This window comes from Geothrix fuzhouensis, assembly GCF_024609325.1.
Classification (GTDB): domain Bacteria; phylum Acidobacteriota; class Holophagae; order Holophagales; family Holophagaceae; genus Geothrix; species Geothrix fuzhouensis.
The window spans coordinates 56584-112955 of the sequence record NZ_JANHMQ010000001.1 but is presented as its reverse complement, the minus strand read 5'-3'; the positions used below and the strand labels follow the sequence as shown (position 1 = coordinate 112955).

General features: G+C 66.6%; 50 protein-coding genes and 2 tRNA genes (2 of these 52 only partly in view). 32 read left to right on the top strand and 20 right to left on the bottom strand.

The genetic code is table 11. From position 1 onward, the window contains the following. Positions 1-791 carry the 5' end (the start) of an acyl-CoA dehydrogenase gene (locus tag NOV74_RS00505; protein WP_257308339.1) on the bottom strand. Its footprint begins 1045 nt before the window's first position, so 791 of the gene's 1836 nt are visible here — the first part of the coding sequence; its start codon is at positions 789-791; its stop codon lies beyond the left edge, outside the window. A 127-nt stretch (positions 792-918) separates the two neighbouring features. Then, complete coding sequence (locus NOV74_RS00500; RefSeq protein ID WP_257308337.1) at positions 919-2595, bottom strand: AMP-binding protein; 1677 nt, start codon at positions 2593-2595, stop codon at positions 919-921. 165 nt (positions 2596-2760) lie between these two features. On the opposite strand from NOV74_RS00500, the gene NOV74_RS00495 reads away from it, so the two are divergent. The 6 genes from NOV74_RS00495 to NOV74_RS00470 all read left to right on the top strand — a co-directional run bounded on the left by NOV74_RS00495 (position 2761) and on the right by NOV74_RS00470 (position 10412). Beyond that, on the top strand, positions 2761-5199 hold the full coding sequence (locus tag NOV74_RS00495) for a bifunctional acetate--CoA ligase family protein/GNAT family N-acetyltransferase (RefSeq protein ID WP_257308335.1): 2439 nt from the start codon (positions 2761-2763) through the stop codon (positions 5197-5199). 18 nt (positions 5200-5217) lie between these two features. Continuing rightward, positions 5218-5877, top strand: a complete 660-nt coding sequence (locus NOV74_RS00490; RefSeq protein ID WP_257308334.1) for a CBS and ACT domain-containing protein — start codon at positions 5218-5220, stop codon at positions 5875-5877. A 10-nt stretch (positions 5878-5887) separates the two neighbouring features. Continuing rightward, positions 5888-7021, top strand: a complete 1134-nt coding sequence (locus NOV74_RS00485) for an acetoin utilization protein AcuC (protein WP_257308332.1) — start codon at positions 5888-5890, stop codon at positions 7019-7021. 310 nt (positions 7022-7331) lie between these two features. Further along, complete coding sequence (gene ruvA, locus NOV74_RS00480; RefSeq protein WP_257308330.1) at positions 7332-7919, top strand: Holliday junction branch migration protein RuvA; 588 nt, start codon at positions 7332-7334, stop codon at positions 7917-7919. After that, positions 7916-8842: a 2-hydroxyacid dehydrogenase gene (locus NOV74_RS00475; RefSeq protein WP_257308328.1), complete on the top strand. Its 927-nt coding sequence runs from the start codon at positions 7916-7918 to the stop codon at positions 8840-8842. Before ruvA ends, NOV74_RS00475 begins: the two co-directional genes overlap by 4 nt. 28 nt (positions 8843-8870) lie before the next feature. Then, positions 8871-10412, top strand: a complete 1542-nt coding sequence (locus NOV74_RS00470) for a tetratricopeptide repeat protein (protein WP_257308326.1) — start codon at positions 8871-8873, stop codon at positions 10410-10412. A 324-nt stretch (positions 10413-10736) separates the two neighbouring features. Here NOV74_RS00470 and smc read toward each other — a convergent pair whose 3' ends face one another. After that, the gene (gene smc / locus NOV74_RS00465) at positions 10737-14249 is read right to left on the bottom strand and encodes a chromosome segregation protein SMC (protein WP_257308325.1); all 3513 of its coding nucleotides are present in this window, start codon (positions 14247-14249) and stop codon (positions 10737-10739) included. Between the two features lie 235 nt (positions 14250-14484). On the opposite strand from smc, the gene NOV74_RS00460 reads away from it, so the two are divergent. The 10 genes from NOV74_RS00460 (at position 14485) to NOV74_RS00415 (ending at position 22442) form a co-directional block, all read left to right on the top strand. Next, entirely contained in the window at positions 14485-15216 is a 732-nt protein-coding gene (locus NOV74_RS00460; protein WP_257308323.1) for a hypothetical protein, read from the top strand. After that, complete coding sequence (locus NOV74_RS00455; protein WP_257308321.1) at positions 15216-16055, top strand: PilN domain-containing protein; 840 nt, start codon at positions 15216-15218, stop codon at positions 16053-16055. Before NOV74_RS00460 ends, NOV74_RS00455 begins: the two co-directional genes overlap by 1 nt. Beyond that, on the top strand, positions 16052-16630 hold the full coding sequence (locus NOV74_RS00450) for a hypothetical protein (RefSeq protein WP_257308320.1): 579 nt from the start codon (positions 16052-16054) through the stop codon (positions 16628-16630). The genes NOV74_RS00455 and NOV74_RS00450 overlap by 4 nt, the downstream gene beginning before the upstream one ends. After that, positions 16627-17274, top strand: coding sequence for a hypothetical protein (locus NOV74_RS00445; protein WP_257308319.1), 648 nt, complete (start codon positions 16627-16629; stop codon positions 17272-17274). The genes NOV74_RS00450 and NOV74_RS00445 overlap by 4 nt, the downstream gene beginning before the upstream one ends. A gap of 17 nt (positions 17275-17291) precedes the next feature. Then, positions 17292-19580: a secretin GspD/PilQ domain-containing protein gene (locus tag NOV74_RS00440; RefSeq protein ID WP_257308317.1), complete on the top strand. Its 2289-nt coding sequence runs from the start codon at positions 17292-17294 to the stop codon at positions 19578-19580. Next, a complete protein-coding gene (locus NOV74_RS00435; protein WP_257308315.1) occupies positions 19577-20035 on the top strand; it encodes a type II secretion system protein in 459 nt (152 codons plus the stop codon). Before NOV74_RS00440 ends, NOV74_RS00435 begins: the two co-directional genes overlap by 4 nt. Positions 20036-20409: 374 nt before the next feature. Further along, positions 20410-20495: transfer RNA gene (locus NOV74_RS00430), tRNA-Leu, on the top strand. A gap of 239 nt (positions 20496-20734) precedes the next feature. Further along, positions 20735-21004, top strand: a complete 270-nt coding sequence (gene rpsO / locus NOV74_RS00425) for a 30S ribosomal protein S15 (RefSeq protein WP_257308313.1) — start codon at positions 20735-20737, stop codon at positions 21002-21004. A gap of 164 nt (positions 21005-21168) precedes the next feature. After that, the gene (locus NOV74_RS00420; protein WP_257308311.1) at positions 21169-21843 is read left to right on the top strand and encodes an NUDIX domain-containing protein; all 675 of its coding nucleotides are present in this window, start codon (positions 21169-21171) and stop codon (positions 21841-21843) included. Then, positions 21840-22442, top strand: coding sequence for an L-threonylcarbamoyladenylate synthase (locus NOV74_RS00415; protein WP_257308309.1), 603 nt, complete (start codon positions 21840-21842; stop codon positions 22440-22442). The genes NOV74_RS00420 and NOV74_RS00415 overlap by 4 nt, the downstream gene beginning before the upstream one ends. Before the next feature lie 46 nt (positions 22443-22488). On the opposite strand, the gene NOV74_RS00410 is transcribed toward NOV74_RS00415, so the two are convergent. The 6 genes from NOV74_RS00410 to NOV74_RS00385 form a co-directional block, all read right to left on the bottom strand. Next, a complete protein-coding gene (locus NOV74_RS00410; protein ID WP_257308308.1) occupies positions 22489-23889 on the bottom strand; it encodes an L-serine ammonia-lyase in 1401 nt (466 codons plus the stop codon). A 25-nt stretch (positions 23890-23914) separates the two neighbouring features. Then, positions 23915-25489 (bottom strand): L-aspartate oxidase, encoded by a 1575-nt coding sequence (nadB, locus tag NOV74_RS00405; protein ID WP_257308305.1) that lies wholly within the window; start codon positions 25487-25489, stop codon positions 23915-23917. Then, positions 25486-26262: a DUF309 domain-containing protein gene (locus tag NOV74_RS00400; protein WP_257308303.1), complete on the bottom strand. Its 777-nt coding sequence runs from the start codon at positions 26260-26262 to the stop codon at positions 25486-25488. Before NOV74_RS00400 ends, nadB begins: the two co-directional genes overlap by 4 nt. Next, entirely contained in the window at positions 26259-26981 is a 723-nt protein-coding gene (yaaA, locus tag NOV74_RS00395; RefSeq protein WP_257308301.1) for a peroxide stress protein YaaA, read from the bottom strand. Before yaaA ends, NOV74_RS00400 begins: the two co-directional genes overlap by 4 nt. After that, the gene (locus NOV74_RS00390; protein ID WP_257308299.1) at positions 26978-27691 is read right to left on the bottom strand and encodes a DUF3473 domain-containing protein; all 714 of its coding nucleotides are present in this window, start codon (positions 27689-27691) and stop codon (positions 26978-26980) included. Before NOV74_RS00390 ends, yaaA begins: the two co-directional genes overlap by 4 nt. 101 nt (positions 27692-27792) lie before the next feature. Next, the gene (locus NOV74_RS00385) at positions 27793-28488 is read right to left on the bottom strand and encodes a MotA/TolQ/ExbB proton channel family protein (protein ID WP_257308297.1); all 696 of its coding nucleotides are present in this window, start codon (positions 28486-28488) and stop codon (positions 27793-27795) included. On the opposite strand from NOV74_RS00385, the gene NOV74_RS00380 reads away from it, so the two are divergent. From NOV74_RS00380 to tatC, 4 genes are all read left to right on the top strand, one after another. Then, entirely contained in the window at positions 28487-29914 is a 1428-nt protein-coding gene (locus tag NOV74_RS00380; RefSeq protein ID WP_257308296.1) for a UDP-glucose dehydrogenase family protein, read from the top strand. The two genes, NOV74_RS00385 and NOV74_RS00380, sit on opposite strands and share 2 nt — an antisense overlap. Continuing rightward, positions 29911-30264 carry an AtuA-related protein gene (locus NOV74_RS00375; protein WP_257308294.1) on the top strand — a complete coding sequence of 118 codons (354 nt, stop codon included), beginning with the start codon at positions 29911-29913 and terminating at the stop codon, positions 30262-30264. Before NOV74_RS00380 ends, NOV74_RS00375 begins: the two co-directional genes overlap by 4 nt. Before the next feature lie 32 nt (positions 30265-30296). After that, entirely contained in the window at positions 30297-30491 is a 195-nt protein-coding gene (gene tatA, locus NOV74_RS00370) for a twin-arginine translocase TatA/TatE family subunit (protein WP_257303202.1), read from the top strand. A 65-nt stretch (positions 30492-30556) separates the two neighbouring features. Continuing rightward, positions 30557-31327, top strand: a complete 771-nt coding sequence (gene tatC, locus NOV74_RS00365) for a twin-arginine translocase subunit TatC (RefSeq protein WP_257308292.1) — start codon at positions 30557-30559, stop codon at positions 31325-31327. Between the two features lie 36 nt (positions 31328-31363). Here tatC and NOV74_RS00360 read toward each other — a convergent pair whose 3' ends face one another. After that, positions 31364-32452 carry a UDP-N-acetylglucosamine--N-acetylmuramyl-(pentapeptide) pyrophosphoryl-undecaprenol N-acetylglucosamine transferase gene (locus NOV74_RS00360; RefSeq protein WP_257308289.1) on the bottom strand — a complete coding sequence of 363 codons (1089 nt, stop codon included), beginning with the start codon at positions 32450-32452 and terminating at the stop codon, positions 31364-31366. 186 nt (positions 32453-32638) lie between these two features. Between NOV74_RS00360 and NOV74_RS00355 the strand changes: the two genes are divergently transcribed. Continuing rightward, positions 32639-33388: an electron transfer flavoprotein subunit beta/FixA family protein gene (locus tag NOV74_RS00355; protein ID WP_257308287.1), complete on the top strand. Its 750-nt coding sequence runs from the start codon at positions 32639-32641 to the stop codon at positions 33386-33388. A gap of 38 nt (positions 33389-33426) precedes the next feature. Next, positions 33427-34404, top strand: a complete 978-nt coding sequence (locus tag NOV74_RS00350; RefSeq protein WP_371748411.1) for an electron transfer flavoprotein subunit alpha/FixB family protein — start codon at positions 33427-33429, stop codon at positions 34402-34404. Between the two features lie 63 nt (positions 34405-34467). Here the strand turns inward: NOV74_RS00350 and NOV74_RS00345 are convergent, their stop codons facing one another. The 4 genes from NOV74_RS00345 to msrC form a co-directional block, all read right to left on the bottom strand. Beyond that, positions 34468-34917 (bottom strand): DUF1569 domain-containing protein, encoded by a 450-nt coding sequence (locus tag NOV74_RS00345; RefSeq protein ID WP_257308283.1) that lies wholly within the window; start codon positions 34915-34917, stop codon positions 34468-34470. Between the two features lie 84 nt (positions 34918-35001). Next, complete coding sequence (locus NOV74_RS00340; protein WP_257308281.1) at positions 35002-35229, bottom strand: hypothetical protein; 228 nt, start codon at positions 35227-35229, stop codon at positions 35002-35004. Positions 35230-35260: 31 nt separating this feature from the next. Then, entirely contained in the window at positions 35261-35983 is a 723-nt protein-coding gene (locus NOV74_RS00335) for a cyclic nucleotide-binding domain-containing protein (protein ID WP_257308279.1), read from the bottom strand. Between the two features lie 24 nt (positions 35984-36007). Continuing rightward, the gene (gene msrC / locus NOV74_RS00330; RefSeq protein ID WP_257308277.1) at positions 36008-36544 is read right to left on the bottom strand and encodes a free L-methionine (R)-S-oxide reductase MsrC; all 537 of its coding nucleotides are present in this window, start codon (positions 36542-36544) and stop codon (positions 36008-36010) included. 61 nt (positions 36545-36605) lie between these two features. On the opposite strand from msrC, the gene lpxK reads away from it, so the two are divergent. The 6 genes from lpxK to NOV74_RS00300 all read left to right on the top strand — a co-directional run bounded on the left by lpxK (position 36606) and on the right by NOV74_RS00300 (position 42776). Continuing rightward, positions 36606-37634, top strand: a complete 1029-nt coding sequence (gene lpxK / locus NOV74_RS00325; RefSeq protein ID WP_257308276.1) for a tetraacyldisaccharide 4'-kinase — start codon at positions 36606-36608, stop codon at positions 37632-37634. A gap of 107 nt (positions 37635-37741) precedes the next feature. After that, a complete protein-coding gene (locus NOV74_RS00320; protein WP_257308274.1) occupies positions 37742-39016 on the top strand; it encodes an ABC transporter substrate-binding protein in 1275 nt (424 codons plus the stop codon). A gap of 74 nt (positions 39017-39090) precedes the next feature. After that, a complete protein-coding gene (locus tag NOV74_RS00315) occupies positions 39091-39969 on the top strand; it encodes a branched-chain amino acid ABC transporter permease (RefSeq protein ID WP_257308272.1) in 879 nt (292 codons plus the stop codon). Position 39970: 1 nt separating this feature from the next. After that, positions 39971-41926, top strand: coding sequence for a branched-chain amino acid ABC transporter ATP-binding protein/permease (locus tag NOV74_RS00310; RefSeq protein WP_257308270.1), 1956 nt, complete (start codon positions 39971-39973; stop codon positions 41924-41926). Positions 41927-41937: 11 nt separating this feature from the next. Continuing rightward, positions 41938-42654, top strand: a complete 717-nt coding sequence (locus NOV74_RS00305; RefSeq protein ID WP_257308268.1) for an ABC transporter ATP-binding protein — start codon at positions 41938-41940, stop codon at positions 42652-42654. 47 nt (positions 42655-42701) lie between these two features. Further along, positions 42702-42776 (top strand) — tRNA-Gly (locus NOV74_RS00300). 75 nt (positions 42777-42851) lie between these two features. Here NOV74_RS00300 and NOV74_RS00295 read toward each other — a convergent pair. From NOV74_RS00295 to NOV74_RS00275, 5 genes are read right to left on the bottom strand one after another with little or no spacing between them, the layout of a single operon-like run. Next, positions 42852-43961 carry a hypothetical protein gene (locus NOV74_RS00295; RefSeq protein ID WP_257308266.1) on the bottom strand — a complete coding sequence of 370 codons (1110 nt, stop codon included), beginning with the start codon at positions 43959-43961 and terminating at the stop codon, positions 42852-42854. Further along, positions 43958-44776, bottom strand: coding sequence for a helix-turn-helix domain-containing protein (locus NOV74_RS00290; protein WP_257308264.1), 819 nt, complete (start codon positions 44774-44776; stop codon positions 43958-43960). The genes NOV74_RS00295 and NOV74_RS00290 overlap by 4 nt, the downstream gene beginning before the upstream one ends. After that, a complete protein-coding gene (locus NOV74_RS00285) occupies positions 44773-45756 on the bottom strand; it encodes an AAA family ATPase (protein ID WP_257308262.1) in 984 nt (327 codons plus the stop codon). The genes NOV74_RS00290 and NOV74_RS00285 overlap by 4 nt, the downstream gene beginning before the upstream one ends. Further along, positions 45753-47006 (bottom strand): sigma-54-dependent transcriptional regulator, encoded by a 1254-nt coding sequence (locus NOV74_RS00280; RefSeq protein WP_257308260.1) that lies wholly within the window; start codon positions 47004-47006, stop codon positions 45753-45755. The genes NOV74_RS00285 and NOV74_RS00280 overlap by 4 nt, the downstream gene beginning before the upstream one ends. Before the next feature lie 40 nt (positions 47007-47046). Then, the gene (locus NOV74_RS00275; protein ID WP_257308258.1) at positions 47047-48414 is read right to left on the bottom strand and encodes a type I 3-dehydroquinate dehydratase; all 1368 of its coding nucleotides are present in this window, start codon (positions 48412-48414) and stop codon (positions 47047-47049) included. Positions 48415-48644: 230 nt separating this feature from the next. Between NOV74_RS00275 and NOV74_RS00270 the strand changes: the two genes are divergently transcribed. Continuing rightward, positions 48645-49964, top strand: coding sequence for an anaerobic C4-dicarboxylate transporter (locus tag NOV74_RS00270; RefSeq protein WP_306672304.1), 1320 nt, complete (start codon positions 48645-48647; stop codon positions 49962-49964). A gap of 160 nt (positions 49965-50124) precedes the next feature. On the opposite strand, the gene NOV74_RS00265 is transcribed toward NOV74_RS00270, so the two are convergent. Further along, positions 50125-51879 (bottom strand): anion permease, encoded by a 1755-nt coding sequence (locus tag NOV74_RS00265; RefSeq protein ID WP_257308254.1) that lies wholly within the window; start codon positions 51877-51879, stop codon positions 50125-50127. Between the two features lie 147 nt (positions 51880-52026). Here NOV74_RS00265 and NOV74_RS00260 point away from each other — a divergent pair, with 147 nt between their 5' ends. The 3 genes from NOV74_RS00260 to NOV74_RS00250 all read left to right on the top strand — a co-directional run. Continuing rightward, complete coding sequence (locus NOV74_RS00260) at positions 52027-53082, top strand: tartrate dehydrogenase (protein ID WP_257308253.1); 1056 nt, start codon at positions 52027-52029, stop codon at positions 53080-53082. Between the two features lie 269 nt (positions 53083-53351). After that, positions 53352-54050, top strand: coding sequence for a cytochrome c3 family protein (locus NOV74_RS00255; RefSeq protein WP_257308251.1), 699 nt, complete (start codon positions 53352-53354; stop codon positions 54048-54050). A gap of 404 nt (positions 54051-54454) precedes the next feature. Next, positions 54455-56372 carry the 5' portion of a cytochrome c3 family protein gene (locus NOV74_RS00250; RefSeq protein WP_257308249.1) on the top strand. Its footprint extends 1127 nt past the window's final position, so 1918 of the gene's 3045 nt are visible here — the first part of the coding sequence; its start codon is at positions 54455-54457; its stop codon lies off the right edge, out of view.

Sequence of the window (56372 nt, the reverse complement as noted above, 5' to 3'; positions counted from 1 at the left end):
CAGGTGGGCGAACCGTGGATGCCCAGCTTGTGCTCGATGCCTGCACAGGCGACGTCATTGGGGGCACCAAGGCTGCCATCGGCGTTCACACGCACCTTGGGCACCACGAAGAGGCTGAGGCCCTTGGGACCCGCCGGTGCATCCGGCGTACGGGCCAACACTGCGTGGATGACGTTCGGCGTGAGTTCGTGATCGCCGCTGGTGATGAAGATCTTTTCGCCGCTGATGAGATACGAACCGTCGGCCTGCTTCACGGCCTTGGTCGTGAGCGCACCCAGGTCGCTGCCGGCCCCGGCCTCAGTGAGGCACATGGTGCCGGTCCACTCGCCGGTGTACATCTTTTCGCAGTACACCGCCTTCAGGTCATCGCTGCCGAAAGTCTCGATGAGGTGGGCGGCCCCGCGGGTGAGCAGCACCTTGAGGCCCAGCGCCGTATTCGCCCCCATGAGGAACTCACTGATGCCGGTTCCGACGGATTCCGGCAGGCCCATACCGCCGAACTCGGGGCTCATGGTGGCGCTGATCCAGCCCCCCGAGGCCAGGTCCCGGAAAGCTTCCGCGAACCCTTCCGGCAACGTGACCTTTCCGTTGTCCCACTGGGCACCGACCCGGTCTCCCGTCTCGTTGCAGGCCGCGACGCTGCCCTTGGCGACCTTCAGGGCCTCATCCAGCACCATGCCGAGCTGCTCTCGGTCAACTTCCTGGTAGTGCTCTGACTTCAGCACAGCGTCCAGATCCAGCCATTCGAGGAGGTTGAAACGGATGTCACGGATATCGTCGAGGTATTTCATGGGGTCTCCAGGGCGTGAGCGAGGTGGATTCCAAGGGAAGGGAACTTTCCTTCATTCTTGGCCCGGACACCCCGCTCCTCCAATACCTGTCCTCAGGTAAGTTGCACCGGGCCTTCCGGACCTGGAACTACTTCAGTTCAGGGAACTGCTCTTCACGAAATTCGAGGGAAGACGAAGTCGGATCAGCCGCCCGCTTCCGGAGTTCCACCCGCCGGATCTTGCCCGAAATCGTCTTGGGAAGATCGCCGAACTCGATGATCCGGATGCGTTTGTAAGGGGAGATCCGCTCGCGGATGAATTTGAACAGGGCCAAGGCGGTGGCCCGATCGGGCTGGACCCCGGCCCGGAGGATGATGTAGGCCTTGGGCACCGACAGCTTGAGTGGATCCGGGCTGGGCACCACGGCCGCTTCAGCCACGGCTTCATGTTCGATCAGGAAGGACTCCAGCTCGAAGGGGCTGATGCGGTAGTCGGAGCTCTTGAAGACATCGTCGGCCCGACCGACGAAGCAGAGGTAGCCATCCGCATCCCGGGTGGCCACGTCCCCAGTGCGGTAGTAGCCCTCGGCCTCGGCCTTCTGCATCTTCGACGGGTCGTCCTTGTAGCCAGCCATGAGGCTCGTCGGCCGGGGGTTCAGCTTGAGGGCGATCTCGCCCTCTTCGGCTTCCTTCCCGTCCCCGTCCAGGAGCGTCACCGTGAAGCCCGGCAGCGGGCGGCCCATGGACCCGGCCTTGACCGCCTGGCCGGGTGAGTTGCCCACGATGGCGGTGGTCTCGGTCTGGCCGTAGCCATCGCGGATGGTGAGGCCCCAGGCCTTCTCGACCTGGCTGATGACCTCGGGGTTCAGGGGCTCACCGGCGCCGACCAGGGCCCGGAGTTTCACCTTGTACGCCGCGAGATCCTCCTGGATGAACAGGCGCCACACGGTGGGGGGCGCGCAGAGGGTGGTCACGCCCTTGTCCACGATGACCTGCAGGGTGGCCGAGGCACTGAACCGGGCGGAGCGGTAAACGAAGATGCAGGCCCCGGCGTTCCAGGGTGCGAAGAAGCTGCTCCAGGCGTGCTTCGCCCAGCCAGGCGAGCTGATGTTGTAGTGGATGTCCCCCTCGCGGAGGCCCACCCAGTACATCGTGGAGAGGTGGCCCACGGGATAGGACTGGTGGGTGTGTACCACGAGCTTGGGTTTCGCCGTGGTGCCCGACGTGAAGTACAGCAGCATGGGGTCCGTGGCACGGGTGACCGCGTCCGGCTCGAACAAGGCGGCCCCTCCGTAGAGCTCGGAGACGTCATGCCAGCCCTGGACCTTCGCACCCACACTGATGCGGTTGAGGCCCGCATCCAGGCCGTCGAACTTGGCCGTCTGGGCCGCATCCACCACCAGATGCCGGATCCCGCCCCGCTCGATCCGGTCCTGGAGGTCCGCCTGGGAGAGCAGCAGGGTGGAGGGGACGAGCACCGCCCCCAGCTTGATGCAGGCCAGCATCACTTCCCAAAGGGGAAGGACGTTGTCCAGCATGACCAGCACGCCGTCGCCCCGCTTGACGCCCAGAGCCCTCAGCGAATTGGCCACCTGGCTGCTGCGGATGGAAAGCTCCTGGAAGGTGACCTTCGTTTCCGTTCCGTTCTCCTCGACGATCCACAGTGCGGGACGCTGGTTCCCGGCGGCGTAGACATCGAAGTAGTCGAGGGCCCAGTTGAAGGTATCCAGGACCGGCCAACGGAAGTCACGGCAGGCCTTGTCGTAGTCCTCCCGGTGTTGAACGAGGAAGTCCCTGGCATGGAGAAAGGCTTCGCGACCATTCATCTGGTCCTCCTGGGCGTTGGGGGTTATCTAGCAATCTAGAAGGCCCCGGTTCGGCCGTCCAGGATGAAAAAGGACCTAGAGGAGAAGAAAGGGCCGTCGGCGGAATCTGCACCCTGACTGGGCATGGTAGGGTGGTCGCGTTGGACCATATCCGCGAGGCCTCCTGTGTTCAGCATCATCCCTGACGGCGCAGGTTACCGGGAATTCGTCCTGCTGAAGGATGGCCAGGGCGTCCTCCTGCGGATCGCCTCTCCCGATGATGTGGAACGGGTGACCGCCTTCATCCAGGGGCTCTCTCGCGAAAGCATGGCCATGCGCTTCATGGGCGGCGTGTCCAGCGTCTCCCGGAAGTTCGTGGAGGACCTCTGCGACGAGAATCCCCATCAGCGAGCCTGCCTTCTCGCCATCGAGGGTGAGGGGGCGGACCAGCAGGTGCTCGGTCTGGGAAACTATGTGGGCGATGGAGGAGCCGTCGCCGAAGTCGCCTTCATGATCGGGGACGCGCACCAGGGCCGGGGCATCGGCACGTTGATCCTGGAACGCCTGGCGGGCCTGGCGGCGGGCGCCGGCTACGTGGGTTTCGAGGCTGAGCTTCTCTACGAGAACAAGAAGATGGCCAATGTCTTCCAGGACTCCGGGTTCGAGACCACCCGGGCCATGGAAGGCGGCATCATCCATGTGCGCTTCCCCTTGAGCGCCCCTGAGGCCCAGCGGGAACGAGCGGAGACCCGCGAACGCGTGGCCACAGCCAACTCCCTGGTTCCACTCCTGCGGCCCGGGACCGTGGCCGTGGTGGGCGCCTCCCGCGATCCCGCCTCCGTGGGGAGCATCATTTTCCGCAACATCCTCAAGGGAGGCTTCCAGGGCACGGTCTATCCCGTCAACCCCAGGGCTAAGACCATCGAAGGCGTGCAGGCCTATCCTTCCCTGGCCTCCCTGCCGGAGTCCCCGGATCTGGTGGTCCTGGCCGTCCCCGCCACCAAGGTCCTTGCCCTGGCCAAGCGGGCTCTGGACAAGGGCACCCGCGGCCTCCTGGTGCTCACGGCCGGGTTTGCGGAAACGGGTCCGGAGGGCGCCCGGCGCCAGGAGCGTCTGGTGCGGCTTGCCCGCAGCCGGGGGGCGCGGCTCGTGGGCCCCAACTGTCTGGGTCTCTTGAACACCCATGCCGCCGTCCAATTGAACGCCAGCTTGGCCACGGTGATGCCTCCTCGTGGCCGGGTCGGATTCTTCAGTCATTCCGCGGCCCTGGGCGTGGTGATCCTGCAGTATGCCGCCGAGCGCGGGCTGGGCTTCTCTTCGTTTGTCTCCGCTGGAAACCGGGCCGACGTCTCGGGGAACGACCTGCTCCAGTACTGGGAGGAGGATCCGGACACCGATCTGGCCCTGCTCTACCTGGAGACTTTCGGAAACCCCCGTCGGTTCGCCCGCCTGGCCCGCCGGATCTCCCATCGCAAGCCGGTCCTCTGCGTGAAGAGCGCCCGGAGCCATGCCGGGCGCCGCGTCGCCCAGGCCCACATCGCGGCCAGCCCCCAGAACGACGCCGAAGTGGAGGCCCTCTTCCATCAGGCGGGCGTGATCCGGGCAGACACCCTGGAGGATCTGTTCGACATCGCGCTGCTGCTGTCGCACCAGCCTTTGCCGCAGGGCGACCGCGTGGCCATTGTCAGCAACTCGGGCGGCGTCGCGACGATCTGCGCGGATGCCTGCGAATCCCACGGCATGCGCATCGCCGGCCCCGGCGTGGTGGACCTGCACGCCATGGCCACACCAGAGCACTACGAGAAGGCCTGCCGGGAAGCCCTCGAACATCCCGAAGTGGATGCCCTCATCGCCTCGTTCGCCTGCCTGGGGGACTGCGACCCAGCCCTGGTGGCCCGGGCCATCCGGCGGGCCGCGGTGCGCGCCGAGCAATCGACAGGCATCGCCAAGCCGACCCTGCTCTCGCTCATGGGCGTGAGCGGCGCAGTCCCCGTCGGAGCGGCCGCCCTGGGCGAGGGCGGCGGCTTGCACCGCACCTTCCCGTCCTACCGCTTTCCGGAATCGGCCGCCCTGGCGCTGTCCAAGGTGGTGCAGTACGCCCACTTCCGCCGGCAACCGCCGGGCCGGTTTCTGGGCTATGCGGACATCAACGCCGGGGAAGCCCGTCGCCGCGTGGAACAGCTCGTTGAGCGGCTGCCTGATTCGGCGCAATCGATCTTGTCGGCCGTCCAAGCCAGGGAGCTCATGGGGCTCTTCGGCGTGCCCGTCACGAACCTCCCGGAACCCGCAGAGCGACGGGGTCCGAGAGTGGCGTTGAACCTCACGACGGATCCCGATTTCGGGCCCATCTGGCGCTTCCATCGCCAAGGCGTGGGGTCGATCCTCCGGATCACCCCCCTCACGGACCTGGATATCGCGGATGTCCTTGAGCGGATGCACCTGCTCCCCTCCAGCGGCCTCGGTGAAACCCTGGGCCGCCTGACCCAGCTCGTGGAGGAGCTGCCCTGGCTCTCCACCTTGGAAGCCCAGGTGGCCGTCCACGGTGAGACGGGCGCTGTCAGCCCCCTGCCCCTGCAACCCGACCTGCGGCTGACCTTCACCCAGGTCGGCTTCCGCAAGCCCTGAACCCGAAGGAGGATCGCCATGCTGGTAAAGGAAATGATGCGCAAGCCGGTGACGGTGATCTCCGTCGAGGCCACCATCGGCGAAGCCTTCCAGCTGCTCCAGGACCGAGGATTCCGCCACCTCCCCGTGGTGGACCAGGGGCGCCTGGTGGGCATTCTCACGGATCGGGATCTCCGGTTCGCCACCAGCAATTTCTGCCACACCCCCCGCACGGCCGAGGATCCCGTCTCTGGGGCCATGAGCACCCCCCCCCTGACGGCCGACCCTCTGGATCCCGTGGAGGATGCCGCGCGGATCATGCGGGAGCACAAGATCGGCTGCCTGCCTGTGGTGGACGGAGGGGAGTTGGTGGGCATCCTGACCGGGATGGATCTGCTGGACGCCCTGATGATCCTCACGGGGGTTACCAAGCCGTCCTCCCGGCTGGAAGTGGCCCTCAAGGACCGGCCGGGGGAATTGGCCCGCCTGACCGCCTTCCTCGCCATCCGCCACGTCAACATCCACTCCATCCTCACCTACCCATCACCCGACGCAATCCGCACGGTACTGAGGGTCGATTCCAACCAGATCCGTCTCCTGGCCGAGGAACTCAGGGCGGCCGAATTCACCATTCTCTGGCCCCTGCCCAAGAGTTCCCAACTGAACCCGGCGTTGCCGCAGCGCGGGGGCTTGTCGTGAACCACCAGCCATGCCAGCGCTGATCTACCGCCCGGAGTACGCCGGGTACGACTTCGGTCCAGAACATCCCTTCACGCCGGCGCGGCTCGGGATGCTCCTGGATCTGATCCATTGTCTGGGCCATCCGACCTCGCCCATCGCACCACCAGCCGCCACGCGAGAAGAGATCCTCTCCATCCATGACGAGGCCTTCGTGGCCATGGTCGAGGCCCTGGATCGTGGCGAGGCTCGGCCCGACGCCGAGCAGTTCGGCCTGGGCACGCCCGACAACCCCATCTTTCCGGGCATGGATCTCGCCGCCCGGTGGCTGGTGGGTGGAACCCTTCACGGCGCACGGCTGCTGATGGCGGGAGCCGAAACGCGCGTCCTCCAACTGGGCGGTGGCTTGCACCACGCCCAGAAGGACCGGGCCGCTGGCTTCTGCATGTACAACGATCTGGCCGTGGCCATCCAGGCCTTCGTGGCCCACGGCTGGCGCGTGGCCTACCTGGACATCGATCTCCACCACGCCGACGGCGTCCAGAACCTGTTCTACGGCAATGACCGGGTGCTGACCATCAGCCTCCACGAGACCGGTCACTACCTCTATCCTGGCACCGGCCACATCCAGGAATTGGGCACCGGCTCCGCACGGGGCCTGAGCGTGAACGTGCCCCTGGAGCCCTTCACCGAGGCCGAGAGCTACCTGGAAGCCTTCGAGGCCGTCATTCCGCGGACTCTGGCCGAGTTCTCGCCCCACGTGCTGGTGGTCCAGGCTGGCGCCGATGCGCACTTCGCCGATCCGCTCGGAGATCTGGCGTTGACCACCCAGACCTTCCAGGCGCTCTACCGCAGAATCCTGGCTCTGGCCGATGCCCACACCCAGGGTCGGGCGCTCTTCACACTGGGCGGTGGCTACGAAGCCCAGGTGGTGGCCCGGGTCTGGACGATCCTCTACCTCACCCTGATGGATCTGCCGATCCCTGAGAAGCTCCCCCAAGCATGGCTGGATCGCTGGCGGCACCTCCTGGGCCCGGAAGTCGGCCAGACCCTGCATGACCCGATCCCGGCCTATCCGGAACTGCCGGGCCGGGCGGAACGGGACCGCCGCAACCAGGATGTGGTCGCGCGGTTGCTGGATTCCCTGGTCCGCTACTGGCTTTAGAGGTCGTAACAAAACCCCACGTCGCCGCGCGAGGGGTGCCGGGCGAGCGAGGCGAGGAACGCGAGTCGAAGCGTAGCGGGTACTACGCGCGACGAGCGTGACGCGGCATCGCGACGCCCGCCACCCCTCGCCCGGAGGGATGAAGCCAGGCGGGCGCCCCGCGGCGTCAGGTCCCTTGAACAACGAACCACGTTGCCCTGCGGGCCCTTCCTTGCGGTGCATCCCGCCTGGCTTCATCGCGGCATCGTCGGGTATTGTTACGACCTCTTAGCAAACCAGAGCGCGGCCCTTCTTCCGGTATCCTCGAGGCATGATCGGACGTCTGCGCGGGGAACTCATCCAGAAGCTGCCGAACCTGGCCCTTGTCGAATGCGGGGGCGTGGGCTACGCCGCGGCCATCAGCCTTTCCACCTACGGTCTGCTGCCGGAAGCGGGCACGCAGGTGACGTTGCACACGGAATTGCTGGTGCGCGAGAACGAGATCGCGCTGCTTGGGTTCTCCTCCACCCAGGAGCGGCAACTCTATCGGCTGCTGGTGAAAGTGGACGGTGTCGGGCCCAAGCTGGCGCTGGCAGCCCTGGGGGCGCTGTCTCTGGAGGACCTGGTGCAGGCCCTGCGGAGCCGCGACGTGAAGGTCCTCACGCGCATCCCCGGCGTGGGGAAGAAGACCGCCGAGAAGATGTGCTTTGAGTTATCAGAAAAGATGGGCGGCCTCTCGGGCCTGGAAGGCCTCTCCGGCATTGCCTCTGGCGATCCCTGGGAGGAGAGCCTGCGTTCCGCGATGACGAATCTTGGGTTCAAGGAGGAGGTGGTGCTGCCGGTGGTGGCGAACCTCCGTACCTCGAAGCCGCCCCTGGCGGAGGCCATCCGCCTTGCTTTGAAGGCCCTGCAGCGATGAGCACGCGAATCCTCTCCACCTCCCCTCTTGTCGGTCCGGCCCTGACCGAGCTCGGCGCCCGCTTCCCGGAACTGCGCCTGGCCGCTTTCCGATCCCCCGAATGGAACGCCGCCCTGCCCGAGGCCGAGGCCCTGGTGGTGATGCTCTCCGAACCCATCACCGAGGCCGACCTCGACGCGGCGCCCAACCTGAAGGCCATCGGCACCTACTCCGTGGGCGTGAACCACCTGCCCGTGAAAGCCTGCCAGACCCGTGGCATTGCCGTGGTGAACACCCCTGGCGTGCTGACGGATGCAACGGCCGACATCGCGCTGGCGTTGCTCATGGCGGTCACCCGCCGCGTCGCCGAAGGTGAGGCGCTGGTGCGCTCCGGTGAATGGAAAGGCTGGGCACCGGACCAGCTGTTGGGCCCTGGCCTCGCAGGCAAGGCTTGCGGCATCTTGGGCAGCGGTCCCATCGGCCAGGCCTTCGCCCGCCGCGCCCAGGCCCTGGGCATGACCCCCTTCTTCTGGGACCGCGAGGGCCATGGCGGCACCGTGGACTTCGGCGCGGGTCGGGCGCCACGCCTGCCCCTGGTGGACCTGCTGCATCGCAGCGCCGTGCTGTCCCTGCACTGCCCGCTCACGGACCAGACCCGCGGCATGCTGGACCGCGCTGCACTGGAGAAGCTGCCCGAGGGTGCAGTGATCATCAACACCGCCCGCGGCGGCATCATGGATGAGAACGCCGCCATCGATCTGCTGGCGTCTGGCCACCTCGGCGGCGTGGGCTTGGATGTCTACGAAGGTGAACCGCGTCTCAACCCCCGTTGGTTGAAAGCGCCTCGCGCAGTCTTGCTGCCCCACCTGGGATCCGCCACCGTGGAGACCCGCGGAGCCATGGCGCGCCTGCTTTGTGACGGGTTGGCCGCTGCGCTTGGGTGATACCCTGGAGTCCCTCACGAGGCACCCCATGGTACGCCCCTGGCTCAAGCTGCTCGACCCCGACCTGACGGCGCTCAAGACCGCCGCCGGGAACTCCTTTGAAGACCGCCTCAAGTTGGCCCGCGCCTTCAACGGTCGCGCCCGCCACGCGGAGGCTCAGGAGATTCTCGACCAGCTCCTGGTCGAGGACCGGTCCCATGCGGACGCCTGGTTCGAGCGCCTGCTCTGCTTCAGCGATAACACGGAGGAAGAGGAGGGTCTGGAGCTGCTGGGTCAGCTTGAATCCCTCCGCGATGAGCACCCGACCCACGGCGGCCACCTGCGCAACCTGGGCTACCTGCGCCTCCTCCTGCAGGACCTCGACGGTGCCGAGCTCGCCCTCCAGCAGGCTCTCGCCCTGGACGGCCAGGATCCCAAGGCCCTTGAACTCACCGGCCTCGTGCAACTCCATCGTGGCCATCCCGCCGAGGCCAAGGCCTGGCTGTTGAAGGCCCTGACCCTGCGGCCCAAGGATCCCCGCACCCTCCGCCTGCTCGCCATCGCCATGGACCAGCTGGCCGACTGGGCCGGGGCCGAGGCGCAGCTGGTGGCAGCGCTTCAGACGGACGCTTCCTACTACTGGGGCTGGCATGCGCTGGGCGAGATGCTGCTGAAGCGCGGTGAGCTCGCGGAAGGTCTGCGCTGCATCCAGCGAGCCCGCAGCCTGCATGTGTGTGATCCTGCCAGCTACTTCATCCTCGCGGAGATCTTCAGCGAGCAGGGCCACCTGGAATTGGCTCAAGGTCAGCTCCACACGCTGATGCTGCTCGCCCCTCCCGTCCCCGTCCTGGCGGAAGCCCAGGCCCTGCTGGGCGAACTGAAGCGTGACATGGGCGACCGTGAGGGTGCCGTCTCCTACTTCAGCCTCGCCACCGAGACGGACCCCGAGGCCTCGAACCCCTGGGCCGCCCTGGGCGACATGGCCCGCGAGGAATGCCGCTGGGACGATGCCCTCCGCTGCTACCGCGAAGCCCTGGTGCGCGAGCCCGACGCGGCGGATCTTCAGGTCCAGCTCGGCTACGCCCTCATCGAGACCCGGCAGGGACCCGCCGCTGAGCAGGCCTTCCTCCAGGCTCTGGAAAACGATCCCAGCGAATACAGTGCCTACCTGGGCCTGTCTGAGGTCTACCGCGCCGCCAACCGGAGCGAGGACCAGATGAGCATGGTGGACCAGGCCATGGCCCTGGCCCCGGATGATTCCGACGTGTGGAATGCCCGGGGCGTGGCCCTGGAAGTGGCGGGTCGCCTGAAGGAGGCCACGGAGGCCTACGAGAAGGCCCTGACCCTGGAGCCCAGCCACCGCAAAGCGGCCAACAATCTGGGATTCGTGCTCGAGAAGCGCATGGAGCAGGGTGAGCCAGAGCTCCACACCCGTGCCACAGAGGCTTGGAAGCAACGCCTGCTCATCTGCCGCGACGCGGGTCAGAGCATGAAGATGGCCACCGAGCATCTCACCCGGCTGGGTGTGGCGGAGGAGACCCTTCGCGAGTGGCTGCGACCGGAGTTCCTCGCCGCTGAGTTGGAAGGCTGATACCTCCCGTCACCCCAGCGTTACCAGATAGTTACAAACCGCAGCCGAGCCTCTGTGGAAAAGCCTGTGGATTGATCCTTTCCGACGGACCTAAATCCTGTCGGGAGACGGACTTCGTGGACTTTTTAAGCGTCATCCTTGTGGATTAAAGATCAATTATATCAATTTTTACATTAAATACGATCGCGGCATTTGCCAATCAACTCCGGAATGGGGTTTTCCACAATTTACGCTTTCTTTCGCATTGACAGGCCAAGTGCCCATACCGGGCGGGAAGAGGGAGGCGAAAAGACCTTACGCCATCCATTCCGTCACACCGGGTTCTTAGACGAGGGCTTCGGCTTCCCGAAGCTGGACGCTCACCAGCCGCGAACATCCCGCCTCTTCCATCGTGACGCCGTAGAGGGTGTCGGCCGCGACCATGGTGGGCTTCTGGTGGGTGATGACGATGAACTGGGTGTCGGCCTTCATTTTCTGGACCATGGCGGCGAAGCGGCCCACATTGGCCTCGTCGAGGGGGGCGTCCACCTCGTCCAGCACGCAGAAGGGGCTGGGCTTGAAATGGAAAATGGCGAAGAGGAGGGAGATGGCCGTCAGCGCCTTCTCGCCCCCGCTCAGCAGCGTGAGGGCCTTGGCGCTCTTGCCGGGGGGCTGGGCGGTGATCTCAATGCCGCACTCCAGCAGGTTCTTCGGATCCTCCAAGCTCAACTGGGCCTGGCCGCCACCAAAGGCTTCGCGGAAGACTTCCTGGAAGCGGTTGTTCACGAAGTCGAAGGCCTCCCGGAACCGCTCCTCACTGGTGGCGTTGATTTCCTGGATGGTTGACTCCAGGTTGCCGATGGCGGCGGTGACATCCGCCCGCTGCTCGTTCATGAAGGCCATGCGGGTTTCCGCCTCCTCCAGCTCCTGGATGGCCAGGGGATTCACGCCGCCCAGGTCCATGCGCCGGCCCTGAAGCTCGTTCAGGTGGGTCTGGTGGACCAGCTCGCCTTCGGACCAGGCCTCCCGTTCCGCCTCGCTGATGCCGGCGAGAAAGGCGGGAATATCGAGCCCCAGCGCCAGCTCGATCTCCTTGGCCAGGGCCTCCTGGCTGCCCTGCACCTGGGCGCCATGGATCAACACCTCCTGGTGCTGGGCCCGGGCATTTTCCAGCGCCTCCTGGAATTCACGGGCCGCCCGTTCCTGTACTCGCAGCGTTTCCTGGTCCAGCTCCAGTCGAGGCTGGGCCTCCTGGGCCTGGGCATGCACACCTTCCCGGTCCCTCAGCAGGGCCTGGGATTCAGCTTCCAGTTCCGTCAACCGCCGGGCACAGGTCTCCATCCGGCTGGTCTGCTCCGCGGCCTCGACCTCTTGGCGTTGCCGTTCCGCGTCCAGATCAAACCGGCCCCGCTGGGCCAGCTGGAGATGCCGCTCATGGCCATCCCGCTCCGCCCAGACCGCATCCCGGCTGCGCGCGGCCTCCATGCGCTGGTCGCGGCGCTCGTCCAGCCGATGCCGGGTCTCGCGGACCAGAGTCTCCGCCTGCTGGATGGCCTCTTCCAGGGCGGTGTCGTTCGCCTCTTCCGGGTGGGCCTCCAGCTCCCTGAGCTGCCCCTGGAGCCCCTTGATCTCAGCCTCGATCTGCTCCCAAAGGGCATCCGCCCGCTCACTGGCGGCCCTGATTTCAGCCAACTGAGCCTGCAGCGAAGTCCGCTGGGACTTCAGGGTGTCCGCCCTGCGCCGCAGGGCCCGCAGATCCTCGTCGATCTCCACCGACCGCTCCCGGGCGGCCCGGCTTTCGTCGCCGCCCCGCCCGCGCCGAGCCTCCAGGTCCTCGATCCTGTCCAGCAGGGCCTCACGAGTGCCCTTGGCCTCCTCCTGCTCCGCCCGCAGCTTCAGCGGCGAGGCCGCCGGCGCGGACACGCCCACCTGCACCGGGCCGAAGGGCAGACGCACGTAAGCTGGAGATACAAAGGCCAACTCGGGGTGGGCCAGAGCCAGGGCCGGCAACGCTGCGTCCGCACACCGGAAGGCACGGTCCAGCAGACCGCCCAGGGGGCGCTCCGCTCCACCGGCCCAGCGAAGGTGGTCGCGCAGGGCCTCGCAGCCTTCAGGGATGGGCGAGAGGTTCGCTTGGGACTCCAGGGCCAACAGCAGGTGGCCTGGAGCTTCGGCGGCGCGACCAGCCAGTGCTGCATCGGCCGCCACGACCTGCAGCCAGCCACCTAAGAGTCGCTCCAGGTCCGGTCGCACGGCCTCTTCCACCGTGAGCAGATCCACGAGGGTCTGGGGTCGAACGCCTTGTTCCCGCAGCCAGGTGAGCCCCTTCTGGAGCTCGGCCTCGCCGAAGCTCTTGGCCAGCAGGTCGGAGATTTGCCTCAGACGCCGCTCCGCCGCGTCCAATTCGGCCTCTGCCCGATGGTGATCCTGGGCCAGGGTCCGCTGGGCCTCCTCCAGCTGCTCCGCCCGGCGCCGCTGGTCCAGCGAGGCCTCCTCGGCCCGCTCTAGCTGGGCCAGCAGACCCTCCAGAGTGCGCTCCACCTGGCCGGCCTCAGCCTCGAGGCTTTCCAGCCGCGGCGCGCGGACGGATTCCTCGTGGTTGAGGGTGTCCAGGCGACCCTCCAACTGGGCGACCTGGGTCTGCAGTCCGATGCGCTGCTTCTGGCGCCCCAGGGCCTCTTTCTGGGCTTCCGCCTTCCGCTCCCGGAGGGCATGGAGATCCGCCTCCGCATGCCGGAGGGTGCCCTGGGCCAGGGCGACGGCCTCCTCAGCCTTGGCCAGCTCCGCCTCCTGCTGGGCGAGTCGCTCGCCAGCCGCCTTCAACTGGGCTTCCAGCGCGGTGAAGGAATCGCCGGATTCGGCCAGCCGCGCCACCAGCATCTGGATGTGTTCTTCCAGGCGGTTCCGCTGGTCCTGCGCTTCGCTCCTCCGGTCCTCCTGGAAGCTGCGCTCCTGATCGGCCAGCTGGAGGCGTTGATCCAGCCCGAGCATAGCGCTGGCGCGCTTCGCCTGGGCCTGCTGCTGCTCGTCCACGGACAGGCGCAGGGCCTCGACCTCAGAGGCCTTCTCGGATACCTGCGCGGTGAGCTCGGCCACCCGCCGCTCGGTCGTGTCCAGATCGTCCAGGATGCGCTGTTTGGCGTCCTCCAGTTCCACCACCTTCCCGGCGAGCAGAATCCGCTGGGTGGCCTTGATCTCCGTGTCCAGTTCCTTGGCCTTGCGCGCCCGGGCAGCTTGGCGGCGGAGCGAATCCATCTGCTTGTTGAGCTCGTAGAGGATGTCGTCGAGCCGCTGGAGGTTGCTCCGGGTCTCCTCCAGGCGCTTCTCCGCATCCGCCCGGCGCAGTTTGTACCGCGTGATCCCCGCCGCTTCCTCCAGCAGCAGGCGCCGGTCCTTGGGCTTGCTGCTGAGGATCAGGTCGATCTGGCCCTGCTGGATGAAGCTGTAGGCCCGGGTGCCCATGCCCGTATCCAGCAGGAGGTCCTGCACATCCTTGAGCCGCGCCTCCCGGCCGTTGATGCGGTATTCGCTGCCGGTATCGCGATACAGGCGGCGCGAGATGGTCACCTCCCGGGTGGACCCCGGCAGGGTGGGATCGGGCATATCGAGAACCAGTTTCACCTCGGCCATGCCCGTGGCCCGGCGCTGCGCGGTGCCCGCGAAGATCACGTCGGCCATCTCCGCGCCCCGCAGCATGGAGGCCCGCTGCTCGCCAAGCACCCAGGCGAGGCTGTCGGAGATGTTGGATTTGCCGCAGCCGTTGGGCCCCACGACCGCAGTCATGCCCCCGGGGAAGCTGAGCTTCTGGGCGTCAGCGAAGGACTTGAAACCGTGAAGTTCGAGGGAGATCAGGCGCACGAGATCAGCGCTCCGGGGAAGGTGATGGGGAACATCTGCTTCCATCATTCCATACCAGACGTGATCCCCGTCCCCTTGGGAATCCAGCGGAGGCCCGTTAGACTCGATTCCTTCCCCTGTCCTGTCAGGAGTCGCCTGTGCATTCCCCCAGCCTCCCTCTGTGCAAACCGGCGACGATTGCCCGGCCGGGAGTGTCATATCCGGGCTGGACCTTCAGGATCTGGAGGAGGAGGCCATGAGGCTGCCATTCCTCCAGGCCCCGGAAACCTCCCTGGTGTGGCTGGAAGCCCACCGCATCCATGCGGGCACCCACCGACGCACCCTGGCGGCCCCTCCCACTGAGGATCAGTTGGCTCAGGCCCTGGCCTCCCTGCCCCTGGGACCCACGCGCTGGGTGCTGGATGACCTCTGGACCCCTTCCATCCTCATGAGGGACCTGACGGAATTGCCCAAGGGCGCAGAGGCTCAGGAGGCCTTCTTCCGCTGGCGCTTCACCCAGGTTCTTGCCCTGGAGGAACCTCATTTCGTCCAGGCGCTGGAAATCGAACCCGGAACCTGGCTGGCTTCTGGCATTCGCGAAGAGCTTCGGGAGACCCTGCTCCAGCTTGGCCTCAGGCTCGACCGGAACCTCCATGCCCTCACTCCCCGCTGGCTGCACCTTTACAACCTGCTGGCACCCTCTCTCGAGCTTCCGGGCATGCTCCTCTCCCTGAGCCCCGTCGGCCAGGGCCGCTACGCCGGCACCCTGGTGGCCTGGGGTCGAAGCCTCTGCCTCCTCCGCCAGTGGTCCGAACCCATGAATCCCCAGGACTGGAACGAGGAGCGCATCACCCCCAGTGCCGCCTTCCTCCAGCGGGAATCCCGGACGCCGCAAAGCCTGGCGGTTTGGGGCGCTCCGGCCTGGCCCGATGTCGGCCTGCCGGTGCGCATACTGGATGATCGTTTCGCCCTGGTGGAGACGCCCTGATGGCCGTTCCTGCCCTGCATCTCAACTTGGCGCCCAGGCCCAGCCTGTGGCGACAGCACCACAGAATGCTCGGCTGGGGGGCCCTCGGCCTCGGTGTGGTGTTTCTCCTCGGCTCGCTGGGTCTCACCTGGCGGGCCTACCACCAGGCCGGCCGAGCCGGACGCGATGCCGTGAGTCTTACAGAGGAGACCCGGCGAGCTGCCCACACAGAAGCGCAGATCCAGGCTTCGCTCCAGGGCATGGACGCAACCCGGGAACAAGCCCGGTGGAAGCTGGCTGAACGCATCCTCCAGGAGCGGAGCCTGCCCTGGTCCCGGGTCACCGCGGAACTCGAGCAATGCATGACTCCTGGCATGCGGCTGAAGGGGCTCCAGCGAACGCGTGGCAACGGCCAGCAGGTCGTGATGAAGGTAAAGGGCGAAGCCCAGAGCCGGGAGGCGGAAGCTGCCTTCGTAGACGCCCTTCATACGGCCCCGGTCTTTGCCGAAGTGATCCTGGAGCGAGAATCCGAGCGCCAGGGCGGTGGCTGGGATTTTGAGCTGAGCCTGCCCGCGGCCGCCGTTCCACCGCCTTTCAAGCTGCGGGCCGTGAAGACCGCACCCGCGCCAGCAGCGTCCCCCGTGGCTCGACCCGTTCCAGCCGCCCCCCGACCCGCGCCTGCTGCTCCGGCCCCTGGCCCAGGGGCCGCGCGCCTGGCCCCGCCACCCGCCGCCCCGGCCGCTCCTCTGGCCCCCGGCGGCAAGGAAGGGGTTCAGGCCCGCCCCGCCCCTGTGCCCACCGGTGAAGAGGAAGTGCGCCCACCCAGAGGCTCGCGCTATTCGAGGAGACCCCCCCGATGAGCAGCCCTCTTCGTGCAAGTCGCCTCCGCTTGGTGCTGGGCGCCCTGGGACTGATCCTGGGCCTCGGTGTGGCGATCTTCCTCCTTCCGGACGCCTCCCAGCAGCTGAGCCAGAAACTGAAGGCCAAGCGGGAGGCCGAACTCAATCGCAATCAACAAATCCAGCATCTTCAGGATCTCCAACAACTGGCCGACCGAATCCGCCGGGGCCGGGAAACGCTCGAGAACCTGGAGGCCCGCCTGCCCAAGGGCTCGGCCGGGGAGCTCCAGTGGGATCTCAGCAAAACGCTGCATGAGCTGGCCAAGAAACATGGGCTGCGCCTCCAGACGGTGAAGTACGGCCTCCCCAGCCGGGAAGGCACGCGCGGTTCAGACCTGGAGGCCGTGGATGTGGAATTCATCGCCGTCGGCGTCTACGCCAGCCAAAAGGCCTTCATGCTCGAGCTCGAGGGCTCGGGGCTGCCCTTCGCGGTGAGGGACGGCCGCCTGGAGGAAAGCCCTGAAGGCGCGCGGCTCGACATCGTGCTCCGGGCCTTCCGCAAGGCCGGTGGCCCAGAACGCGAGGAGGAGGCATGAGCACACCCGCCGGCGCCTTCGACTTCCGTTCCATGCTGCAGGAACTCCGGAGCAACCGCCGGACCCAGGTGGCCCTGATCGCCTTCGCCCTGGTCTTGATCTACGGTCTCTACACGATTCTGGCGCCGGACGCCCCGCGGACCAAGCGCGCCGCTTCGACCGGGAATGGCGCCGGCCTGGATCCACGCCAATTGCTGGGCCTGCGCAAGCTGCCGGACCTGGCCGCCCTGGACCGCGCCGGAGAACTGCCGCCCAGTGCCAAGGTGCAGCGCGATCTCTTCCTCTTCGAGGCCCCACCGCCGCCACCCAAGCCAGTGAAGCCACCCCCGCCTCCGCCGCCGCCTACACCCGAAGAACTGGAGCGCCAGCGGTTGGCCCAAGAGAAGGCAGCCGAATTCGCGGGAAGGCCCCAGAACCTCCGCTATCTCGGCTTCTTCAAGGGCAACCCCTCGGGCTTGGTGGGCGCCTTCATGAAAGGCGAAGAGCCCGTGACCCTGGTCCAGGGGACCCTTGTCGGGGACCGTTGGAAACTCGTTTCGATCCTCGATACCCGCGCCGAATTCCAGAACACCAAGTACCCAGACCTGCGGATGGTCCTGGAGGCCCGCGAAGCCTCCGGCGGCGCTCCCGTCAATCAATTCTGATCCGAAGGATGCCACCGATGCCGCTCTCCTCCTTCGCCCCCTTCCGGAAGATCCTTGCCGTCGCCGCGGTCCTGCTCTTCGCCCTCGGCTGCAGCCTCCACAAGGCCAACCAGGCCTATGACGAAGGCCGCTACGATGACGCTGTGGCCTCCTACCGCGAGGTCTTGCGGCGGGACCCCTCGAACACCAAGGCGCGCATCGGCATCCGCCGGGCCTCCCAGCGCGCTGCGGAAGGCCACCTCGCCCTCGCCCGGCAGGCGGAACAGCACGGCATGAGCGATACCGTGTTAACCGAGGTGCGGAAGGCCCTGGTGCTGGATCCCGACAATCAGATCGCCCAGGACTGGCTGATCCGATTGGAGCAGAAGGTCGCCCAGGACAAGGCCGAAGCGGACGCCCTGGACGACCTCGAGGCGATGAAAGCCAAGGCCGATTCAGTGAATGTCGTGCAGTTGAACCCGCGGTCCCTCGAGGGCATGGACCTGAACTTCAGCCGGCGCACCAGTCTACGCGAGATCTTCGCCACCCTCAGTCATGCCTCCGGCGTGAACATCATCACCCATTCCTCCTTCCAGGATCAGACCATTTCCATCGACCTGCGGGGCCTGCCCTTCCAGCGGGTCCTGGACACCTTGATGCTGCAGAATGACCTGTTCTACAAGGTGATCGACAAGAACACCATCATGGTCTTCAAGGCCACGCCGCAGAACCGCGACCTGTACGAGAACCAGCTCCTCAAGACCTACTACCTGTCCAATGCCGACCCCACGGAACTGCGCTCCACCCTCACCACGCTCAACCCCCAGCTGCGGGTGTTCACCGACAAGCGCATCAACGCCATCATCGTAAAGGCCAAACCGCTGGAGCTGGCCGTCGTCGACCAGGTGATCCGCAGCCTCGACAAGGCCAAGGCCGAGGTGATGGTCTACATGGAGCTCATGGAAGTTACCGAAAACAGCCTGGAGCAGGTGGGCCTGCTGCCGGTGATCAACGCCTCCGACACTTCCGGCACCTTCCGCATGGGCGCCACCACGGTGAACAACACCTCGGGCATGAACACCAACTCGGGCTTCACCAAGATCCACACCGCCGATATCCGTGTGCTGTTCCCCAACCTGGCCCTCGACTTCCTCAAAGGCAACGGGGATGCCCGCCTGGTAGCCAGTCCCAACGTTCGCGTGCTCTCCGGCGAAACCGGCGAGGTGAACATTGGCGAAAAGATCTCCACCACCCAAAGCCAACTGTCCCTGCCCACCACGGGCACGGCCGGCGCCGCCTCCACGTCCTCACTGCTGGGCGGCGTGGGCCAGACCTCCTTCTCCTATGAGGATGTGGGCGTGAAAATCAAGGTGGAGCCCCGCGTCCACCACAACGGCGAGATCACCCTCAAGATCAATAGCCTCGTCACCACGCTGAAATCCGGCTCCACCCCTGGGCGCCCCGACCTCGGAAAACGGGAGATCATCACCTCCGCCCGCCTGCGCGATGGTGAGACGGCCATCTTCGGTGGCCTGCTAAAGGATGAGGAGCAGAAGAGCCTTCAGGGCATCTGGGGCCTCGCCGACATCCCCCTCATCGGCCGGCTGACCGGGAACACCCGCAACAGCAAGGCCAAGACGGACGTGATCCTCACCATCCGTGCGGTCCTGGTGCGGAAGCCGGTGCTCACGGAGCAGGATCTCGCCGCTTTCAACCCCGACGATGCAGCGTCCCATTCGGGGATGTTCGCACCGAAGCCTGCCAAGCCCGCCCCGGCAGGAACGGCAACCGCAGCGCCATCCCAACCTGCCCCGGCCCAGCCAGATTCTGCGACCCCTCCTGTCGCGCCCGCGCCAGCCGCACCCGCGCCTTCCACCGCGATCCAGGAAAAAAAGCCTGAGGCACCCCCGGTCGACCAGGCCGCCCCTGCAGCCTCCGATCTGGTGATCTTCATGACTCCGGTGGCCTCGGAGATCAAGATCGGCGAGCGGGTCCAGATCGGCCTCACCGTCAGCGGCGGCAAGGGACTCAGCTCTGGCACGGTGGAACTTCGACTGCCGGCCAATCTCAAACTCGGAGCCGTGGCACCCGGCGACTTCATCACTACGGAAGGCGGCAACCTGGAACAGTTCCCAGGGAAGGACGGCACGTTGAAACTCACCTTCAAACGCAATAGCCCTGAGGTGGACAGCGGTCTCCTGGCCACCCTCGACCTGGTGGGCCTCACGACCGGCAACGCGCCCGTGCTCATCCAGAGCGGACAGTTCCTTGCCGGCACCACCCCCATCTCCGGGCGCTGGTCCAATGCCCTCGTGACGGTGCAGTGAGTCGCCAGGGCGGCTTTACCCTGCTGGAGCTGGTGGTCACGGCCACTGTGCTGATGATCCTCGCCTCCGTGACGGTGCCCCTGGCTCGCAATGGCCTCAAACGCGAGAAGGAACTGGAATTGCGCCGGGACTTGCGGGAGATGCGGCTGGCCATCGACGAGTATAAAAAACAGGCGGACCAGCAGAAGATCAAAGCCCCGCCTGCGGAGGCGAACGGCTATCCCGAAAGCCTGGAGGTGCTGGTGGAGGGCGTTCCCGCCGCCGGGTCTCTCAGCAAGAAGGTGCGGTTCCTCCGTCGCATCCCCGTGGATCCCTTCACGGGCAAGGCTGAATGGGGCCTTCGGAACTCCAACGACGACGCCAACAGCACCAGCTGGGGGGGTGGCCACGTCTACGATGTCTATAGCCTCGCCACCGGGACCGGCATGAATGGGATCCCCTACCGGGAGTGGTGAGCCAAGAGGGTGTCTGCAAATTCCCGCGAGCCGCGACGGCGGCCAGCCGCATGATCCAGGAAGGAAGCGCGCGCAGGGCGATGCGGGACATCGTCCAAGCGCGGTGACGCAGCTGGGCGCGCGGCTGGCCACCGTCCCTCCGGGCTGGGGCGGCGGGCGTCGCCTGGCGTCGTCCAGGGCCCTTGACGTGGAATTACCATGCCTGCGGGCCCTGTCCTAGCCGTGCTCGCCCGGCGCTCCCAGCGCGGCCCGTGCGAATTTGCAGACACCCTCTAAGGTCCGCTCCGAGAAACGCTGTTGCCTCGAAGCGTGGTCCACGCTAGGCTTGGAGTTCGGCACATCCAGAACCTTCGGGGACTGGGCTGTTCTTTCAAGCGGATATGGCGGAATTGGTAGACGCGCTAGTTTCAGGTACTAGTGTTCACAAGACGTGGGGGTTCGAGTCCCTCTATCCGCACCACCATTCGACATGCGCCGAAAGGCGCGTGGAGAATAGGGCCGAACGCGACCGAAGGGAGCGTTGCGGTCCGCAGGCTGAGCGCCAGCGAAGCCAAGGGTGACGGCCAGAGGCCGTCACCACGACGAATGACCTGGCGCGAAGCAACCTTGATAAAGGCACTTGGCCTCCTCCAAGTTCGACCCATCCTCGGTACGGGACTGAGGAACGGGTGACGGGCGATCCCCCGAAAAGGAGCCAGCATGGCCCTGAATGTGGAACAGAAGAAGATCATCATCGACGACTACAAGCAGCACGAGTCGGACACGGGTTCGCCCGAGGTGCAGGTCGCGATCCTGACCAAGCGCATCAACGACCTGACCGAGCACTTCAAGACCCACACCAAGGACTACCACAGCCGCCGGGGCCTCATGATCATGGTCGGCCAGCGTCGCCGCCTGCTCGACTACCTTAAGAGGAAGAGCAAGGATCGCTACGCCAAGCTGATCGAGCGCTTGGGCCTGCGTCGCTAAATAGTCTCCGGGGTTCCCCTCGCAACGCATGCGTGGCGAGGATCTAATGGCGCGCTACGCGCATACCGCCGGACCTCCACGAAGAAGCCCGGCAAAGCCGGGCTTCTTTTTTCTCTTCCCCGAGAGAAGTCACACACCCGCGGGCGTTTTGCTATGTTCAGAAGATGGATCTGAAACCCCTGCCCCGGCCCGAACATCCGGACCCCTACACGGTCACGGGCCGGCGTTTCATCTACGATTCGCCCTGGATCCGGATCCGGGAGGACCGCTTCCGACACCGCAAGGGCGCCGAAGGCCGCTATGCCGTCTGCGGGTTCCACCGTACCGCCTGCGGTGTGCTGGCCCTGGATGATCAGGATCGCGTCGTGCTCGTGGGCCAGTGGCGCTATCCCCTGGAGGCCTATTCCTGGGAGCTCCCCGAAGGCGGCGGCGACATCTCTGAAAGCCCGTTCGAAGCCATGCGCCGGGAGCTGGCGGAGGAGGCCGGCCTCGCGGCCCGGGTGTGGGAACCCCTGGCCTTCTTCCACACCAGCAACTCCTCCACGGAGGAGGAGGCCTTCCTCTTCCTGGCCACGGACCTCACCCCGTGCGATGGGCACCAGGCCGAGGACGATGAAGAGCTGCTGGTCCATCACGAGCCCTTCCAGGATTGCCTCTGCCGCGTGCTGGCTGGAGAGATCACTGACAGCCTCACCGTGGTGGCGCTTTTGGCCCTCCAGGCGCGGCGAAGCGGGGTGGGCGCAGCCCTTGACGCAACGCTCGCAGAACGTTTCTTCCAGCGCCCCCAGGACCACCCTTCCGCGGGCCGCGCGCGCTGGCGTGAGCTGGACGCGCCATGATCCTCACCCTGCACCCAGAGACGCCCCAGGTGCGCCACCTCGAGCGCCTCATGGAGCTGCTGTGCCAGGACGGCGTCATTGCCTATCCCACAGACACGCTCTTCGGGCTGGGCTGCCTGGTGTCCCACAAGAAGGCCGTGGACCGCATTCACCAGCTCAAGGGCCGCGACCCGAAGAAGCCCATGTCGATCATGTGCTCGGACATGGAGATGCTCTGCCGCTACACGCGCCACCTGGACACGCCCACCTTCCGCATCCTCAAGCAGCTGCTGCCGGGGCCCTACACCGTGCTTCTCCCCGCCAGCCGTGAGGTGCCGCGCTACCTGCAGAACAAGCAGGTGGTGGGCCTCCGCATCCCGGACCAGCCCTTCTGCCATGCGCTGGTGACCTTGCTCGGCGAGCCCATCATCACCACCAGCGTCGCGCTGCCGGACCAGCCCATCCTGAACACGGCCTGGGAGATCGAGGAAGAGCTGGGCCACGCCTTGGACATGGTGGTGGACTGCGGCCAGCCCCTGGGCGTTCCCAGCACCATCCTGGATCTCAGCGGCGAGGAGCCCGTCCTCCTGCGCGAAGGCGCGGGAGTCTGGCCTATCTAGCGCCTCTTTTCGACGGGGAGATGAACCAGGGCGGTGGACGTTCGCATCAGCACTCCGGCAGGTTCACCGTGAAGTCTAGGGGGATATCCAGCACATTCACCGCAAGGCCGCCCCGGGCCGTCTCCTTGTACTTGCTCTTCATATCGGCGCCGGTGTCGCGCATGGTCTTGATGACCTTGTCCAGGCTCACGAAGTGGTGGCCGTCTCCGTGCAGCGCCATGCGGGCGGCGTTGATGGCCTTCACGCTGGCCATGGCGTTGCGCTCGATGCAGGGTACCTGCACCAGGCCGCCGATGGGATCGCAGGTGAGGCCCAGGTTGTGCTCCATGCCGATCTCCGCGGCGTTCTCCACCTGGTCCGGCGTGCCGCCCATCACTTCGGCCAGGGCCCCGGCCGCCATGGAGCAGGCCACGCCCACCTCGCCCTGGCAGCCCACCTCGGCGCCGCTGATGGAGGCGTTCTCCTTGTAGAGGGCACCGATGGCCCCGGCCGTCAGGAGGAACCGCGCCACCCCCTCGTCCGTGGCCCCGGGCACGAAGCGCCGGTAGTAGTGTAGGACGGCGGGGATGATGCCTGCGGCGCCGTTGGTCGGAGCCGTCACCACGCGGCCCCCGGCCGCGTTTTCCTCGTTCACCGCCAGGGCGTAGAGGCTCACGAAGTCCAGGGCCGTGAGGGGATCCTTGAGGCCCGCCTCCGGGGACTCGGTCAGGCGGCGGAACAACGCCGGGGCCCGGCGCGGCACCTTCAGGCCGCCGGGCAGAACCCCTTCCGTCCGGCAGCCGCGCCGCACGCAGGCCTGCATCACCGACCACAGCTCCTGGAGACCCGACTGGATCGCGTTCTCAGAGCGCCAGGTCCGCTCGTTCGCCAGCATCACCTGGCTGACGGTCAGGTTCTGCCTCCGGCAGTGGTCCAGCAGGTCCTTGGCCGTGTGGAAGGGGAACGGCGGCTCCGGGCCAGTAGCGGCCTGGACCGGGAGGCCCTCCTCCACAACGAAGCCGCCACCCACGGAGTAGTAGACCTTGGTGCGGAGCACCCCGCCGGCCGCGTCCAGGGCCGTGAAGCGCAACCCGTTCGGATGGAAGGGCAGGCTCTTGTGGAGCAGATGCAGGTGCTCCGCCTCGCGGAAGGGGACCTCGTGCTTCCCGAGGAGGGCGAGCCGCCCCGAATCGCGAACCCGCGCCACCAGGTCCTTCACGGCCTCCACGTCCACGCCCTCCGGGGTCTCTCCCAGCAGGCCGAAGAGCACCGCCTTGTCGCTGCCGTGGCCCCTTCCCGTGGCGCCCAGGCTCCCGAACAGCTCGGCCTTCACCGCGGCGGTGGCCTCCAGCAGGCCCGCGGTCTCCAATCCGAGAACAAAGCTTCGGGCAGCCCGCATGGGCCCCACGGTGTGCGAGGAGCTGGGGCCGATGCCGATGCGGAGGAGGTCGAAGACGGACAGAACCATGTCTCCATTGTCCCGCAGGATGCGATCAATCCACCCGGTAATGGCAGCCGCGGCTTTCGGGGTTCTGGAGGGCGGCGTTGAGGATCAGGCGGGCACAGAGGATGCCGCTGCGCAGTTCCAGCAGTTCCCGGCTCAGTGGGGCCTCATGGTAGAACCGCTCGATGCGGTGGGCCAGGTAGTGCAGGTCGGACTTGGCCCGCTCCAGGCGCGCGCTGCTGCGGACAATGCCTGCGTAATTCCAGAGGGTGCTGCGGATCAGGCGCCAGTCCTGGTCGATGAGCAGGGGATCCGTTTCCTCCTTGTCTTCCGGCATGCGCCAGGAGGCCAGCTCGCCGGGATCCGGATCTACCGCTTCCCGCAGTTCCCGCACCACGGCATCGGCCCCGTGGAAGCCCCAGACCAGGCCTTCCAGGAGACTCGTGGAAGCCAGACGATTGGCGCCATGGAGCCCCGTGCAGGACACCTCCCCGGCGGCGAAGAGCCCCGGCAGGCTGGTGCGGCCCTCCAGGTCCACCAGCACCCCCCCGCAGAAGTAGTGGGCGGCGGGCACCACCGGGATGGGCTGGCGGTGCGGATCGATGCCCTCGGCGTGGCAGGCCGCCATGATCGTGGGGAAATGCTCGTCGAGGTTCAGCTTCGCGGCCACGGGGGCCAGGTCCAGGTAGGCGCAGGATTCCCCGCTGGCGGCCATCTCCTGGAAAATGGCCCGGCTCACCACGTCGCGCGGGGCCAGCTCCATCTGCTCCGGCGCGTACTTCACCATGAAGCGCTCGCCTTTGCGATTCACCAACTGCGCGCCTTCGCCCCGCAGGGCCTCGGTCAACAGGGTCCGGGGTTTGCCCGGGACGTAGAGGGTGGTGGGATGAAACTGGAGATATTCACAGTTCACGATGCGGGCGCTGGCCCGGTAGGCCGCGGCCAAGCCGTCTCCGGTGGCCCCGGCGGGATTCGTGGTGTGCAGGTAGAGGTAGCCCAGGCCGCCGGTGGCCAACAACGTCCGGCGGGCCAGGAGCCCCTCCACCTCGCCCGTGGCGGGGTCGAAGAGGTAGGCACCGTGGACCCTGATGGGCTCGTAGACCCGCGCGGGGCTGACACAATGGTGGGGACTGGTGATGAGGTCCACCAGGCAGAGGCGCTCCCGCAAGCGGATCTTAGGGTGCTTGCGCACGGCTTCGCTGAGGGCCGTCTGGATGGCCAGCCCCGTGGCGTCCTTGGCGTGGTAGATGCGCCTGGCGCTGTGGGCGGCCTCGGCGGTGGGATCAGGTGTCCCGTTCGCCCCCAGGTCGAAGGGCACCCCCAGCCGCTCCCAGAGGAAGCTCCGGCAGAGTTGCGGCCCTTCCTCCGCCAGTTGCTGAACGGCCTCGGGCCGGCACAGGCCCGCACCCGCGGCCTCGATGTCCGCGGCCAACAGACCCGGAGAATCGCCTTCCTCCGGTGGCGGCTGGCCAATGATGCCGCCCTGGGCCCACGCCGTGTTGCTGCCGCCCAGCTCATCTTTGGCCACCAAGACCACGGAGATGCCCTGATCCGCCGCGCGCAGGGCCGCCGAACAGCCCGCAATGCCCGCGCCCAACACCAGCAGATCGGCCACATCCTTCATGCCAGCTCCCAGGTGGGGCGGTCCAGGGCCCACAGGGCCGATAGATCCGAGTCGTCCGTCATGCGCTTCCCATGGTCCAGCCGACGGGCCGTCAGGTCCAGCGCGACCTCGGCCCGCACCTCACCCCAGGGGGTGGCGACGCGGCCGCCACAGGCTTCCAGCCGGCCCAGGCCCTCTTCCCACAGAGCCATCAGGCCTCGCAGATTGTTCTGCTGGAGGTGATGGTACCCCCCCGTCAGCAGGATGAGCCCCTGGAGCTGCCCCTTCAGGTCGCCCTCTGCGGCCTCCCACAGCGGTTCCAGGGCGTCGTGGCACTCATGGTAGAGGCCGTGGTTGAAGAGGGACACACCACAGGCCAGCGGGTATCGGGCACCCAAGGGCAGCGGCGTGAGGGCCGCCAGCTGCCAACCGCAGCGCAGGCTCACCAAGGGACCCCAGGCGCCCCAGGCGACCGTCGGGCGCCAGCCGGCGGGTCCGGCTTCCGCCGTGTCCGGCCAGGCGGCCAGGTGGGCCTGCCAGGCGGCGGCGGGGTCGTGGTGACCCAGGGCGCTCAGCATCCGGGCCGCGTGAGCCAGCAACTCGGCCTCGGGAATGCCCTCCACATGGGCTTTCCGCAGGGCCGGCGCCCCGAGGATCGTGGGCCAGACCAGGACTTGGCGGGCCTCCGGATCGCCCAGGGCCGCTTCCATGCGGGCCTGGAAGAAGCGCTGGATCTCCAGGGGGAGCTGGGGCTGGCGCTGCCAGAAGGGGGTGCGGTTGCAATCGTCGCTCATGGTTCCACCAGCAGCCGGAGGATCAATCCGCCCCGGTCGTTCTCGTCCACTCCTGCCCAACGGCAGCCTGGTATGTGTCCCTTCAGCACCTTCCGAGGATCGCCCTGCCCATGGAGCAGAAGCCACCGCGCCACCAGTCCCCGGTACTTCTTCGAGAAATGGCTGATCGTCTTGCCCCGGGCATCCAGGATCTCGACAGTGTGCCGGGGCCGGCTCCAGCCCTTGAGCAGATTGGCAGAGTCGCCGGGCAGAAGTTCCCACACGGGCCCCTCGGGGAGGGCCTCCAGCTGCGCGGACAGCGCCTTCCGCCAGTGGGTCTTCAATCCCGGGATGGCACCCAGCTTGAGTTTGTAAGGCGGCAACAACTCATCGCCGCGAACCAGGCCTCGCAGGTTGGACAGGATGAAGACTCGGATCCAGGCTTCGGGGGGCAGCGAGGCAGCGCCCAGCGCCTGAAAAGCCACGCCGGAATAGCGCGACAGCGCGGGTAGCAACGGCACGGGCCGGGCCAGTGCCAGGGCTTCGGTCCGGGCCTTGGCCAGGGCCAGATCCTTCACCTCAAAGGCCTTCTTCAGCGCCTCTGGCGAGCCGGTCTTCGCCAAGGCCACCAGACGCTCCCGCACCCAGCGCTGAGCAGGCGTCTCTGCCAAGCGACCCCGCACGCCTCCGGCAGCCTTGTCCTCCGAAGGTGCGAGCAGGATGATCGGCGCGCCCTTCATTGAGACTCCACCCAGGCTTCCAGGGTGGTGAGGCGGATCCCGCCCAGAAGCTCACGCAGTCGTCCTTCGTAGCCACGCAGCGCGATGCTGTGGGTGTAACGGTGGCCCAGTGAGATCCCCGCGAGCCGGGGCTGCTCCGCGTCCAGTTCCCAGGGGTGCAGCACCAGGGGCGTGCCCGCATCGTCCAGGGCCAAAACTTCCAGAGCACGCCGGACGAGTCCGAAGGGCAGCACCCTCGGGCCCCAACCCCAGAGTGGCATGCGGACCGGCCCCGACCAGAGCACGGGCGGCGGCAGTTCCCACAGACCTTCGGCCAGCCGGTATGGGCGCCGGGGTGCCGCAGGATTTCCAATGACGGCCAGGGGTACGCGGCTGGAGTCATACCGGAAGCCAAGTTCCGGGAGATCCTGCCACCACTCCCCGGCGGGGCCGCGCAGGCTCCACTCCGGGGCCCGGTAGCCCACCACGGGACAACCCGTGAGGTCCTCCAGCAAGGCCTTCCCATCCCGCATCGCGCTGCGCCACTCGGACCGGTCCATCTCGAAGACGCGCCGGTGTGTGAGACCGTGCAGGCCGATGGCGTGGCCTTCCGCCGCAATGCGCCGCAGCAGGGCGGGATGGCGCCGGGCCTGATCCCCCAGGCAGAACCAGGTGGCCTTGGCCTCAAGCTCCGAACAGAGGGCCAGCGACCGCTCAGTCGCCAGCGGCAATCGGCATTCGAACCGATCCAGGGCCTCGGGCCGATCAAAAGGCGGGCAGCAGAGCTGGAACCAGTCCTCCCAGTCCAGGGAGAGGGGAAGGCGGAGGCTGCTCAGGTGAAGTTCCGCTCGGAAAGGCTGATGAACTCGAGGGAGAAGTCGTCCAATTCCGTCTGGAACTGCTTCAGTTGGCCCTGGAAGAAGTTGTAGGCCATGAGCGCGGGGATGGCCGCGACCAAGCCGATGGCTGTGGCCACGAGGGCTTCGGAGATGCCGGGGGCCACCGTGGCCAGGTTCGCGTTCCCCGTGGCGCCAATCCCGCGGAAAGCATCGATGATGCCCCACACGGTGCCGAAGAGGCCGATGAACGGGCTCACCGCCGCCACCGTGGCCAGGCCGCCCAGGGACCGCTCGAGCCGCCCCATCTCCACCACGCTGGCCCGCTGGAGGCTGCGCTCCACGGCCTCCATGCTGCGGAGCTGAGGCCGGCCGTCTGGACCCACCTGACGCAGTTGGTACGTGACCTCGCCGTAGCCGGCCACGAAGAGGCCTACCAGCGGGCTCATGGCAAACCGCTCCAATTGCTGCTTCAGGTCACGCCAGTCCGTGGCCCGCTTGAAGGCACCGCGAAAGCGTTCGGATACCTCGCGACTCCGGTGGTAGAGCAGCGCCTTCCGGATGATCACGACCCAACTCAGCAGCGAGAAGGTGAAGAGGATCGTCAGCACCGACTTGGCGACGGGGCCCGCATGGAGCATCACCTCCAGCAAGTTGACTTCGTTGCCCGTGGGTGCCGCCAGGATTGCCATGCTGCCTCCGTTCCTGGAAATGATACCAAGCGGGGATGTGGCTACACTGGGTGCTTTGCGCGAGGACGTCATGCAGGTGCTGGTCATCGGGTCGGGATACGTGGGGCTGGTGGCAGCCACCTGCTTCGCCGAGGCCGGGCATCAGGTCCTTGGAATCGATGTGGACGCCGCCAAGGTGGCCACCCTCGCGAAGGGTGAATCCCCCATCTTCGAGCCGGGCCTGGACGACCTTCTCACGAAGCACCTGACCTCCGGAGCCTTGCGCTTCACCACGGACCTGCAGGCAGGCATCGCCGAGGCTGACGCGGCTTTCATCTGCGTGGGCACGCCCCAGAGCGAGGACGGCAGCGCGGACATGAAGTACGTGCTGGCGGTGGCCAGTCAGATCGGCCAAGCCATGGCCCTGCGGGGGAAGGACGCCAAACCCCTGATCGTGGTCGACAAGAGCACGGTGCCCGTGGGCACCGCGGCGCGGGTCCACGCGGAGATCGCAGCACACACCGACCGCGCCTTCGAAGTGGTGAGCAACCCCGAGTTCCTGCGCGAGGGCTCGGCCATCAGTGACTTCCTGGAGCCTGACCGCGTCGTGGTGGGCTGCCGGACGGACCACGCCGAGGCCGTGATGAAGGGCCTCTACCAGCCCTTCCTGGACCGCAGCGGAGGCAAGTGGTTCCGCATGGATCCCCCAAGCGCCGAACTGACTAAGTACGCTGCCAACGCCATGCTGGCGCTGCGCATCAGCTTCATCAACGAGATTGCCAATCTGGCTGAGGCAGTGGGCGCGGACGTGGACCATGTGAAAACGGCCATTGGCGCCGATCACCGCATCGGCCCCGCCTTCCTGAATCCCGGCCCCGGCTTCGGCGGCTCCTGCTTTCCCAAGGATCTGCAGGCTCTGTTGAAGGTAGGCCGGGAATACGGGCAACCAATGATGACCCTGGCCACCACCGTGGAAGCCAACCGCCACCAGAAGCAAGTTTTGCTTCGGAAGGTGAAGGCCCACTTCCACGTGAAAGCCGGTGTACCCGCCCCTCTGAAGGGTCGGCGCTTCGCCCTCTGGGGCCTGGCCTTCAAGGCCAATACGGATGACATCCGGGAAAGCATGGCCCTGGAACTCATCGATGGCCTGGTGAATCTGGGCGCGGAGGTCGTGGTCCACGACTTCGCCGCCATGGACGCCGTGAGAGCCAAGATCGGTGACAAGGTGCGCTACGCTGCCACACCGTTGGAGGCCTGCGAAGGCGCAGACGCCCTGCTCATCGCCACAGAATGGCCCGATTACAAAGCGGCCGATCTCGAGACCATCGCCAAGGCCCTTAAGGCCCGCTGCCTGTTCGACGGCCGCAACCTGTTCCGGCCGGAGGCCATGGAAGCCAAGGGCTGGACCTACCATTCCCTGGGACGCCGCACCGTGGAGGCCAAATGACCCACACCCGCATCCGCCTTGAAGACATCGCCCACGCCCGCAGTGGTGACAAGGGGGACGGTTCCAACGTGGGCGTCATCGCCTACACCGAGGCCGGCTATCGCTTGTTGCAACAAGAGCTTACGTCGGAACGTGTCAAACATCACTTTTCAACCATATGCAAAGGCAGTGTTGAACGTTTTGAAGTTCCTAACCTCAAGGCCATCAACTTCATCCTGCACGACTCGCTGGGCGGGGGCGGCAGCGAAAGTGTGAAAACTGATGCCCAGGGCAAGACTCACGGGCAGGCCCTGCTTAGAATGGAACTCGACCTTCCGGCCGGCCTGGCGCTGGCGGATCTCAAACCCTGAAGGGCATTCGCATCCCGCCAAGGAGCACGAACATGGGCAATCTCGGAATGATGGAAATCCTGCTGATCGGCATCGCGCTGTTGATCTTCTTTGGCCCCTCGCGCCTGCCGGAACTGGGCAAGAGCCTGGGCAAAGGCATCCAGGAGTTCAAGAAGGCCAGCCGCGAGTTGACGGATTCCGTGAAGGAAGATGTCAGCGCGCCCCCCGCCGACAAGGACAAGAAGTAGGCCCTCAAGCCCTCCATCGGCCGGCCTCCTGACGGGGGCCGGCCTCTTTCTCCCCCTCGAGGACCATGGCGCTTCCGGCCACGCCACCCGACAAGATGAGCTTCTGGGAGCACCTGCAGGAGCTGCGGGTGCGCATTGTCCGCTCGCTCGCCATCGTGGCCGTAGGCTTCGCGATCACCTACGCCTTCCGCTTCAAGCTGTGGACCTGGGCCCAGAAGCCCTTCCTTGAGGCCATGTCCCGCCAGACCGGCAAACCCATCGCCGCCCTCGATCCCTTCGCCTTCACGGACCTCACCGAGCCCTTCTTCAGCATGATGCGGCTCTCGCTTTGGTGCGCGGCGGTGTTCTGCGCGCCCTTCCTCTTCTACCAGCTCTGGGCCTTCATCCGGCCCGGCCTGCTGCCCAAGGAGCGCCGCCTGGTCGTCCCGTTCGTCTTCGTGACCTCGGGGTGTTTCCTCGCTGGCGCCGCCTTCGCCTACAAGCAGGCCTTCCGGTTCCTGGGCGATATCCTCTTCCAGGAAGCCGCCTCCGCGGGGCTGCGGGCCAATCTGCACGCCTCGGACTACCTGGATCTGTTCATCTCCACCACGCTCATCACCGGGGTGATGTTCGAGCTGCCGGTTTTGTTCTTCTTCCTGGCGAAATTCCGCATCGTGACGGCCCGGCTCATGCTGAAGTACTGGCGCCACGCCACCATGGCCATCCTGATCTTCAGCGCCTTCTTCACGCCTGGGGATGTGGTGGTGACCACCATCTTCTTCAGCGTCGTGCTGCTGGGTCTCTACTTCATCTCCGTGGTGGTCGCCTGGCTGGCGGAACCGCGCACTCCGAAGTGAGCGCCCGATAAAATCTGACAAGGCCGAAGACCTCCGTCAGGCGCTTTGATCCGCCAGGTCATCCAGGCAGAGGTCCACGGCCCGGTTGGGTTCCCGCGGGATCGACAGAGATCGCCGCGCCTCTCCATCCGCCATGAGACGCCGCAGGGCACGCTGAAGACGGTCCGGGAACTCGGACCCCTGCTCCACGACGGCCGCCCGCCCTTCCGAAGCCAGGGCGAGGGCATTCATGCGCTGGTGGCCACTGGCGCTGGTGGGCAGGGGGACCAGGACGGCGCCTCGGCCCACGGCCTTCAGCTCAGCGCAGGTGCTGGCTCCGGAACGGCTCAGGACGAGGCTGGCGGATTCCATGGCTTCGTCCATGTGGGTGATGAAGGGGACCAGCGCATGCCGGGGATGGCGGAGGCGGGGCTTGAGCCGCTCGAACTCGGCGGGTCCGGCCTGGTGCAGGATTTCCCATTCCGGTCCCGCCTCCAGCAACGCTGGCGCAGTCAACAAGAGCGCTTCGTTGAGGGTCCGGGCGCCGCCGCTACCCCCCAAGATCAATAGCCGGTAGGGCGGTTCCAGTGCTTCTGCCGATCGGAAATTCCGGAGGAAGGCGTCCCGCACCGGCGTGCCCACCACACGGCAATCGGCCCCGGGCAGCAGCGGGCGCACCGCCTCCAGGCCACACCAGACGCGCCGGGCCTTTGGGGCGACGAGCCTCACCAGCGCCCCCGGAGCGGCGTTGCTTTCATGCAGGAAGAACGGGATGCCAAGCCCCTTCGCCGCCAGCAAGGCCGGCGCGGCTGCGTAGCCACCGGTGCCGATCACCGCCCAAGGCCTCCCCTGACGCCACATGGCCTTTAGGTGGGCCGTGGCGCGCCAGAGCTTCCAGGCCGACTTCGCCGCCCGCAGCGGCGACCGCCCCAGGAACCCCTCCACATCCAGCAGCAGGTGAGGCCAAGCACTGCCCGGAAGTTCCCGGGCCTCGATGCCGCGACGGGCTCCCACGAAGGCAATGGCGCGTCCGGGCCACCGCCGGCGAGCCCCTTCCGCCAGGGCCATGGCCGGGAAAAAATGCCCGCCCGTTCCCCCTCCCGTGAGGACGAGAGCTCCATCGAAGGTCGGCGTGGCGTCATGCATGATCCGACCACCATACCGGAACGCTGCCAATCCTACCCGGAGACAGCACCAACCTACCTGAGGGCAGATCCGTGATTCCTGGCACAAAGATCGTCAAAGGCCGGTAAGGTGGAAGGTCACGCCGCGCTAGAATCCATTTTTCGGCCGGTTCCCACCGGCCTGTCCATGACGCATCAGGGAGCGCCCATGAAGATCCTCGTCGCCCTCAAACAGGTCCCCGATACTGAGACCAGAATCAAAGTCGCCGCCGACGGGAAATCACTCGATCCCGCGGACGTCAAATGGATCACCAGTCCCTATGACGAATACGCGCTGGAGGAGGCCATCCGCATCAAGGAAGGCAAAGGCGCCGAAGTGGTCGCCCTCTCGGTGGGCGGCGACACCGCCAAGGAAGTGCTGAAGAACGCGCTGGCCTTGGGCGCCGACACCGCGGTGCTGCTGAAGGGCGACGGCCAGGGCGACGCCTTCGCCGTGGCCCAGATGATCGCCACCTACGCCAAGGACAAGGGCTTCGACCTGATCCTCTGCGGCAACAAGGGATTGGGGGGCGACAATGCCGCCATGGGTCCCATGCTCGCCGAACTGCTCGGCGTCGCCCAGGCCAACGTTGTGGTGAAGCTGGAACTCGGTGAAGGCACCTTCAAGGCCGAGCGCGAGGTCGAAGGCGGCTCCGAGATCGTCGAGGGCGCCCTGCCTGCGGTCATCACCGCGCAGAAGGGCCTCAACGAGCCCCGGTACGCAAGCCTCAAGGGGATCATGGCCGCCAAGAAGAAGACCATCGAAGAACTGGATGCCGCAGCCGTCACCTCCGGCGCGCACGTGAGCGCCCTCACCTTGCCCCCCGAGCGCCCCGCTGGCCGCCTCCTGCCCGGCGACGCCGCAGGCCAGGCCCAGGCCCTGCTCCAGGCCCTCAAGGACGAAGCCAAGGTCTTCTAACTGGTCTCTTCCGCTGACTGATCCGATTCGAAAGGACGATATCCATGATTCTCGTGTTCTGTGAACTGAAGGATGGCCAGATCCGCAAACCCAGCGCAGAAGCCCTCAGCGAGGGCCGCCGCCTGGCCGACGCCTCCGGCAAGAAGGTCGGCGCCCTCTTCGCGGGCGCTTCCTGTGCCGGCGCCGCCGAGGCTGCCAAGTTCGGTGCGGACGTGATTCTCACCGCCGAAGCCCCCACCCTGGCCTCCTACTCCAGTGATGCCTTCGCGACCCTTCTCGCCGAGGCTGTGAAGGCCAAGGGCGCCTCGGTGCTGCTGGCCGCCGCCACCGCCGTGGGCAAGGACGTGATCCCACGTGCCGCGGCACGCCTGGGCGCCGGCTACGCGTCCGACGTCACCGGCCTGTCCATGGTGGACGGCAAGCTGCAGGCAGTGCGCCCCGTGTATGCCGGCAAGGCCTTCGCCACCACCACCTTCTCCAGCGCCGTGCAGACGGCCACCACCCGCCCCAACGTGTTCCCCGCCGCCGAGAAGGCCGGTGCCGGTACTGTTGAGGCCCTGGCCGCCCCGGCCGGGGACTTCAAGTCCGTGGTGAAGGAGATCCTCGCCAAGGCCGGCGGCAAGGTGGACCTCAGCGAAGCCAACGTCATCGTGAGTGGCGGCCGCGGCATGAAGGACGGCGCCAACTTCAAGATCCTCGAGGAGCTGGCGGATGCCATCGGCGGCGTGGTGGGTGCTTCCCGGGCCGCGGTGGACGCGGGCTGGGGCCTGCCCCACAGCATGCAGGTGGGCCAGACCGGCAAGGTCGTGAGCCCCACCCTCTACATCGCCTGCGGCATCAGCGGCGCCATCCAGCACATCGCCGGCATGAGCGGCTCGAAGTTCATCGTCGCCATCAACAAGGATCCCGAGGCGCCCATCTTCAAGCTGGCGAACTACGGGATTGTGGGCGATCTGTTCGAAGTGGTCCCCGAGCTCACCAAGGCCGCCAAGGCGATGGGCATCGGTTCCAACTAGCAGCCGTTCCCTGCTGCAAAAAGGCCCGGCAACTGCCGGGCCTTTTTACAGATAAGAAAAATCTTAGACCCCGAACTGCCTCAGGTGATGGTCGAAGTGCTTGTAAATCAGGCGTCCCCACTGGTCGCCGCTGAGCCGCCCGAAGAAGGGATGGATTCTGCCTTCAGTCTTCGCGGTGCCGCGCTGGACGACGCGGTCGATGAGCGTGGCGAGCCGGGTGCGCTCGGTCTCGAAGTCCTGAGGGTCGGCCACCACGTAGATGGGATCGGTGGGGGAGTTGCGGCGGAAGGGCCTTTCCCCGAAGACCTGGCCCCGGATGAAGGGCGTGATCAGCTTGCCGAGGAAGAGCTGCTTCACCTGGCGGTCACCCAGGGGATCGCCCAGGGCGAGGGAGCAGTGCTTCATCATCTGGGCGGGATTCATCTTCCCCCACTGGCGCTGGGCACCCGACTCCAGTTCCGCGAACCGCCGGGCCAAGGTCTCCCGGTCGGCCGGGTTGAACAGGGAATTCATCGTTGGATTCCTTTCTCAGAATGCTGTTCATCGCTCCAGAACCTCGCCCGGCGACGCCGAGTGATGTCCTGGAACGCGCAGATGCTATACGGGCTCGAACCCTTCATCCCGGAGGAAGTCCCGGGCGTCTTCGGGATCACCGAACCGGGCGACGACCATATCGCCTTCATTCCCATCCCCATCCAGGGCATCCAGGCTGTTGCGCTCGCGGATCACGCAGGACCCGCCGATCTCATCCAGGCCGAACTGCACCAGCTCACGGAGGGCGCCGTGTTCATCGCGCCACAATTCAACGTGCAGATCTGTTTCCATAGCCACCTCCCGGGTTCCATCCGCCGGAAGGTTAGCTCTTTTCGAAGAACAGCACCACCATACCGAAACCCACGCGGTCTCCGTGCTGCAGTTCCCGTGGCTCACCGGGCTGGATGCGCTCGCCCCGCACGAAGGTGCCGTTGGCAACGCCGGGCTCCTCCAGCAGGAAATACCGGCCATGCTCGCACAGGATGCGGGCGTGCCGCCGGGACACGCTCAGGTTGTGGTCCTCCTCGGTCAGGTCGATGTCCGGATGAACCCCGGTGGTGGGATCGAAACGGCCAATGAGGGAGCCGTGGGCGAGGATGGGATGCGGCTTGCCGCTGAGCACAGACACCAGATTCGCGACCGGCGTTCCCATGGCTTTGGCGGGCCGGCTGGCATCCAGCTCTTCCACCCGTTCGCCCAATTCACGGTGTCGCTGCGCCAGGCGCTGCATCATCTTCACGGACACTTCCGGATTCTGCCGGATCATCCGCATGAAGGTGCCGCGATTGATGGCGATGAGGTCTGAGTCCTCCAGGGCCAAGGCCGTGTGCTGGCGCGGCAGGGCCTCCAGCAGGCTGCCCTCGCCGAAAAAATCTCCCTTGGAGAGTTCCTCCGCCCATTCTCCCTTGGGCTCCTCTGAGACGTAGAGCCGCACCCGGCCTGCGAGGATGATGTACATCTGCTGAGCCATCTCCCCTTTGCGGAAGATGATCTCGCCTTCGCGGAAGCGCAGCTTGCTTTGATCGATGAAGCTGGGTTCAGCCATGCAGGTCCCGGAGAGTGCCCTAGGTTAACCGATGCCAGGCGAAGGGTGAACCGCCTCGGCGAAGGCATGGGCTACCAGAGCCTCGAGAGCCCGGGCTTCGGCAGCGGAGAACCCGCCCAGGTGCGGCGAGTCCAGATCCAACACAGCCCGGAGGCGGCCGTTAACCGTGATGGGAATCACGAGCTCAGATCGCGTGGTGTCATCGCAGGCGATGTGCCCGGGGAAGGCGTGGACATCGGGTACCAGCTGGGTGGTTTCCGTGCGGGCGCAAGCGCCGCAAACCCCCCGCTCGAAGGGAATGCGGAGGCAACCCATGCCGCCTTGATAGGGACCCACCGCGAGCATGCCCTCACCAACGCGCCGGTAGAAGCCGCACCAGTTGGTTTGGGGCAGCGTTTCCCAGAGCAGGCAGGCCAAGGTTGCCTGGATGGCCACTTCGTCTGTTTCGCCTTCCAGGGCCGCGTGGATCTGTGGAAGGGCAGAGTGGAGGCGCGCCACCCTCGCGGCTTCGGACAGCAGCGTGCCGCGCGCCACCGGCTCCAGCAGGATTCCCTCGCTCATCAACTCCTCCACTACCTTGGTCCGCGTGACCCCGTGGGGGTTTTGTTGGACACTCTAACCCATGTCCATTCTGCGCTATCTGGCCGCTCCCCTGTCCCCCTTGTACGGGATGGTGGTGCGCGCCCGGAACCGCAGCTTTGACGCCCATCCTGAGCGGATCGCCCGGGTCTCCGTGCCGGTGATCTCCATTGGGAACCTGAGCGCGGGTGGTACGGGCAAGACCCCGCTCACCCTGTTCCTGGCGGAAAACCTCGAGGCTGCCGGCTGGAGCAACGCTGTGTTGTCCCGGGGCTACGGGGGACGACGCGAGATTGATCCGATGAGCGTGGACGTGGATTCCAATCCCCGCCAGACCGGGGACGAGCCCCTACTCATGGCCCAGCGCCTGGGGCCTGAGCGAGTGGTCGTGGGCCGGAAGCGGCACGCCGCTGCCCTCCGGGCCCTAGCGCAGCGGCCGGGCCTGCGGTGTCTGCTGCTCGATGACGGCTTCCAGCACCGCGCCCTGCACCGGGATCTGGACCTGCTGGTGCTCGATGGCGTGCGGCTTTGGGGCAACGGCCGCCTGCTGCCGCAGGGGGACCTGCGGGAACCCCAGGAGAGCGCCAGGAGGGCCCAGGCTCTGATTGTGACCCGAGCCAGCCGCGTGAAGGACCGGGCGGCGGTGGAAGCCTGGTGGGCCCGCCATGGCAGCGGCGGCCCCGTGTTCTGGGTGGATTTCGTCCTGGGCGCCCTCCGCCGCTGGGGTACGGAAGTTCGCTCTCCCCTCCCGCTTCCGGATCATGGACCGGCTTTCGCCTGGTGCGGCCTCGGCCACCCGGAGGCTTTCTACGCTGACCTGCTGGTGGCGGGCCAGGCCTGGACGGGCTCCCACAGCTATCCCGACCACCGGGGCCCTACCCCAGCCGAGTTGGTCAGGCTCCAAGGCCGCGCCAAGGCGGAAGAAGCCACTTGGCTGGTCTGCACGGAGAAGGACGCGGTGAAGCTGAGTCGCGAACATGCCAGCGCACTGGAGATGCCCCTGTTCGTTGCCGAGCAGCGCGTCGCTGGTGGGGAACCCTTGCTCGCCTGGGTGAAGGCCCAGCTGGCTTGAAAGCCTGGCAAGGAAGGAACCGGCTGGCCTTCCCAAAGGCTGGTCAGACCGATATGCTTGCGCCCACCTAGCCACTCCAACCAGATCCATCTCTTTAGGGGGATACGATGCTCAGGCAGACCTTCTATGGTGCTCTCTTAACGGCGGCCCTTGGCCTCCACGCCGGGGATACGGTCAAGCTCGCCATCACGGGCCCCTTCACGGGCGGGTCCGCCCCCATGGGCACCTCCACGCGGGACGGCGCCAAGCTGGCCATCGCGGAGATCAACGCCGCGGGCGGCATTCAGGTGGGCGGCAAGAAGATGAAGATTGAGGTCATCGAGCGCGATGACGAAGCCAAGAACGAGCGGGGTGCCCTCATCGCCCAGGAGCTCGCCGCCATGAACGACCTGTCCGGCGTGATCGGCACCGTGAACACCGGTGTCTGCATGGCCGGCGACCGGCACCTCCAGGAGAAGGGCATCACCAAGATCATCTGCCCCGCCGCGGGCTCCGCCTCCATGACCCAGTGGAGCAAGGCCGGCGTGAAGGACCTCTCCATCTTCCGCTTCGCCGCCCACGACGGCATCCAGGCCGCCATGGTGGTCGAGGAGGCCATCAACCGCAAGTTCACTAAGGTGGCCGTGATCTTCGATTCCACCAACTACGGCGTGTCCGGCCGGGACGACATCCTGAACCAGATCAAACTGCAGGGGAACAAGCTCCAGGTCGTGGCCCAGGAGAAGTTCAACATCGGCGACAAGGACATGACCGCCCAGCTCCTGCGGTCCAAGGCCGCCGGGGCCCAGGCCGTCCTGATCTGGGCCATCGGCCCTGAGCTGGCCGCCGTCTCCAACGGCATGGCGAAGATCGGCATGAAGGCGCCCCTCATCGGCGGCTGGACCCTGTCCATGTCCAACTACATCGACAACGCCGGCAAGAACGGCAATGGCACCCTCATGCCCCAGACCTTCATCGAGGAGCCCATCACCCCCAGGGCGAAGGCCTTCATCGACGGCTACCACAAGACCTACCACGTGGACCGTATCCCTTCGGCCGTGGCCGCCGCCCAGGGCTATGATGCCGTGCTCATCTTCGCCGCCGCCGTGAAGCAGGCCGGCTCCACGGACACCCATAAGATCAAGGCCGCCCTCGAGGACCTCAAGGCACCCGTGAAGGGCGTCATCGCCACCTGGAACCACCCCTACTCCAAGTGGAATCCCGCGGACGTGACCACCCACGAGGCCTTCCGCCGCGAGCAGGTTGTGATGGGCATGGTGCAGGACGGCCGCGTGGTCTTCGGCAATGCCGCCGACCGCGCTCGACTGATCAAAGAGGCCGCCGGAACCCCGGCCAAGCCCGCCGCCAAGCCGGCTGCCAAGACCAAGGGCAAGACCAAGTAACCTTCCCAACGCCGTCACCGCAACGGGGGGCTTCGGCCCCCCGGTTTTTCCGCCCTTCCCCAGGAAGATCCGGTATGAACGCTTTGATCATCGGACAGATGGCCGTCAGCGGCGCCCTCATGGGCCTGGTGTACGCCCTGATCGCCTATGGCTTCCAGCTCACCTACGCCACCAGCAAGAGCATCAACTTCGGCCAGGGTGAGCTGGTGATGGTGTCGGCCTTCTTCAGCCTCACCCTCACCAACCTGGGGGCGCCCTACTGGCTTATGGTGCCAGGAGGCCTGCTCTTCGGCGCCCTGCTCGGTCTGATCGTGGAGCGCGCTGGAGTGCGGCTCGCGCTCGAACAGAAAAGTGAAGGCTGGATCCTGCTCAGCATCATCATTGGCCTCTTTTTCTTCTCCGCCGCCGAGAACATCTGGGGGCGCGATGACCGCCCCTTCCCCACGCCAATCTCCGCTGATCCCATTAACATCTTCGGCGTGGATGTCACCCGCCTTGAGCTGTCGGTCGCGGTGGGCGTGCTCGCCATCATGGGCCTCGTCGAACTATTCAAGCGCCGCACCCTCCTGGGCAAGGCCTTCGAGGCCGTCTCCGCCGACCGGGATGCGGCCGAGCTCATGGGCATCTCCGCCACACGGACGGTGATGCTTTCCTACGGACTGTCGGGTGCCGTCGCAGCCCTGGCGGGCATCCTCGTGTCACCGATCACCACCGTGGGCCCCACCATGGCCTCCGCGCTGATCCTGAAGGCCTTCTCCGTGGCCGTGGTGGCGGGCCTGGACTCAGGTTTCGGGGTTGTCGTCATCGGCATGGCGCTCGGCGCGCTGGAGAGCCTGGCGAGCTTCTACCTTGGCAGCGGCTGGCGCGAGGCCCCCGGCCTCACCCTCCTGATCCTCGCCCTCGCCGTACGCCCCACCGGTGTCTTCGGCAAAGCTGCCATCCGGAAGGTGTGACATGCGCCGCATCCTCCTCCTCCGTGGCGCCGAGCTCATCGTTTTCGCCCTGCTCGGCACCATTCCCCTGCTGGTGGTGAACCCCTACGCCCTGGGCCTCCTCACCTTGCTGGCCATCTACGGCATCCTCCTCATTGGGTTGGACGTCACGGTGGGGTACCTGGGCCAGGTGAACCTTGGTCACGTGGCCTTCCTGGGGTTGGGCGCCTACGCCGCCGGCCTCGCTGTCACCCGGTTCGGCCTCGGCATGGTCCCGGCGCTGGCCGCGGCGCTGGTCGTGGGCCTCCTCCTGGGTGCGCTCCTCGCCCTGCCGGCGCTGCGCCTCGAAGGGCCGCAGTTTGCCCTGGCCACCCTCAGCTTCGCGGCCCTCAGCACCACGGCCCTCAACGAGCTAGAGAGCCTCACGGGCGGCGCCCAGGGTCTCAGCCTCGAGCGTCCTCCCCTGTTCGGGCACGCGATCACACCGGCGATCTTCTACTGGCTGTGCATGATCCTGCTGGCCCTGGTCTGGATGGTGATGCGGAACCTGCTTTCGTCACAATGGGGCCGGGCCTTCGAGGCCCTGCGGGACAGCCCCATCGCCACGGATGCCATGGGCGTGGGCACCTACTACCACAAGGTCGCCGCCTTCTCTCTGGGCTCTGGCCTTGGCGGACTCGCGGGTGGGCTTTATGCCTTCAACTTCCAGTACCTCCAGCCGCAGAGCTTTGTCTATGAATTGATGATCATCCTCCTGCTTGGTGTGGTGCTGGGCGGGCGCAAGAGCCTGTGGGGCGCCTTCGTCGGGGCCACGGTGGTGGTCCTGCTCCCCAACCTGCTGTCCAATCGCCTTCTCTTCCACCTCTTCAGCGGGGCCGGATTCGCCGTGGCCCTGGTGTCGGGCCTGCGGGGCCTGCTGAAGAAAACCACGCGCCCCTTCCAGGCCTTCGCCCCCGTCGTGGCCATGGGCATCCTCGCCATTGGCGGTTTCTTCGTGGAGAACACGGAGGATTGGCGCAAGGGCATCTTCGCGCTGATGCTGTTTTCTGTGGTGGTGGGCCTGCCTGAAGGCGTCATGGGATTCTTGGCCATCTTCCTGGCCAAGCTGTTCCGCATGCCACCTTCGGCCCTGCCGGAACCCTCAGACCTGGATGTCGTGCTGCCCCCGCGCGCCCAGGGGGATGGCCCCATGTTGGTCCTGGCCGATCTAAGACGGCACTTCGGCGGTGTGAAGGCCGTGGATGGGCTGTCCATGCAGGTGCGCGCCGGGACGATCCACGGCCTCATCGGGCCGAACGGCTCGGGCAAGAGCACCGTGGTGAACGTGATCTCCGGTCTTTACACAGCGACCTCGGGAGGCATGTCCCTCCGAGGTGCCGAACTGCCCCAGGGGAGCCTCAATCGGGTGGCGCGGGCTGGCGTGGCGCGCACCTTCCAGAACCTCCAGCTCTTCAGCGAGCTCACGGCCATCGAGAACGTGATGGTCGCGCTGAAGGGCGTCTACAAGATGCCCCTCCCCCTGGTGCTCCTGGGCTTCGCCCGGCTTGAGGAGCGGCGCGCGCAGGCCGACGCCCTCGCCCTGCTGGACCTCATCGGCCTGAAAGACCAGGCCCGGACCAAGGCGAAGGATCTCACCTACGGTGCCCAGCGCTTCCTGGAGATCGCCCGTGCGCTGGCCCGCAAGCCCGACCTGCTGATCCTCGACGAACCCGCCGCGGGCCTCGCCCACCCAGATGTCATCCAGCAGATCGAGATCATCAAGCGGGTCCACGCCCGGGGCGTCACCATCATCCTCATCGAGCATCACATGGATGTGGTGAGCGAACTTTGCGATCAGGTGACCGTGCTGGATGGCGGCAAGGTCATCGCCGAAGGCGCGCCCGACGTGGTCAAGCGGCATCCCAAGGTGATCGAGGCCTACCTTGGAACGGCCAGCGGGCCCGCGCCTGCCGATGGCGCCGAACCGCTGCCCGCGTGAAGGAGACCGGCATGCTCGTGGTGGATGATCTTCATGCGGGGTACGGTGCCAGCGAGGTGCTCGTCGGCACCTCTCTGACCGTGAAACGAGGCGCCGTGGTGGCGCTCATCGGAGCCAACGGCGCCGGCAAGACCACCACCATGCGCGCCATCTCCGGCTTGCTGCGGCCCTCCCGCGGCCGCGTCGTGCTGGACGGCAAGGAGGTGCAGGGCCTCGACCCCTCCCGCATCGCCCGCCTGGGCCTCGCCCACTCGCCCGAGGGCCGCAAGGTCTTCGGCCCTCTGTCCGTGGAGGACAACCTGCTCCTCGGCGCCTACGCAAGGCTCCCCCGGTTTTTCGGCTTCCGGTCCCGCGCCCAGGCGGACCTGGACCGCATCTATGAGCTGTTCCCCCGCCTCAAGGACCGTGCCCGCCAGTCGGCCGGCACCCTCTCCGGCGGCGAGCAGCAGATGCTCGCCATCGGCCGGGCCCTCATGGCTCGCCCCAAGGTGATGTTGCTGGACGAGCCCTCCATGGGCCTCGCCCCCGTCATCGTCCAGGAAGTCTTCCGCACCATCCGGCGCCTCAAGGAAGAGGGCATCACCCTCCTCCTCGTGGAGCAGTTCGCCAAGAGCGCCCTCGAAGTCGCAGACTACGCCTATGTCATGGAGCGCGGCCACATCGCCGTCGAAGGCACCCCCGAAGAACTGGGACGGAACGAGCGCGTCATCGCGGCCTACCTGGGCTGACCAGGGTTGGCCCCCGGCCCGCACTTGCGCTAGGATGGACCCCTGCCGCGGGCGTAGTTCAGTGGTAGAACGTCAGCTTCCCAAGCTGAATGTCGTCGGTTCAATCCCGATCGCCCGCTCCAAATCAGAAGGCCCGCCGAATGGCGGGCCTTCTGATTTGGAGATGGAGGAAGACTGGGGCTGAAACGGAGGGTGCCCTACCCCTTCCCCTGCGACTTCTGTTCCAGGAACCGCTTGGCTTCGCGACGCAGGAGTTCGGCGACGTTGCGATCCTTCACCAACAGCTTCATGTCGCTTTCGAGCAGCCGCTTGAAGTGGGTCATGGCCAGCGGGAGCGGCGTGCGGGGGTTCAGGACCAGGGCCTTGGTGATGGTGTATTTCTTCATCCAATCGCGGTTGCCCGCGATGATCCGCAGCACCTCGTCGTTTACGGTGCGCATCTGCGCAATGTAGGCCACCTCGCCTTCCGTGATCCGGCCATTCCGCATAACATTCACCTGGATGAGGCGGTTGGCCTCGCGGATGAGGATGGTGCGCTCCTCCTTGCCGCCCTTAATCGCGAGCATGATCTTCTGGTTGGTCCGGAGCCTCGCCACGCGCTGCGAGAGGGTGAGGACGATCTCCTGGCCCTGGTCATCCACCAGGGGTTTCTGGGCCAGCAGGCGGCGTTCGGCGGCCATCTCCTCGGATTCGATCTCCGCGTCGGCCTCCTCCTTAGACTTCTCCTTGGGCAGGGGCAGTTCGGCCCAGGCCTTGTCCAAGTGTCCGGCCTGCACCTCGTCGAGGATCTCCAGGCGCTCCTTCTTCACCTCTTCCGGGATCAGGCGCAGCACATCGAACCGGTACTCGTTCACCCGGCGCTTGATGACGTACTCGCCTTCGGGATGTTCTTCCAGCAAATCGAGAATCCTCGGCCGCTCGATCCACATCACCTGGTTGTTCAGTACGATCTCCAGCACCGAACCCGGCAGGCTGGGAACCGAGGCCTCCATGATCTCCGCCGTCAGCGATGGGTTCAGGAGAGCCTCCTCCAGCAGGGCCGGCTCCCTTCGGTGGCAGAGCACCAGCTGCAGGGGCTTGGGTGGATCCATCGGCTCCAGCAGGATTCCAGCAAGCATGGACTCAGACATCGAGCCGAAGCATTCAAGCGCGCGCGCGGTATAGGGCGTCTCCTGGAGGGCGGCGTGGGCCAAGGCATGGAGCAGATCCTTGGTCGGGACGGGCAGGCCCCCGCCCACCAAAGTCATGGCCATGGGCTCAGGTAGGGTGCCCTTCAGGAAACGCTCGACGATGGGATTCATGCTCATGGTGGGGTTCCGTCTGCTTCGTCATCGGGTGGCTGCGGTTCGACTGGCTCAGGGGCTGGGGACGGGATCGGTTGGAGCCAATGACCGCTGGCATCGAAGCGACCGGACCAGGCTTCCCCCACATTCTGACCGTGGGCAATGCGCACACCGGCCACCTCCACATTCACCACCCCGGCGTTGTCCAGGCTGAGGGTGAAGGGTCCCTTCATTCGGAGCCGCCAGGGTTCAGAAACCCGCAGGGTGTGGGTCTGGGCTGCCTCGCCTGACTCCGGGGAGGGCTCCAGCCGCACCTCACAGGTGTCCACAGAGCGCAGGCTGATCAGCACACCCTGGTCGTTGAGTGGTGCCTCTGGCAGCAACTCGCCCAGCACCGGATAAGGCGAGGTGGAAGGCGGAGGCGGGGATGGCAGGATGGCCTTGGGAAGCGTGGTCAGGTAGCTGGCAGAAGGCTTCCGACTGAGGCTGGGGCCCGGCACCACCAGCCAGACCGCCACCAGGATCGAGGCCACGGTGAGGAGGCCCATGACGATGCGCTCCAGCCGTTCTTGCCTGGGGTCTGGAGGCGCCAGTTCCTTCACGCCGGGCACGGTCTGGAAGGCGCCTGTGTGGAAATCCAGGTCCACCCCCAGACGCAGAGCCAGTTGCCGGGCCAGAGGTCGGGGGCGCCCCGGCGGCAGGGCGGCCCAGTCGTCGGCTTCGATGGCCTCGATGTGGCGCAGCGGCAGCTTCAGCTCCACCGCCAGGATCTCGCGGGATAGCCCCTTGGCCACGCGGGCATCCCGCAGGAGCTGGCCGACGGTCTCATCCTCTCTCATCCTGCCCACCCCACGGGCAGATCCTTGAGCAGACGGGCGAGTTGCTCCCGCCGATCGGTGCGGTTGAGGCGCCGGTCGTCCAGGCTGCCGCGATGGGCCATGGTGTCTGCCAGGGTGGACTGCAAGTCGTCCGGCGTGATGAAGTCGCGCCCATCCAGCCACGCTTCGGCCTGGGCCAGCCCGAGCCAATGCTTGACCGCGCGGGTGGAACAGAAGCCGCCGCCAGTCCGGATGCGATCCACCATCCGCTCCGCGTAGTCCATCACCGCCTCTGACACCCGAACGGCCCGCACCGCGGCCCGGGCCTGCCGCCAGCCATCCAGGTCCAGGGCCGGGTGCAGCGCATTCAGGCGCTCAGAACCGGCCTCCCCCTTCAGGATGCGCCGCTCCGCCTCGCGGTCCGGGTAGCCCAGGTGCAGGGAGCAGGAGAAGCGGTCGAGCTGGCTTTCCGGCAGGGGGAAGGTGCCTGCGTGATCCATGGGGTTCTGGGTGGCGATGACGAAGAAGGGGTCCGGAAGGGGATGGGTGCTGCGATCCAGCGTCACCTGCCCCTCGACCATGGCCTCCAGCATGGCGCTCTGAGTCTTGGGGCCGATGCGATTCAGTTCGTCCAGCAGCAGCACCTGACAGAAGACTGGACCCGGCTGGAACCGGAAGGCCTGTTCCTTGGCGTCCCAGAGGTGCACGCCCAGCAGATCCGAGGGCAGCAGATCGTTCGTACCCTGCACCCGCTGGAAGCTGCCGCCAAGAATGCGGGACAAGCCCTTCGCCAGTGTGGTCTTGCCCACCCCCGGCAGATCCTCCAACAGCACGTGACCCCCGGCCAGGAGGGCCGCGAAGGCCCGCCGCACCTGGGTATCCTTCCCGACCACCACGGCCTGGAGCGCCACGAGGCCAGCCCGGGCGGCGGGACGGATGCCTTCCGGTGACCGCACCGGTGGGGCGAGGACGGGAGGAGTCTGGGCTGGATCCGGGGTCATGGGGCCTTCCGGGGCACGGGGCTGTCTCTATCTTCGAGAGGGATGCCCTGGTCCCGCAAGCGCTGAGCCAGGCTTCGCAGCGTGAGACCAAGCAGCTCCGCCGCCCGTGGGAGGTCGCCGTCGGCCTGAGCCAGAGTGCGCCGAAGCAGCTGGGCCTCCGCAGACCGCGACGCGGCCCGCACCATCGCGTCCAGGGGCCCTCGTTCGGGCCAGGGCAGGCTCAAGAGCTCCGAACACCCCAACTCCAGATCCGGAAACGCCCGAATGGCGGGCCCATCCGAAAGGCCCAGGGTCCGGCTCAACAACGCCTCCAGCTCCCGTACGTTCCCGGGCCAGGCATAGTCAAGCAGCTGGCGTTCGGCCGGCCGCTCAAGCCAAGGCGCCGGGCGGCCCTCCCGGCGGGTGTGCCGTTCCAGCAGCGCTTTGGCCAAGGCCAGAAGGTCTTCCCGGCGCTCACGCAGCGGTGGCACCCGCAACTCGAGGGAACCCAGGCGCTGGGCCAGGTCCGGGGCCAGCGTCGCGCCAGCGTCCAGCCCGGCCATCCAATGGAATCCCGAACCGACCTTGTCGATGATCCGGGCCAGGGGCGCCGCCGCCTCGGGCGCCAGGTGTTCCAACCCCGCCAAATACAGGCTCCCTCCTTGCACCAGCTGCAGTATCCCCGGATCCGGCCCTTCGGAGCCCAGGGTGGCCGCGGCCAGACTCAGGTAGGGCGCTCCAGGATGCCGGAGGGTGTGCAGGCGCCGGGCGGAGCGGCCTTTCCCAGCTCCGTGCTCTCCCACGAAGAGCACCGGCAGCGCGGTACCCGCCGCCCGGCGCAAGGCCTGGTCGAGGGCCTGCATGGGAGTGCTGTGGGCGATCCAGGGCTCGGCAGGGTCCGGGGGCGGCGCGCCCACCAGGGCCCGCAGACGGTCCAGCAGGGCCAGGAAGACCTCCAGATCGAAGGGCTTGGGCAGGAAGTCCTCCGCACCCAGGCGCATGGCCTCCACGATGTCCCGGGGCTCTCCGAAGGCAGACATCAGGACCACCCGGAGGGTGGGATCCAGCTGGCGGGCCCGCCGGATCAGCTCCAGCCCGCTCATGCCCGGCAGCCGCAGGTCCGTGACCAGCACATGAGAAGGCGCCGCCTCCAGGGCCCGCAGCGCCTCCTGTGGATCCGCCACGGCCCGCACGGACCAGGCCGAACCCTCCAGCGCCTGGGTGAGCAGGCGCCGGAAGCTGTCCTTGTCCTCGACGAGCAGGAGGTCCATAGGTAGAAGCTATCAGCTATTAGCTATCAGCTGGCGGCTGTCAGCTTGGTCCCCCGCAGCCTTCAATGAACCGGCGGCTCTGGCCTTCCGCCTGGGCTTCGAAAAGGGCCGCGCCGGAGACCAGATCCAGACCGGCCTTGCGGGCCCAGGTCACGAAGGCGGTGTCCTCCTTGTAGATCCACTCCAGGGCCCAGCGGGCGCTGGGGAGCGTGGCCTGCAGGAGGTCGGGGAAAGGCGGGGGATCTTCCGGCGCCATTCCCAGGCTGGTGGCCTGCACCACGCCCACGGGTGCGAAAGCGGCCACGGTGGCCGAGGTGGTGGGTGCTTGACGCGAGACTTGGAGGACGGGGCGGCCCGCGGCTTCCAGCACCTCGCGGCTCGTGCGGCCCACACCGCCACCGCCGAGGAGCAGCACCGGACCTGGAGCCAGCTTCGACAACGACTGTCCAAGCGCTTCCGCATCCGTATTGGCCCCCCGCCAGGGCTGTCCAGACGCCCGGCGCCAGAGGGTATTCAGGGGGCCTTTCAGGCCGAGGGCCTGCGGCAGGGACAGCTTGAGAGGCGCGGTGATGCTGAGCCCCAGGATGCCGAGCGCCTCCAGGGCCTCCACGGCCTCATCGGCGTCACCGCACAGCAGCGGAATGTATACCAGATCCTTGCCCGCCTGCTGGAATCGAGGATTGTGGAAGGCTGGACCCCGGGAGTGCAGCACGGGATCCCCGATGACGCCGCAGAGGCCGTGGCCCCGGTGGAGGTGCTCGCAGCGCCAGGCCCGGAGGGTCGCCAAGGGGAGCTGACCCGGCGCCGCCGCGGGACCGTCGTCTGGCGCGGCGTAGGTGAAGGCCCCACCCCAGGCCCGCTGCAGGGCGCGGCTGACGAGGCCCTTCGGCCCCATGAGAAAGGCGGAGAAGGCGATCCCGTGCTCACGGGCCCAGGCGAGGGCTGGCCGCAGTCGGCCACTGTCCCCCAGGCGTCCGGCCCAACCCACCCACTTGAAGGCGTCGCCGTCGGGCAGGGCCGCCAGGCGCCGCTCCAGATCGAAAACACCGGGCGCCACATGGACTGAGCGCAGCACCTGCACGTCGGGCCTGGCGGCCTGAAGGCTCGCCGGCACAGGCAGCTCCCACTCCAGGTCCACCCAGGCTGGACGGGCCTTCAGGGTGCGGAGCAGGTGGGCGACGCGGCCCGCGTCGTCCGCGTCCGGCCAGCGGCCGCCCTCCGACTGCCGGCGGCAGGTCACCAGGCAGCGGCCCCCCAGGGCGGCCACCAGGGCCTCGGGATGCGCCTCGGGGAACAGGTCCAGGCGCAGTTCCGGCAGGGCGTCCTCCGGCAGGTGCTTCGCGCAGGCCAGGGCTGCCCCCCAGGTGGGATGCGTGAGGGTCACGAGGTGGAATGGAAGAGGGCTCAAGGGGCGTCCGGATTCCGCCATCCTACCCTCCTCCCCCAGGCCTACTCCAGGAAGCGGTTGAAACCACTGGCCTTCAGGCTGCCAGCTCGAAACCACCCTGTGACGCATTCCACACCCCACCATCGCCTTTGACCATTCTTGACCACTTCATCTGCTACCATTCGTCATAGGTTCGATGGTCAGACCACCGACCTCTTTTCGAGGAGAAGTCAGTGATATCCCCTGCTTTCATGTTTTGGATCCAATTCATCCTGGTCCTGGGTGCCATCCTGATCGGCATCCGCAAGGGCGGTGTCGCCCTGGGCCTCATCGGCGGCCTGGGAGTGGCCGTGCTGGTGCTCTTCTTCCGCGTGGCCCCCGGCACCCCGCCGGTGGACGTCATGCTCATCATCCTGGCGGTTGTGACGGCCTCGGCCACCCTCCAGGTGGCGGGCGGCCTCGACTACCTGGTGCAGCTCACGGAGCGGCTGCTCCGGGCCCACCCCAAATACGTGACCATCCTGGCCCCGCTCTCTACCTTCTTCCTCACGGTCTGCGTGGGCACCGGGCACGCGGTCTACGCGCTGCTGCCGGTCATCTCCGACGTGGCCCTCAAGACCCGCATCCGGCCCGAGCGCCCCATGGCCATCTCCAGCGTCGCCTCCCAGATGGGCATCACCGCCAGTCCCGTGGCCGCCGCCGTCACCACCTTCCTGGCCATGGCCGCCAAGAACGGCCACCCGGTAGGTCTTTTCGACATCGTGCGCATCACCCTGCCGGCCGGCATCATCGGCGTGCTGGCCGCTGCAGCCTGGAGCTTCAACCGCGGCAAGGAGCTGGACCAGGACCTCGAGTTCCTCGAGCGCATGAAGGATCCCGACTTCGCCAAGGGCCTGGAAGGCGACGTCACCACCCTGGACAAGGTGATCCCCTTCAAGGCCAAGCTCTCCGTGGGCCTCTTCTTCGCTGGTGTCCTCACCATCGTGCTCATCGCCCTCAAGCCCGGGCTGCTGCCCATGGCCAACGGCAAGCCCATCCCCATGACCACGGTGGTGCAGGTCATCATGCTGGCCTTCGGCGCCTTCATTCTGTTCGCCACCGAAGTGAAGGCCCCCGAGATTGCCCGCTCCAGCGTCTTCATTGCGGGCATGATCGCCGTCGTCTCCATCTTCGGCATCGCCTGGATGAGCGAGACCTTTATCAAGGCCAACGAGGGCTACCTGGTGGCCCACATCAAGGCCATGGTACAGGTGGCCCCCTGGACCTTCGCCCTCGCCATGTTCGCCGTCTCCGCCTTCGTGAAGAGCCAGGCCGCCACCCTCACCATCATGCTGCCCTTCGGCTACGCCCTGGGCCTGCCCACGAACTTGCTGCTGGGCCTCATCCCTGCCAGCTACGCCTACTTCTTCTTCGCCTTCTACCCCAGCGACCTCGCCGCCATCAACATGGACCGCACCGGCACCACGCGGATCGGCAAGTACCTCCTCAACCACAGCTTCATGATCCCCGGCCTCATCGGCGTCAGCGTCTCCACCTGCGTCGCCTATGGGTTGTCGAGGATCTTCGCCTGAACGGTAGCAAAAAAGCAGGAACACAGAAGACACAGAGCAAAACATGAGGACACAGAAAGGAGCCCTATAGCTGTTCTCTGTGTCCTCTGTGCTTTTCTGTGTTCTCAGTGTTCCGCTTTTCTTTTCAGGAGTCCCTAGAAGAGTCTTCCGCGAGTAGGAGCTACCAGAGGCCCAGCACCTTCCACCACAGGCCGCCAAGGCCCACCCAGATGACGATGTTCACGACGCTCACGATGAGCCCAATCCGCCACCAGGCGCCGAGTTCCACATAGCCCGTCCCGAAGAGCACCGGCGCCGGCCCCGTCCCGTAGTGGGTCATGCCCGCGAAGAGGTTGCTGAAAAAGGCGAGCACCAGCGCCGCCAGCACGGGCGGTGCGCCGGCCACGATGGACACGCCGAGGAAGGCCGCGTACATCGAGGCCACGTGGGCCGTGTTGCTGGCGAAGAAGTAGTGGCTGTAGAAGTAGACCAGTGCCAGCACCAGGAAGGCCGCGATCCAGCCCTTGCCCGCCACCATGCCGCCCATGGACTTGCTGAACCAGGGCACCATGCCCAGCTTGTTGAGGAAGCTGGCCATCATCACCAGGGCCGCGAACCACACGAGGGTGTCCCAGGCGCCGGTCTCGGCCTTGATGTCATCCCAGTTGAGAACGCCGGTCAGCAGGAGCACCGCCAGACCCGCCAGGGCAGAGGTGGTGGGGTTGAGGTCGCCCAATTGCTTGGCGAAGATCCATAGCACCAGCAGCATCACGAAGACGCCCAGCATCGCCCATTCCTGGCGCTTGATGGGGCCGAGGTCGCGCAGATGGCCCTTGGCCATTTCCACCGCTCCGGGCGTTTCCGTGATCTCGGGCCGGTGGAGCCGGTAGATCAGGTAGGGGATCACCAGCAGCGCCACGAGGCCCGGTACTGCTGCCGCGAGTGCCCAGCCGACCCAGGTGATGTTCACCTTGAGATCCCCCGCCAGCTTCTGGGCCAGGGGGTTGGCGGCCATGGCTGTAAGGAACATGGCGCTGGTGATGCAGTTCACCTGGTAGGCCGTGAGGGTGAGGAAGGATCCCATTTTGCGGGCGCTGGCATCACCGGGGTTGCTGCCGTAGGCGCGGGCCAGCGAGGCCATGATGGGCATGACGATGCCGCCGCCGCGGGCCGTGTTGCTGGGAATGGCCGGTGAGAGCACCAGGTCCGTGGCCGCCAGGCCGTAGCTGAGGCCCAGCGTGCGCTTCCCGAGCAGCGCCATGAAGGTGTAGGCGATGCGGGCGCCCAGCCCGGTCTTGATGAAGCCCCGGGAGATGAAGAAGGCCAACACGATGAGCCAAATCACCACGTCCGAGAAGCCACTCATGGAATCCGCGATGCCCAAAGTGCCCGACAGGGCCGTGATCGCGATCCCGACCATGGCCACCGCGCCCATGGGCAGCGCCTTAACGATGATCCCCACGATGGTGCTCACGAAGATGGCGAAGAGATGCAGGCCGCGCACCCAATCGGCCTTCCGCTTGGTCTCGGCGTCTGCCTTGGCCTTGGCGTCGGCCTCGGCCTTCACTTTCGCCTCGGCCTCTGCCTTGGCCTTGGTCTCCGCCTCGACCTTGGCCTTGGCTTCCGCCTCCGCCTTCGCCTTGGCCTCCAGCTGGGCCTTGGTCAGAGGCTTGGTGGGAGCCGGGGCAGCGACGGGTGCCGCCACTGGCGCGGGGGCTGGCTTGGCCGCAGGTTTCGCGGCCGCCGTCGCGGCAGGTTTGGGGGCCGCAGGCTGACCAGTGAAGAATTTGGCATCCGGCACCGACACCATTTGGGGCAGTCCGAAGTACAGGATCAGACCGAGGACCAGGGTGGCCAAAGCGGGAATGGGCCTGGCACCCTGCCAGCCGGACAGACCTCCGGCAGCGGCCGTTCCGGAAACGGGTTCGTGGCTCATGAGGAGCCTCCATGGTTAGGATGGGGTGGGATTTCGGTGCGTAGTCTACCCCTGAGTCGCATAGTGTGAAGAGGTATCTGCACTGCGATTTGAGCCCATTCCTTCGCCAAATAGATACATTTGCATGTTTCTTCACAGGAGGGTTCCATGCGCGACTTGAGGATCGCGGTCATTCCCGGCGATGGCATCGGCAAGGAGGTGGTGCCCGAGGGCATCCGTGTGCTGGAGGCCGCCGCGGCGAAGCATGATCTGCGCTTCAAGTGGGATGAGTTCCCCTGGAGTTGCGAGTACTTCCTCGAGCAAGGGCGGATGATGCCCGTGGATGGCCTCGACCGCATCCGCCACCACGACGCCATCTTCCTCGGCGCCGTGGGCTTCCCCGGCGTGCCGGACCATGTCTCCCTCTGGGGCCTGCTCATCCCCATTCGCCGGGGCTTTAAGCAGTACGCCAACGTCCGTCCCGTGAAGCTCATGCCCGGCGTGCCCTGCCCCCTCGCGGGCCGGCAGGTGGGCGACATCGACTTCATCGTGGTGCGCGAGAACAACGAGGGCGAGTATTCCTCCATCGGCGGCCGGCTCTACGAAGGCACCGATCAGGAGATGGCCGTGCAGCAGACCGTCTTCACCCGTCAGGGCGTGGACCGCATCCTGAAATACGCCTTCGATCTCGCCCAGTCGCGCCCGAAGAAGCACCTCACCTCGGCCACCAAGTCCAACGGCATCGCCATCACCATGCCCTACTGGGACGAGCGGGTGAAGGCCATGTCCGCGAAGTACCCCGAGGTGAAGGTGGACCAGTTCCACATCGACATCCTCTGCGCCCACTTCGTGCGCAACCCCCACTGGTTCGACGTGGTGGTGGGCTCCAACCTCTTCGGCGACATCCTCTCAGACCTGGGCCCCGGCTGCACGGGCACCATCGCCATCGCCCCCAGCGCGAACCTGAACCCCGAGCGCGAGTTCCCCTCCATGTTCGAACCCGTCCACGGCTCGGCGCCAGACATCTACGGCAAGGGCATCGCCAACCCCATCGGCCAGATCTGGGCCGGCGCCATGATGCTGGACCACCTCGGCTACCCCGAAGCTGGTGCTTCCGTCGTGGCCGCCATCGAGAAGGTGCTGGCCAGCGGTCTGCGCACCCCCGACATGGGCGGCAAGGCCAGCACATTCGACATGGGCAAGGCCATCGCAGACGCAGTGTGACTCAGGGGTGTCACCCACAGGCCGCCTTCGTGCACTCCGGCTCACTAAAGGGGCCGGCGCAGATGGCCGATGAGCCACTCACAGACACGGAAAACCCAACCCGGTTCAAACGCGGGTTCGAAGGACCCGCTGGGGATCCCTCCCGAGGGCTGCCGCAGTGTGCGCCTCGCTGCATTCATAGCAGATGATTTTGTATTTTTTCGTTTAAACGTATCCTTCTGTTATATAAATTCCCATAGGAGCCGATAGCAGGGTTGAAGGAGACCGCCATGCGCATCTGCCTGCGTGCCTTAGCCATCGTCCTCGCACCGACCCTTCTTCTGGCCCTTCCCCCCGCCACGGGAGTGGACGGAACGGCCCACGACCTGAGCATCACGGGATTGAACTCCGTGACCCTGGCGACCAGGTCTTGCGTGTTCTGCCACACAGTCCACAACTCCGGTGGCGGAAGCAGCTCAAAGCTCATCCCGGACTGGAATCACACCACCACCGTCGCGGCGTTCGCGATGTACAACAACACGAACCACACTGGCGCCGACCTAAAGGGCACCGTGGATTCGCAGCCCACGGGGCCGAGCCTGGCCTGCCTCTCCTGCCACGACGGCTCGGTGGCGGTGGGCTCCCTGCTGGTCGCTCCGCTCGGCGGTGGCAACGACACCTACATCAGCGCGAAGGGCGGCGTCAGTCCTGGCACCGGCCGCATCAGCAGCGGCAGCGCCCTGGTCGGGACCGACCTGAGCAACGATCACCCCATCTCCATCACCTACCAGGACAACCTGGACACCGGTCTCCAACCCGCAGCCTCCCTCGTCGCCGTGCGCCTCTATCCGGAGAACGTGACGGGCGCGAAGGTGCAGTGTTCCTCTTGCCACGATGCCCACAACTACGGCACGCCCGGAACCACGGCACCGTTCCTGCGGGCGACCATGGAAGGTTCCTTCCTCTGCCGGAGCTGCCACAAGAAGTGATGCCCGGGTCCCGCCCGCCGTTTCCGCGGGTCCTGCCTCCCGACCCCAGCACAGGGGATGGACGAATCGTGACCGGCATCACCTGCCGTGAAACGTGAGGAGCCTGGTGGCGCGGGAAGGCCCCCTGGAGCCGTTCCCTTTCCGAAACAGGCCCGGAAATCTTGTCTTCTTAAACCTGATGGCACCGGCGGAGACTCGGACAATCCCGTGACTCTCTCGTGACAGTGCCAAGGAGGCTTTGGGCCTTGGTTTGCTCACCAGGTCGGAAATAACCAAATCCGGAGACCTATTCACGGGCGGTGTCTGCTTGAGAGGCCCCTAAGAGATCTTGGACAAAGTAAAGACGACACTAAGATGAGTTATGCCCATCCCCCCAAGGGCTCCTTTCTGAGACCACCGACGCCATGACCTCCCCACGCCGGATCCTCACCTGCCTCCTGTTCACCTTGCTGGCCGGCCTCGCGCCAGGTCGGGCCGGCAGCGCCCCCAAAAAATGCCAGGACTGCCATCCCAAGGTCCGCCAGGCCGCCTCTCCCACCACGGCCCACAAGCCCCTCCTCGACGGAAAATGCCAGTGGTGCCACAAGCCCCACGGCACAGCGAACGTCAACCTGCTCCACGAGGGTGGCGGCAGAGTTCTCTGCGCCATCTGCCACAAGGGCTTCAAGCAGACCGCCGAGGAGCGCCCGGCGCACCGCTTCGAATCCAAGGGCGAGTGCGGCGCCTGCCACGGCTCCCACGACACGGGGCGGAAGCGCCTGCTCCGGAAGGACGCGCAGGAGCTTTGCCTCTCCTGCCACGCGGACATCAAGGCCCGCACCACGTCGGCCCATCCCCATCCGGCCACGGACGACTGCCTGGCCTGCCATCAGCCCCATCCCTCCGCCACGCGCAACCTCCTGAAGGCGGGCGTTCCGGGCCAGTGCGACACCTGCCACGACGTAGCCGGCCTCTCGAAGACCCACGGCGGCTTCCCCCTGAAAGCAGAGGCCTGCGCCACCTGCCACAACCCCCACGGCGGCGCGGCCAAGGGCCTACTGCGCGATCGCCAGCACGCCCCCTTCGCGCCGGGCTCCTGCGCCGACTGCCACGCGCCCGCCGCCGGCGGCGCTGTGAAGCTGGCGAAGCCCGTACCGGAGCTCTGCCTGGACTGCCACGGTCCCCTGCCCGGACCCGGCGTCCAGCATCAGCCGGTGAAGGAAGGGAAGTGTCTCGCCTGCCACCGGCCCCACGCCGGGGATTCCAAGGGCCTCCTCACGGCGCCGCCCAAGGAGCTGTGCGCCGGCTGCCACGCAGACCTCGCCAAAGGCAAATCCATGCATCCTCCCTTCCGGGACGGGGCCTGCATGGACTGCCACCGGCCTCACGACTCGGAAGAAAAGGCCCTCCTCACCGCGCCAGCCAAGAGGCTCTGCCTCACCTGTCATGAGGATCTCGTCAAGGGCAAGAGCCAGCACGCGCCGGCCGCCCAGGGCGACTGTCTCGTTTGCCACGGAGCCCACGCCACTGCCACGGCTCCCGTCCTGAAGCAGCCCGCCGAGACGCTCTGCACCACCTGCCACGCGGGCGTGGCAAAGGGCGAGATCCCCCACGCCCCGGCGAAGAAGGGGCAGTGCCTCGCGTGCCACACGCCCCATGCCTCGGCGTCCGCCAAGCTCATCAAGGGCGGCCAACTCGCCGCCTGCGGAGCCTGCCACGCGAAGATCGTGAACCGGAAGGTGCTCCACGAGCCCGTGAAGCTTGGCGAGTGCAGTGCCTGCCATACCCCCCACGGCGGCAGCCTCCCCAAGCTCCTGAAAGACGATACGGACAAGCTCTGCACGGGATGCCACGACAGCCTGCTGAAGGGCGACACCAAACACAAGCCCGCCACCGGCAAGGGTGGCTGCCTCGCCTGCCACGATCCCCACGGCGGCGACCAGGCCACGCTTCTGAAGCGGGAACAACCCGATAGCTGCTACGTCTGTCACACCCGGAAGGACCGGTTCCAGGTGGTCCACTCCCCCGTGAACGACGGTCAGTGCAGCAGCTGTCACAGCCCCCATTCCGGCAGTGGTCCGGCCATGCTCGCCGGCCCCACGATCCAGGAGACCTGCGCGAACTGCCACGACCTGGCCGATGAGGCCCTGCAGCGGAAGCACCTGACCGGTTCCCTCCAGAAGGTGGACTGCCTCGGCTGCCACGAGCCCCATACCTCGCAGAAGAAGGGCCTCATCCTGAAGGGCGCACACCCCCCCTTCACCGAGAGCTGCGCCAACTGCCACACGGTCCCAGTGCCTGGCGCCAAACTGCCGCCCGGTGCCCCCCGTCTGGAGCAGCCTG

Excerpts from the sequence above, each read along its gene's own strand:
- NOV74_RS00500 (WP_257308337.1), bottom strand. The coding sequence starts at position 2,595 with ATGAATGGTCGCGAAGCCTTTCTCCATGCCAGGGACTTCCTCGTTCAA.
- NOV74_RS00490 (WP_257308334.1), top strand. The coding sequence starts at position 5,218 with ATGCTGGTAAAGGAAATGATGCGCAAGCCGGTGACGGTGATCTCCGTC.
- NOV74_RS00485 (WP_257308332.1), top strand. The coding sequence starts at position 5,888 with ATGCCAGCGCTGATCTACCGCCCGGAGTACGCCGGGTACGACTTCGGT.
- ruvA (WP_257308330.1), top strand. The coding sequence starts at position 7,332 with ATGATCGGACGTCTGCGCGGGGAACTCATCCAGAAGCTGCCGAACCTG.
- NOV74_RS00475 (WP_257308328.1), top strand. The coding sequence starts at position 7,916 with ATGAGCACGCGAATCCTCTCCACCTCCCCTCTTGTCGGTCCGGCCCTG.
- NOV74_RS00470 (WP_257308326.1), top strand. The coding sequence starts at position 8,871 with ATGGTACGCCCCTGGCTCAAGCTGCTCGACCCCGACCTGACGGCGCTC.
- NOV74_RS00460 (WP_257308323.1), top strand. The coding sequence starts at position 14,485 with ATGAGGCTGCCATTCCTCCAGGCCCCGGAAACCTCCCTGGTGTGGCTG.
- NOV74_RS00455 (WP_257308321.1), top strand. The coding sequence starts at position 15,216 with ATGGCCGTTCCTGCCCTGCATCTCAACTTGGCGCCCAGGCCCAGCCTG.
- NOV74_RS00450 (WP_257308320.1), top strand. The coding sequence starts at position 16,052 with ATGAGCAGCCCTCTTCGTGCAAGTCGCCTCCGCTTGGTGCTGGGCGCC.
- NOV74_RS00445 (WP_257308319.1), top strand. The coding sequence starts at position 16,627 with ATGAGCACACCCGCCGGCGCCTTCGACTTCCGTTCCATGCTGCAGGAA.
- NOV74_RS00440 (WP_257308317.1), top strand. The coding sequence starts at position 17,292 with ATGCCGCTCTCCTCCTTCGCCCCCTTCCGGAAGATCCTTGCCGTCGCC.
- rpsO (WP_257308313.1), top strand. The coding sequence starts at position 20,735 with ATGGCCCTGAATGTGGAACAGAAGAAGATCATCATCGACGACTACAAG.
- NOV74_RS00420 (WP_257308311.1), top strand. The coding sequence starts at position 21,169 with ATGGATCTGAAACCCCTGCCCCGGCCCGAACATCCGGACCCCTACACG.
- NOV74_RS00415 (WP_257308309.1), top strand. The coding sequence starts at position 21,840 with ATGATCCTCACCCTGCACCCAGAGACGCCCCAGGTGCGCCACCTCGAG.
- NOV74_RS00410 (WP_257308308.1), bottom strand. The coding sequence starts at position 23,889 with ATGGTTCTGTCCGTCTTCGACCTCCTCCGCATCGGCATCGGCCCCAGC.
- nadB (WP_257308305.1), bottom strand. The coding sequence starts at position 25,489 with ATGAAGGATGTGGCCGATCTGCTGGTGTTGGGCGCGGGCATTGCGGGC.
- NOV74_RS00400 (WP_257308303.1), bottom strand. The coding sequence starts at position 26,262 with ATGAGCGACGATTGCAACCGCACCCCCTTCTGGCAGCGCCAGCCCCAG.
- yaaA (WP_257308301.1), bottom strand. The coding sequence starts at position 26,981 with ATGAAGGGCGCGCCGATCATCCTGCTCGCACCTTCGGAGGACAAGGCT.
- NOV74_RS00380 (WP_257308296.1), top strand. The coding sequence starts at position 28,487 with ATGCTGCCTCCGTTCCTGGAAATGATACCAAGCGGGGATGTGGCTACA.
- NOV74_RS00385 (WP_257308297.1), bottom strand. The coding sequence starts at position 28,488 with ATGGCAATCCTGGCGGCACCCACGGGCAACGAAGTCAACTTGCTGGAG.
- NOV74_RS00375 (WP_257308294.1), top strand. The coding sequence starts at position 29,911 with ATGACCCACACCCGCATCCGCCTTGAAGACATCGCCCACGCCCGCAGT.
- tatA (WP_257303202.1), top strand. The coding sequence starts at position 30,297 with ATGGGCAATCTCGGAATGATGGAAATCCTGCTGATCGGCATCGCGCTG.
- tatC (WP_257308292.1), top strand. The coding sequence starts at position 30,557 with ATGGCGCTTCCGGCCACGCCACCCGACAAGATGAGCTTCTGGGAGCAC.
- NOV74_RS00360 (WP_257308289.1), bottom strand. The coding sequence starts at position 32,452 with ATGCATGACGCCACGCCGACCTTCGATGGAGCTCTCGTCCTCACGGGA.
- NOV74_RS00355 (WP_257308287.1), top strand. The coding sequence starts at position 32,639 with ATGAAGATCCTCGTCGCCCTCAAACAGGTCCCCGATACTGAGACCAGA.
- NOV74_RS00345 (WP_257308283.1), bottom strand. The coding sequence starts at position 34,917 with ATGAATTCCCTGTTCAACCCGGCCGACCGGGAGACCTTGGCCCGGCGG.
- NOV74_RS00340 (WP_257308281.1), bottom strand. The coding sequence starts at position 35,229 with ATGGAAACAGATCTGCACGTTGAATTGTGGCGCGATGAACACGGCGCC.
- NOV74_RS00335 (WP_257308279.1), bottom strand. The coding sequence starts at position 35,983 with ATGGCTGAACCCAGCTTCATCGATCAAAGCAAGCTGCGCTTCCGCGAA.
- msrC (WP_257308277.1), bottom strand. The coding sequence starts at position 36,544 with ATGAGCGAGGGAATCCTGCTGGAGCCGGTGGCGCGCGGCACGCTGCTG.
- lpxK (WP_257308276.1), top strand. The coding sequence starts at position 36,606 with ATGTCCATTCTGCGCTATCTGGCCGCTCCCCTGTCCCCCTTGTACGGG.
- NOV74_RS00320 (WP_257308274.1), top strand. The coding sequence starts at position 37,742 with ATGCTCAGGCAGACCTTCTATGGTGCTCTCTTAACGGCGGCCCTTGGC.
- NOV74_RS00315 (WP_257308272.1), top strand. The coding sequence starts at position 39,091 with ATGAACGCTTTGATCATCGGACAGATGGCCGTCAGCGGCGCCCTCATG.
- NOV74_RS00310 (WP_257308270.1), top strand. The coding sequence starts at position 39,971 with ATGCGCCGCATCCTCCTCCTCCGTGGCGCCGAGCTCATCGTTTTCGCC.
- NOV74_RS00305 (WP_257308268.1), top strand. The coding sequence starts at position 41,938 with ATGCTCGTGGTGGATGATCTTCATGCGGGGTACGGTGCCAGCGAGGTG.
- NOV74_RS00295 (WP_257308266.1), bottom strand. The coding sequence starts at position 43,961 with ATGAGCATGAATCCCATCGTCGAGCGTTTCCTGAAGGGCACCCTACCT.
- NOV74_RS00290 (WP_257308264.1), bottom strand. The coding sequence starts at position 44,776 with ATGAGAGAGGATGAGACCGTCGGCCAGCTCCTGCGGGATGCCCGCGTG.
- NOV74_RS00285 (WP_257308262.1), bottom strand. The coding sequence starts at position 45,756 with ATGACCCCGGATCCAGCCCAGACTCCTCCCGTCCTCGCCCCACCGGTG.
- NOV74_RS00280 (WP_257308260.1), bottom strand. The coding sequence starts at position 47,006 with ATGGACCTCCTGCTCGTCGAGGACAAGGACAGCTTCCGGCGCCTGCTC.
- NOV74_RS00270 (WP_306672304.1), top strand. The coding sequence starts at position 48,645 with ATGTTTTGGATCCAATTCATCCTGGTCCTGGGTGCCATCCTGATCGGC.
- NOV74_RS00265 (WP_257308254.1), bottom strand. The coding sequence starts at position 51,879 with ATGAGCCACGAACCCGTTTCCGGAACGGCCGCTGCCGGAGGTCTGTCC.
- NOV74_RS00260 (WP_257308253.1), top strand. The coding sequence starts at position 52,027 with ATGCGCGACTTGAGGATCGCGGTCATTCCCGGCGATGGCATCGGCAAG.
- NOV74_RS00255 (WP_257308251.1), top strand. The coding sequence starts at position 53,352 with ATGCGCATCTGCCTGCGTGCCTTAGCCATCGTCCTCGCACCGACCCTT.